This is a genomic window from Bacteroidales bacterium, assembly GCA_031275285.1.
Classification (GTDB): Bacteria; Bacteroidota; Bacteroidia; order Bacteroidales; family UBA4181; genus JAIRLS01.
On the sequence record JAISOY010000095.1, the window covers coordinates 1 to 57,671 of the forward strand.

Consider the following 57,671-nt stretch of genomic DNA (forward strand, 5'->3'; position numbering starts at 1 on the left):
TCGGCCTGGGGGCAGAGTGCAACCTGCTCCTGCGAGGTGATGCCTGCCCGTTCAAATACATACAATGCGAGTGCAAGATAATAATCATACCGGAAAATATGCGCCCTGACACTGTTGGGATGGTATTTTAATGCCGTAGTGTAACATTCCACTACAAATTTGTCGAACCCATGGTTACGGATATATTTGCTTGCCACATCGAGCAGTACATCGGCAATGAGTTGTTGCTGGGTCATCGGTTCAAGGTATATCTTGTTCCTTAATGCCTCCGATTTGATAAATCCGGCCTGGATATGGTGGTGGTCGGTCAGGATGGCCCCGCAGGTGAGTTCCAGGTTGTGCCATTTGCCTTTGTTGTCCTTTATTTTCACAAAATTGTGCATGGGGGCGGTCGAAAGGTAGGCTTCTATTCCCATTGCCTCGGCCATGACCATGTAATATAGGGCCAGCGAATGGCATTGTCCCGAATTTTTGGCCATTACCTTGGTAACAAACATATTGCTCAGGTCTTCCCTGCCTTCAAAATCATTATAGTCGTATGTGATGGGGAGGTGCGTCAACGTTTTTTCGCTGCCCGGAAGGCGCACCTGAAAGGTGTCGGACATAAAGTGGAACAACATCATCTTACGTATCATGGGATCTTTTTCATCCAGTCCCTCCTGTTTGATTTTCAGATCGCACAGGGCGGCCACCTGGTTAATATGGTTATTATAGTCGGCATAACTCAACCGATTGCCGAAATATGCGTTTTCGGCAAGGAAAATGGCAACTTTCAGACTAACGGGAGCCTCCCCGGTAAGCATCTGATGGATGCCGTCGAACGCATTGAAAAAGTATTCCGTACCTTGTTCCGAAGTAAAATCCGGCATGGGGATAACACTTCTGCAGACATCCATATTCAAACCCTGCCGCGGTTCAAATTCTTCCAATGCTTCCTGTATCTGCCTTTGTTGCATTTGCCGTTGCCGCTCCACTTGTCGCATGTCTTCCTCAATCATACGCGCATTTCGTTCCTGAATGGAAATACCGGGCGAATAGATAGGTTGAGGGATATTCGGCCGGGGTAGCGACGGAGTGGAAAAACTGCCGTATTGTTGCATGGTTGCAGCTTTTGGAGTGGTGATAACCGGAACACCGGGAAATTGCCCTTTGGCTTCCTGACAAAAGAAAACGATTAAAAATAATAAAACAATATACAAAAAAGTTGTTTTCCCATATATATTTTTGACAAAATATTGTTTCATCGCAAATAAATGTTTACGGTTGTTTCTCAAACATAAACATTTATTCAATAACTATTACAATTCTATAAGTATTTTTTTTTAATATTTTGCATATATGGAAGCGGCAATAAGGGAGCAGGATTATAATAAAAATCAGTTCCCATCAAACACCTGCTTCAACGGACGGCCAATCCAGACCTGGGGTGGTTCTAATCCGAAGATATAGGCAATAGTGGAAGCAACATCATATTGCATCATACTGTCCCCATCAAAATTGAATCCTTTCTTTACCCCTTTTCCTGAAATAATGAAAGGCGTTTCCATTTCCTGCATGGTTTTTCCGCCATGTCCTTTATCAATTCCGCCATGGTCGGAAGTAATGATAAATATGGTTTCATCATACATACCGGCATCTTTTACGGATTGTACAATTTCTCCGATATAACTATCCAGGCCTTTAAGAATATCATAATATTCCGGAGTATCATGGCCGGAACGATGTCCGACAGCATCAGGATCATCATAAATGACAGCGAAAAGATTGGGTTTGGATGATCGGATATAATTACAGGCAATGATGGCAGTAGTGTCCTGGTTTTGTTTATAGTTGAGCACCTGCATACTGAAGTTCATGGCTTTCATTTCCGCTAGGTATTGCATTCCGCCCCATTCATATACATATCCTATTTCCGCATCAGGATAGGCATCCCGAAATAATCCGAATACCGAAGGAAAAATACCATAATGGGATACTACACGTGAAGGAAGTTCGGGCTCTTTCGATCCCCATGTCGTATATCCGTGCAACTCTGGTCCGGCACCCATAAACATCGATGCCCAGTTGACCGCACTTGAAGAGGGAAGTACAGAACGCTTCTTTAAAGTATAGGATCCATCCTGCATTAGTTTTTTTAAATGTGGCATATCGGCCTTTTCCACACTATATGCTCCCCAACCGTCAAAGCCGATGAATATTACATGCCGGGCCTTCCATTCCGGACGTTGATGATCTGTACAAGATGAAAGCAAGACAAAAAAGAAAACCTGAAAAATAATTACATATTTCATACAGTTTCAATAATTAAATAATATCAAACATTTAATGTCATATTTAATAAACGCAATCAATTTGATCCATACGACTTAAGAAAAATAAATAGCACTGAGTGCTTAAATTAGGATCTCAAAAATATAAATTTAAACCAATAAACCCAATGATAAAGGGACACATAAAGTGAGGTTGAATGGTTCTTTAAGCCGGGTATTTTTCTATATCCATTTTTTTTGCAACTTTGCAGTTCAATTTAAAATCCTTAAAATGACACGAGAAGAAATCGCAAATAGGATCAATACTGTGTTGGCTGAAGATTTTGAAGTAAAATTAGAAAGCATTAATCCGGAAGCTTCCATGAAAGAAGTACTTGATTTGGATAGTCTGGATTATGTTGATTTGGTGGTTTTACTCGAACAAAATTTCGGACTGAGAGTTAAAGGTTCCGATTTTGCAGAAATTTCCACATTTGAAGATTTTTATCAATACATTTTCAGACATATTAACTAAAAAACACAGATCCAAAAAAGACTGGGATGGTGTTACCAAAGGTAGTTTATGGGGACACCGTTTCTTCATCTGGCTGATTAAAAGATCCGGACTTTCTTTTGCTTATGGTTTTGCCGGAGTGGTGATCGGTTATTATATTATTTTCTCACCCCGGACCTCATCGATGATCTACCGTTATTTCCGGAAAAGACATTTGTTCAGCCGATGGAAATCTATGCGGATGACATACCGTAATTATCATTGCTTTGCCAAAATATTGATTGACAAAACGGCAATTCCCACAGGAATGGGAAACAAATTTTCTTATCAGTTTGAAAATCACGACGAAGTCACACATTTGCTCGGACAGAAACAAGGATGTATCTTCATCAGTGCACATGTCGGGAACTGGGATGTCGCCGGACATCTTTTCGGGAAACATAATACCCATGTCAACATCGTAATGCTGGACGCTGAGCACCAGCGCATAAAAAAATACCTGGAATCGGTTACAGGAGAAAAAAGCTATAAAATTATCGCACTAAAGGATGATATGAGCCATACCTTTGAAATAGGAAAAGCGTTGATCAACAAAGAATACATCTGTTTTCAGGGAGACCGCCACATGAAAGGAACGACCACTTTAAACAGAACCTTTCTGGGTGCTCCTGCTTCATTTCCGGCCGGTCCTTTTCAGATTGCTGCACATGCCCAGGTACCGGTAGTTTTCTTTTTTGCTGTAAGAAAACCCGGGCGAACCTATCGCTTTTGCTTTTATATCGCACATGTTGACCAAAATATGACGAAAAGAGAAATTACTGAATCGCTGGCATCACAATATGTTTGTTCCCTGGAACAGGTATTACGGCGTTATCCGGAACAGTGGTTCAACTATTATGAATTCTGGGATAAAGAACAGGAAAATTTATCTTAATATACAGCTCAGACTAATCCCAAAGCCCAGTTCGGTCACATCATTCTTGTGTGTATAAGTAGCCACGGATGGGATACTGCTGATCTTGAGTTCCTTTTTATCGGCATCCCTGTTAAGTACGTAAAAACTAGGAGCAATCGATATGGCCACACGATGATTGATATTATAGACAAATCCGGCCTTTATCCGGGAAACAAATGTGTATACGTCCCATGGATTATAATTACTGCCGATCAGTTCCGGTTGAAAATCAATCTTTTTACTGATACTGATCCGGGATCCGACACCTATTGCATAATATAACAACGCATCCTCAATAAAATTACCTCCGACCGTAAAAATAGTATAGAATTTTTTCATCCCCATCTTATAGCTTAATGCTACATTGGCATAATCTGAAAGTGAGAGTTCCCACTCATCATAAAATCCTTTCCTGACAATATTGATCAATCCGATAGCTACTCCCGACTCAACAGAGTCGATCACATTGACCAGCCCGATCTGGGTTCCGCGTAAAATACCGGTATGATTATATACTCCTGCTATACCGGTTCCCGTAAATTCCTGGTTGATGTTGGTAATTCCGGAAATCTGGACTCCTTTTCCTTTTTCAGTTAAATTAACTATCCCTGCGATCCGGGCACCTTCGGATTCTTCGGAAATATTCGCAATACCACTTATCTGTGCCCCATCTGATATTTGATTAAGGTTTACGATCCCGGAGACCTGTAATCCTCTTGAATTTTCAGATAAATTAGCAATTCCGGAAAATTGTGCTCCCTGGAAACCTCTGTTGATATTAATAATTCCGGAAATCTGAGTACCATAACCTGTCCCATTAATATTGTATATCCCGGAAAATTGCCCGCCCCGTACATAATCTGTTTTGTTTCCGATCCCAGCTACCTGAAGCCCGGTAACTCCATCGGCCGTATTCAGCAATGATCCGAATTCCACTCCTGAAACCCAACCGACTGATCCGGTGAGGACATTCATTGATAAATTATACCGGTAATTCCCACTTTCATTTCCATGTGTTCCGATAGGATATACAAAACTCAACTGTGCGGGAAACGTCTTGTATGATTCTTTTGATTTTGTTTCCTGAGCAGGCAGGATAACCGAGTTATTCAGTAATAACACCATGGAAGTTAACCATTTCATTTCTTTTAATCTCATGACTGATCTGTTTTTTTTATTTATGGATTCATGAGTAATGATGTCATTTTCTGAAATGGTGGCAGTTGTTGGAGTAAAAAAAATGGAATCGCCTTGGTTCAGATGTGCTTTTTTGATGCGTAATGTATCACTGATACGAATAGTATCATACACAATAACCGTTTCATAAACATAAACGGTATCCCTCGGGATTTCCTGAGCGGTCGACGTAAACGCCATACTAAACAAAACAAGGCCAAGAAAAAAATATTTCATTCTTCGATAATAATAGTGTCACGTATGACAACTGTTTGATGTTGTATGATTTGTTTTTTCACGACAAAGGGAGATGATTCTTCCTCCTGGAAGCTTTTTTCGTCAACAGGTGGGTCAGGAATATCGGATACTTCGGACCGTGACGATAAAACTTTACTTTCTTTTTCTTCCGGAGAATCTGAAACGACGATCTGGACATCCTGAACCGCATCCTGTAAGTTTAAGTTAATGTTTTCCGCTGATGTATCCTCTTGTTCGAGAAATAGGTTTAATGTAGTATCCTGATCCGTTTTTTGTACAATACTGTCTGCTAATAAAATCACATTTTGAGGGACTGATTCATTCTTTACAGGTTCGTCCCCAAGGGTAACCAAACATACCGAAGTAGTGATAGCGGCCGTAACACCGCATGCGGCAACATATGATAAAACCGAACCCTGAAAGGATGAGGCTGTAGTTTGTACAACGGTTGAAAGTGTCGAAGCCACAGGTTGTTCCAATGCAACGGATAAAAATGAAAGATCGCCGCTTCCCGGAATGGTAAAACCGGACATATTTGATTGATAGAGTTTATCGATATAGTGCATTTTTCCGGATAATACCGGGATTGCGAGGAATGCAACAGCTCTTTTCTTATCTTTTTTCTTTTTCAAAGCCTCTTCATGTAAATATTGTTGCAATTTCTTTCTGGCGCGCGCCAGATGTGATTTAGAGGTTCCGGATGATATGCCCAGTTCTTTGCCGATCTGCACATGTGTGAACCCATCCATTACATACATATTGAACACCAGCCTGTGATGCTCGGGCAGGTGATCTACCGCTTCCAAAAGCTCATTATTAGAGAATTCGGCAGCTTCTATTTCATTTTTTGTATTTTCAATAGCTTCATCATTGGTTTCGGCGACTAATGACATAGAATCTATCGGCACCATAGCAGGTTTTCGGCTGCGTAGGTGCATTAATGCGGTATTAACGGTGATACGATGCAACCATCCGTCAAAGCTTCCTTTCCCCGAATAAGTGTCCTGCTTATTGATTGCAGTGATGAATGCCTCCTGTATCAGATCTTGTATCAGCTCATTATCCGAAATATATCGCCTTATAACACCTCGTAAAGCAGGGGCATTCCTCCGATAAGCATCATCCCAGAATTCCTTTTTGTTCATTCAATGATTACCATGGTTTTGTTGATATGATGCCAAAAAATAAAATGGTGGCAACTATCAATCATATTTTTTTACAAAATTATGGTAATTATTTTGGATATTAAGCACTCAGTGCTATTATTATTTTCTTAAGTCACATTGATTAAATTGATTACGCTTTTTTATAGTAAAGATGATATTAATTGTTAGGTATTACTTATAAGTATTGTAAATTGATTATTGTTCATTGAAAATTGGCCTGATTAACGAATAAACAAATACATGATATCTTGAAAATGCGACAATAATTTATTGTGACTGCTTGATATCATTTTTAATTCCTGTTCATGTACAGCATGATTATCATTCATTTCTACCTGTTGAAGTAATTGCTGTGTTTATTCTCTTTATGTTTTTGAAAATCAGCATTTGTAATAAAACCGACTTTCCGGACATTTTTGAAGCGGAAATAATTATCATGTTCCTACCAGTTTCCATTTTATTTGCTAATAAAATCAAACCAAGCACCCAGTGTTATTTATTGTTTTCTTAAGTCACACTGATCAAATTGATTACGTTCAGCAAATAAGGCATTAATTGTTTTTTATTACTTACTTAATATCTAAAGACATGGAAGAACAAAAAAAATCACCCGGCAATCCGTACTATACTTTTACAGTATTGTTGATTATTCTTATGCTTCTGAATACGATTGTATTTCCACAATTGTTCAAGCAAAAAATTATTGATACGGATTATGGTACATTTATCAAAAAAATAGAAGATGGAGAAGTAAAGAAAGTCAATATAGACGAGCACAAAATCTATTTTTCAACCATTGACGAAAGTGATGCTGAAGCGATGTACCAAACAGGGGCAGTCAACGACCCGGATCTTGTTGATCGTCTGTTGAACGCTACAAGCCCTAATGATAGTGGAAATATCGAGTTCACAAAGTCCATTCCCCGTGAAAACTCGCCTATATTAAATTTTATTTTGATGTGGGTATTACCAGGATTGATCTTTTACCTGATCTGGAGATCTATGAGTAAGATGCTGCAGGGAAAGATGGGAGGAAATGCCATGACTTTAGGACAAAATAATATTAAAATATATGCCGAATCGGAAATTAAAACCACATTTGCTGATGTCGCCGGTCAGGAAGAAGCCAAAGAAGCCCTTACAGAAATCGTGGATTTTCTCCATAACCCCTCTAAATATACCGGAATAGGGGCCAGTCTTCCAAAAGGAGCATTATTGGTGGGCCCTCCGGGTACCGGAAAAACATTGATCGCGAGAGCTGTTGCAGGGGAAGCCAAAGTGCCGTTTTTTGCTATTTCAGGTTCTGAATTTGTACAAATGTTTGTAGGGATGGGTGCCGCCAAGGTACGGGATCTCTTTAAACAAGCCAGTGAGAAAGCGCCTTGTATCATTTTTATTGATGAGATAGATACTATTGGTAAAAAGCGGGACAGCACCATAGGTAATGATGAGCGGGAACAAACACTGAACCAGCTTCTCACGGAAATGGATGGTTTCGATGGAAAAAAGGGTGTGGTGATACTTGCAGCGACCAATCGTCCGGAAACCCTGGATAAAGCTTTACTCCGCCCCGGAAGATTTGACAGGAGGATAACAATGGAATTGCCTGATATTGAAGGAAGAAAGGAGATTTTAAAAGTACACCTGAAAAAGATCAAACATGATGAGATCGATATTGACTTTATAGCACGGGCAACGGCCGGCTCATCGGGTGCGGAAATTGCAAATATAGTAAATGAAGCAGCTTTAAGGGCAGTACGGATGAACCGGGCAACGGTAACAACATCCGATCTGGAAGAAAGTGTGGAAGTGGTAATTGCTGGAGCACAAAAGAAGGGAAAAGTGTTATCCGGTCATGAAAAAAAGATAGTGGCTTATCACGAAATAGGACACGCCCTGGTAGCAGCCAAGCAAAATCATTCGGCACCGGTACATAAAATTACAATTATCCCAAGGACATCCGGGGCATTAGGGTATACCATGCAGGTGGATTCCGGGGAACAGAATTTAATGACCAAGGATGAATTATTGAACAGAATTGTGACACTGACCGGCGGGCGGGCAGCGGAAGAGGTTATTTTTCAAATAGTTACCACAGGCGCCTCGAATGATATTGAACAGGCCACGAAAATCGCACGTTCGATGGTTACACGTTACGGGATGAGTGAGCAATATGATATGATGGCTCTCGAAACAGTAAACAATCCCTATCTGGGATCTGATTCAAGTATCGCTTGTTCTCCTGAAACTTCCGCTTATGTCGACCAGGAAGTATTACGGATTATCAAAAATGCTCATGAAAAAGCAAAGAACATGATCAATGAGCATATAGATAAAATGCATGAATTGTCCGCATTTCTTATGGAAAAGGAAACAATTACCGGAGATGAGTTCATGGAAATTTTGAATCGATAAATCGTGTTGCCATGAGGATAGCCATTTTTCTTGATAACATTCATTTTAAAACATTAGAAGATGAGGTCAAACAAATCTTTTTATTCGATGTGGAAGAAAATGTGGTAAAAAGTGTCGGAGAGGAATTATTATATATATATAATATTAACTATCTGTTGTTATGGCTTCTGGGAAAGAAGGTATCCATCATGTATATAGAGATCATCGAGGTTAGATTGAAAGATTTTATAGAAAAAGCAGGAATAACGGTAAAAGCTTTGGATGAGATCAAAAATAATCCCCTGCTTGCTTCTTTTCTGTTATGAAGTTAGCTATTACGGTATTTAAGTGGAGTGGTTCCTGTGTATTGCTTGAAAAAGCGGATAAAAAAAGACGGATTGGGGAAATTCAGTTCTTCTGATAATTGCAGAATGGTTAAATCAGTTGTTTTAAGCATCGTTTTTGCTTCGATGATTACAGCTTCACTAATCCATTCCAGGATAGAATGGCCGGTGATCTTTTTGATGGTCGAAGAAAGGTATTTCGAAGTGAGGCATAATTTATCGGCATAGAAGGAAACACTCCTTTCTTCTTTATAATGTTGCATTAATAATTTAAAAAACCGCTCTGTAAGTTCTTCTTTCCTCGATGATTTCTTAATTTTTTCACTGTTGGTTTTCAGATACTTGGATCCGATGATCATAATTAAAGCCTGTAACAATGATTTGATGATATCTTCCCGGAAAATGTTTTCTTTCTTGTGGTAATACTTTACAATTAAAGTATGGAATTCCAATAAGTTATACATCTCTTCCTTCGATATCGGTTGATAAGGATGTTTTCCCATCTTTAACAGGATATCATAATCTTTGGATAGAGACAGATCGGTAATAAAATCAAAAGAAAGAAAAAGTAACTGTATCAGACAATCTTCGGATTTTTCTATAGGTTTGATGATTTGCTTCGGAAGAATGGTAATGATCGATCCTTCTCTTAATTCATATTCTTTGAAGTTGATTTTTAATCTGGTAGACCCTTTGACACAAATGCCTAAAATAATCCCGTCAAATATAAAAGGATAATCCAATGTATATCCGTCTGGTACTTTACTTGTATCGGACAAAATAAAGTTCCTGATAGCATGGGGATCCAGTTGTTCTTTCAACTGGTCCATCAGTAACTCATTGAGGTTATTTTCAGCTACAGGGCTCATATCAAATGATATTTTAGATATTGACGCAAATATCTGAATAAATTATTTAGAAAGTAAGCACTCAGTGCTATTTATTATTTTCTTAACTTGCATTGATCAAATTGATTACTTTCATAAAATACATCATTAAACTATTTGCATTACTTAATCGGTATCAGAAAGAAAAAATATACAAATAAAACCTGTCTCACTAATTGATAAAAAGATGAGTGTATCAAGTTTATCAGTCAAAACTGATGATGTATTTCCGGAATATTATGGTAAAATTATTTTACAATAACCAGTTCAGTCCGGCGATTTTGCGCCCTTCCTTCTTCCGTACTATTGTCTGCAACAGGCTCTGATGCTCCCATACCTTTGTAAGTGACCCGGTTCATTGCCACTCCTTCTCCTAACAGAAAATTAGCTACAGAACGTGCCCTGTTTTGTGATAATTCAAAATTATAGGCCACTTTTCCAATATTGTCCGTATGACCTGTAATCCTGACTTTTACTTCCGGATTATCATTCATGAATTGTACCAATCCTTCCAATTCCGCTTTTGACTCATCCAATAACTTATGTGAATCAAAATCAAAGAAAATATTCTGTAAGATCACTTTCTCACCAACCTGTATCTTTCGTAAGGGAAATTCTTTATTATATGGCTCATTATAAGTCCCCGGAGCCATGGTAAAGTGCTCTGAGAAAAACAGGTATCCCTTACGTTTGATATTTAATGCATACCTTTCTCCTGAAGGGAGGCATACCAGAAATTCTCCGGTAGCGCTGTCCGAGTCTGCTTCGATTACTTTCTCGGATGATGACAGATCTATCAGTTCGAATTTTGCTTTCAGCGGCGTATAATATTTGGCATCATAAATTTTACCTTTCATGTAGGATACCGGTTTCGGGCGAACTTCCGGATATAATTCGAAAGTAAATATGTTCCGGATATTATTCGTAGTCCTGTCGGATGAATAATAGGCCCTGTTGCCCTTTGCATTGACAATCAACCCTTCTTCATTGTGTTTTGTATTGATCGGATAACCTAAATTAACCGGTGTAGTCCATTTTCCGGTTGAATCCCTGCGGGCAACAAACAGGTCGAATTGCCCCATTCCCGGCCATCCGTTCGAAGCAAAGTACAAGGTCTGATCATCCGGATGAATAAATGGAGAAGATTCTTCGTAGGGCGTATTGATCTCTTCCAGGTTCACGGGAATACTCCATTCTCCTCCTTCATTGAGCTTCGACATCCAGATATCCTGCCCTCCTTTTCCTCCTTTCCTGTTGCTTGCAAAATACAATGTACGTCCGTCTGCCGATATGGATGGTTGTGTTTCTTTGGCAGATGTATTAACAGGTGGCCCGAGGTTTTGGGGACGTGTCCATAAATTATTCCGCTTTTCGCTGTAATAAATATCACAACTCCCCTTCCCTTCCTTTCTGTTACAAGCGGTAAAAAACATTTTAGAAGCGTCGGCCGAAATAGTTTGCGCCCCTTCATTGTCAGGCGTATTTGGGGGAGAACCTAAATTTTGAGGAACAGACCACTTCCCTGTTTCGAAATCCGAAACAAAAAAATCCTCCTGTCTGTTACCTACCACCGACGGATTCTCAGGATTTTTTGGTATTAACGCCGTAAACACCAGAGTATGTTCGTCTACCGAAAGGCTAGGCCAGTATTGATCATATTGGAATTGCAACCCGATATTCCCGGGCTGGAAAGGAACAGGGTTCTTTACAGCATTTGAAGCAAATTCGGTATCTTTAAGCAATTTTTGCGCCTTCACACGTAACGCCGGCTTTTGGTTGGTATATGTGAGATATTTTTCCAGATATTTGTTGGCGGCTTCATATTCTTCCAATTCAAAACAGATGTCTGCAACAGAGTAATATACCGGTGGGAAGAATTCTGGATTAATTTCAATACAACGGAGAAAAGCTTCTTTGGCACCTGGAAGATCATCCAGCTCCAGATGACATTCTCCGGAAAGCATATATGCTTCAATAAACTGACGGTCTTCTTTGACTGCCGTAGCTAAAATTTTTATGGCCTCCTGGTACTTTCGGTGCCTGTATAGATCCAGCCCTGCATCGTATGCCTTTAATGCTTTTTTAGACTTGGAAGATAATTGTTGTGCCGGCATTTCTGAAAATACAGATAACAACAGCAAACATAAAACGAGTTGTTTTAAAATACTTGATCGTATGAATGAAAAGTCTTGCATACCTGTGAGATGAGCTGACAAATTTATCGTTTTCTTAATCTGTCCAATTCCCGTTTGGCATCTTTCTGCTTGATGTCTTCCCGTTTATCATAAGATTTTTTACCCTTTGCCAGAGCAATTTCCATTTTCGCAAATCCGCGTTCGTTGATGAACATACGAAGGGCGATAATGGTCAATCCTTTGTCCTGAGACTTACGTTCCAGTTTGTTTAACTCTTTTCGCGACAACAATAATTTACGTTCCCTTTTAGGATCATGATTGTTACATGTACCCCACCAATATTCCGCAATATGCATTCCCTGGATCCACAATTCATTATTCCGGAAGAGACAATAAGCATCCGTCAGGTTTGCTTTTCCCTGGCGAATTGATTTGATTTCCGTTCCGTACAATTGGATACCTGCCACATATTTCTCCAGAAACTCATATTCAAATGAGGCTTTCTTATTCTTGATATTGATACGTTGTTCTGTCATAACGCGATCCAGATCTTAAAGATAGGAATTTCTTACTAAGATGCAAAGATACAACAATAATGGCAAATATTCCGTTTTCCATCATATCTGAGATAATTATGCCAATGATTTAGTTGCCCTTAACCAAAAAATATTCTTACTTTTGCATTCTTCATTCATTCATAAAATGAAAAACAAAGAATCGAAGATCATCCAAAGGCGGTTGCGTAGTTCATATGCTACGTCGATTATCAGTATATCTCTGGTATTGTGCATGTTGGGAACCATCGGGATTTTATTGCTGACTACCCATCGCATCAGTAAATATGTCAAAGAGAATGTTGGTTTTTCTGTTTTTTTAAAAGATCAGGTGAAAGAAGCAGATATTTACCAGCTGCAAAAAACACTGGATGCTGCACCTTATGTCCGTTCTACACAATATCTTACAAAAGAGGATGCAGCCAATGATTTTAAAGAAGAGTATGGAGAAGACTTTGTGGGCTTCTTAGGATATAATCCATTGTCGTCATCTATTGAATTAAAGTTGGATGCCCGCTATGCCAATAACGACAGTATTGAAAATATTGAAAAGCAGTTATCACAAATCAGCGAAGTAAAAGAGGTATCCTACCAACGTACCATGATCCATGCATTGAACGACAATATGGAAAGAATAAGTCTCTTTATTCTCGCATTCAGTGCATTATTATTTGTCATCGCTGTTTCATTGATCAATAATACCATACGTCTATCTGTATATTCGCGGAGGTTGCTGATCCGTACCATGCAATTGGTCGGGGCAACCAATACTTTTATCAGAAGACCTTTTCTCTGGCGGAGCGCATTACAAGGCATCTATAGCGCGCTTATAGCAATGGGCATTTTGATTTTTGCGCTTTACTGGGCTGAAAAGCAAATGGAAAACGTCATTAGTGTGAGTGATGTACGGCTCCTGGGGGGGTTGTTCCTGATCGTTTTTACTTTGGGGATCTCTCTCAGCTGGATATCAACCTACTTTGCCGTGAACAAATATCTGAATATCAAAACAGAAAAATTATATTATTAGTTTTTAATAAGATCCATTTGAATAATGGTTATTTAGACTGTATTGATACAGCTTTCAATTAAATTAGTAAATAATCGAAAATTGGTAAATAATGGCAACAAAGAAAAAAACAGTCAAGTCGGGATCGGATGATACCGGTTTTGCAATTTTAAAGAGTAGTTATAAATATATCCTGATAGGTGTTGGCATATTGGTGATCGGATTTTTGCTGATGAGCGGCGGAAAATCGGATGACCCGAATGTATTCAACCCGGAAATATTCAATTTCCGCAGGCTTACCATTGCTCCGATTATTGTAGTTGGAGGTTTTGTTTTTATCATTTGGGCCATCATGAGAAAACCCAAAGATTCTGTAGAATAAATAGAGAAAATGACCATGCATGATTTAAGCGAACAAGAGATTGTTCGAAGGAATTCGCTCGCAGAGATGCGAAAATTAGGGATTGAGCCATATCCGGCAGCTGAATATATTGTCAATGCGACTGCCGAAGAAATTTTAAAAGATTACAGCCCGGAAAAGGGAAATTTCCAGGATATCACCATCGCGGGACGCATCATGAGCCGCCGCATCATGGGTAGTGCTTCGTTTGCTGAACTACAGGATGCTACCGGCCGGATCCAGTTATATATCAAACGGGATGATATCTGTCCCGGAGAAGATAAAACGCTCTACAATACCGTTTTCAAACGTTTACTGGACATAGGTGATATCATTGGTGTAAAAGGATTTGTGTTCGTGACACAGATGGGGGAAACTTCCGTTCATGTAAAAGAACTGACCATCCTGAGTAAATCCCTGCGGGTCCTTCCTATCGTAAAAGAAAAGGACGGACAGGTGTTTGATGCATTTACCGACCCGGAACAGCGTTACAGGATGCGTTATGTCGATCTGCTGGTCAATCCGCAGGTCAAAGATACATTTGTAAAACGCACCCTGGTCGTCAATACTATGCGGGACTTTTTCAATTCAAAGGGATATATTGAAGTCGATACCCCCGTATTGCAACCTATTCCCGGAGGGGCAGCTGCACGCCCATTCATTACCCATCATAATGCACTGGATATTCCACTTTATCTCCGCATTGCCAATGAATTATACCTGAAACGGTTAATTGTAGGCGGATTTGATGGGGTATATGAATTTTCAAGAAACTTCCGGAATGAAGGAATGGACCGTACCCACAACCCTGAATTTACCGTAATGGAAATCTATGTAGCCTATAAGGACTACAACTGGATGATGGATTTTACAGAGGAAATGATGGAACGTGTAGCATTGGCTTTACATGGAACCACGAAAATACAGGTAGGTGAACAGGAAATTGAATTTAAGCGTCCATACCGCCGCCTTCCCATGCTCCAGGCTATAAAAGAATATGCCGGAATAGACGTTTCCGGTATGGATGAAGGGCAACTCCGGGAGACCTGTAAAAAGATGAATATCCCGATTGATGAAACCATGGGAAAAGGGAAGCTTATAGATGCCATTTTTGGTGAAAAATGTGAGGAGCATCTGGTACAACCGACTTTTATCATCGATTATCCGATCGAAATGTCCCCTTTATGTAAACGCCACCGGACCAACCCGGAACTTACGGAACGTTTTGAGTTATTTGTGAACGGGAAAGAACTTTGTAACGCTTATTCCGAACTAAACGATCCCATCGACCAGCTGGAGCGGTTTCAGGATCAATTGAAACTCAGCGAAAAAGGGGATGATGAAGCCATGTTCATTGATATGGATTTTGTCCGTGCACTGGAATACGGTATGCCCCCTACTTCAGGTATGGGTATGGGAGTCGACAGATTGGTAATGCTTATGACCAATCAATCTTCCATTCAGGATGTACTGTTCTTTCCGCAAATGAAGCCTGAAAAAAAAGCAAAACGGGATACTGCCGATATTTATGTGGCAGCCGGTATTGCTGAAGAATGGGTGGATCCATTGCAAAAACTGGGGTTCCTAACTGTTGAAAGTCTTAAAACTGCAGCTGCCGGGAAACTTTTCAATGACCTGTGCGGATATAACAAAAAGAATAAACTGGGATTAAAAAACCCAACTATGGAAGAAGTAAAAGCCTGGTTAGAAATATCCTGATCTTTTGTCATTCAGTCATTATGGTACATAATTACATTGGGCCGGAAATAGAATTTCCGGCCCAATAATTTTTGAATTCCGTGAGTATCGTTACACTATAATGTATAAGACCCTATCTTCTATGGTTAGATAAGTATTTATACAGGAACATCTATGATCAGAATACGTCCCGTATCGGAAGTAGGCGTTAACTTAACGGATTTGGTCCCTGTTACGGAGATTCCATCACGGTGATACAATTTTTCCTTCTCAAAAGAAAACTCACCTTCAATCACCATCATAAAAACACCGTTTTTGGGGCTTTTTATTTTGTAATCGATCTCAGTACCTTTATCAAAGGTTCCCATCGAAAACCATGCATCCTGATGTATCCAAAGTCCTTCGTCGTTAGGATTGGGTGAAACGATCTGGATCATTTTGTTTTTGATATTCTGAAAATCAAATTTCATTTGTTGGTAACGTGGCTCCACATTATCCTTATTAGGAAAAACCCATATCTGGAAAAAATTAACAGGCCGGTCTTTATTGGCATTAAATTCACTATGGGTAATTCCGGTTCCCGCACTCATTACCTGCACTTCCCCTGCATGAATTACACTTGTATTTCCCATGCTGTCCTTATGTTCTAAATCACCATATAACGGAATAGATACAATTTCCATGTTGTCATGCGGATGTGTTCCAAATCCTTCCCCTCCCTGCACGATATCATCGTTGATGACACGTAGCATTCCGAAATGAACCCGGGAAGGGTTATGATAACCGGCAAAGCTGAATGTATGGTATGTATCCAACCATCCATGATCGACATGACCTCTGGTAGAAGCCCTGAATAATTCTGTTTTCATGATAATATCTATTAATGTTAATATAATAACAATCCTATTAAAAAATGGTTAATCTGTAATAAAATAATTAGCTCATGTGTTACAAATTAGGCTGGCCATTTTGTTTATAAATAATCAAAAACCATTCCAAAATAATTGATGAAATGTTGCTCAAAAATTATGGCATGATTATGGATGTTTTTTCCCATAAAATCTAATTTATGGCATTGTCCGGAGATAAAAAATTAATCATTGAAATAGATTCAGACTCGGGTTTTTGCTATGGTGTAGTCCGTGCCATTCGTATGGCTGAAGACGAATTACAAAGAGGGAATGGTTTATTCAGCCTGGGTGACATTGTGCATAATGAATCGGAAGTCGCACGTTTGAATCAATGTGGTATGCAGACCATCAATCATGAAGGACTGAAGAGTTTGCATGATATGAAAGTATTGATCAGAGCGCACGGAGAGCCACCTTTAACTTACCGGATCGCTTCCGGGAATAATATTTCTATTGTGGACGCTACTTGTCCGGTTGTACTGAATTTACAGAAAAAGGTACACAAAGCATTCCTAAAATCCAAAACCAATAACGGACAAGTAGTCATATATGGGAAACCTGGTCATGCTGAAGTAAACGGGTTGGTCGGACAAACCATGGACACTGCTATTGTGATAGCCTCTGAAAATGAAATTGACCGGATCGATATTTCAAGGCCATTGTACCTTTTTTCCCAAACCACTATGACTATTTCAGGATTACAGCGTATCCGTAAAGCGATAGAAAAGGAACGCAACAGAAAACAAATAGGCAAAAATATTCCTTTTGAGGTCAATGATACCATCTGCCGGCAGGTGTCGAACAGGGAACCCAAATTGATCGGATTTTCAGCAAAACACGATGTGATCGTCTTTGTTAGCGGAAGTAAGAGTTCAAATGGAAGAGCCCTTTACGAAGTATGCAAACAGGCCAATCCTAATAGTTATCTGATAGCCAATCCGGACGATTTAGACAAAAACTGGTTTTCAGGCGCATCTTCTGTAGGAGTCTGTGGGGCTACTTCCACTCCCCGATGGCTAATGGAAAAAATAGCAAATGAAATAGAAAAGATCAACCTTTATTGATCAGGCTTGCCAGATACCCTGCTCCGAAACCGTTATCAATATTCACTACAGAGATCCCTGCAGCACAGGAATTCAACATGGTAAGCAATGCTGATAACCCGTTGAAATTAGCTCCGTAACCGACACTGGTGGGAACAGCAATTACCGGTTTATCCACCAGTCCTCCGATGACGCTCGGCAATGCTCCTTCCATTCCGGCAACTGCAATAATTACCCGCCCTCCACGAATCAGGTCCAGACGACTGTAAAGCCTGTGAATACCAGCTACACCAACGTCAAAGATACGCTCCACCTTATTCCCGAATAGCTCTGCCGTTATGGCTGCTTCTTCGGCAACAGGAATATCAGCCGTTCCGGCAGTGACAATGGATATATAGGTTTTTGTTACCGGTATCTCATCCCGCCTGATAACAATGGTACGTGCCAGGGGATTGTATTCCGTTTCCGGATAAATACCTTTTATCCGGTGAAATAATTCTTCAGATACCCTTGTGGCCAAAATATTATTATTCCTTTGATACATCAACCGTATAATTTCTTCAGACTGATCGATGGTCTTACCGGAACAAAAAATCACCTCAGGATAACCTGTCCGCAACTGCCTGTGATTGTCTATCTTGGCAAATCCCAATTCAGTAAAGGGAAGATCTTTTAATTGTTCCAGGGCACCATCTATGTTCTGTTTTCCTTGCTGAACAGACTCAAGAATACTACGAATTTGTTCGGGGGTCATTTGTAAATGATGTTAAAATTATTTCAATAACTGATCGGCATGGTTTTTCGTATCCACTTTTTCAATGACTTTTTCAATGAATCCATTCTCATCAATGATAAAAGTGGTTCGTAAAATTCCCATATAAGTACGCCCGTACATCTTTTTTTCTCCCCATACACCATAAGAAGACGCGATTTCTTTATCGGTGTCTGCAATGAGTGGAAATGGCAGATTATTTTTCGAGATAAAGTTCACATGGGATTTTTCGCTATCCGGGCTGACACCAACTATTTCATAACCCTTATCTAAAAAATCATCATAAGCATTTCGTAAACTGCAGGCCTCGGCTGTACATCCGCTGGTATTGTCTTTGGGGTAAAAATACAACACCAATTTTTTCCCTTTGTAGTCATTCAGGGAGATTTCCTGTCCATCCTGATTTCTTCCTTTAAAATCAGGGGCTTTATCGCCAGTTTTCAATGTGATCATATTGTTATGTATATTTCCGTTTTTACAAATATACACATTCCTGTTATATAATTGATTATTGATTATTGCACATTGAATATTTTTAAATTATTCATATCATGAAGTATGTGTAAAAATTTATTGGAATTTATATAAAATACTTTATGTAGCATTGATCTTTCATTCAAAGTTAAGTCCGATACACAAAAGATTCAGTCTGGGAACAAGCTGCCTAAAAAGTCATAGATCACCGCTGAACTTGTAATTCAGCCAAACATTACAATTCGGACCATAGGCTAGTAGCGTTGAACAGAAGCGAGTCTGCAGGTTCAATAAAAGTAATGGTATTTATATGTCAGTTACACTACCGCTTTAGCCATCAACGGTAGTGAAAAGGTGGATAAATTGAGAGGCAGAACACAGTCAAATGAAAAGATGTATCAATATATTTGATTATTGTTTGTATTCTTACTATCTTTGCACGAACAATAATAAATCAAATAATGGAAAAATCAGAAGTTTTACGACAGATCATCCGTGAAAGGAAATCAACACGGAGCTTTTCATCGGAAATTCCTCCACCTGAAATGTTGGATAGAATTATAGAATCATGCATATATGCTCCATACGGCGGAGCAACAGGAATACATTTGGAAGAGATTCGCAAAATCTTTGTTTTTACCCAGGGCACGGAGAGTATGACAGAAGCGAAGGAGCTGATGCTCGCCCAGATTCGCAGGAATGCCCGTAAACTCGGTAGATTAGTCAAATTATTACCATTCACCAAAAAGAAATTCGGAGCGTTCGTAAACCGACTGAACGGAATGTCTAAGAACGGTATTCCCTCGCTGAATGAGTCACCACATTTTATTGTTGTGGCTGAGAAGAAAGGATTTCCTCCCGTTGAAAAACAGTCCGTTGCTCATGCTATGGAGAATATGTGGCTTACTGCGACTGCTGAGGGTTTGGGTTTTCAGTTGATCTCGGCAACCGGTAATATGTCGGATAATCTGAATTTTCTGAAATTACTTGGGTTGGAAGAAGATAAATATCACTTAGAAGGCTGTGTCATCGGTTATCCGAAGAAAGTTACGGAAAAAAACCGAAGTCTCGACTCCAATAAATTCACTAAATGGATGTAAGCGATGATAGAGAATATTTGGGGCATGGAATCTCCCGACAACAGTACTGCATACCTGATAGTCCGCTTATCGAACGCCCACCAGCGGAGAATAAACAATGATTTGTCTGCCGTAGGTTTAACATTCAGCCAGTTCGTCCTACTTTCCGGTATTCACTGGCTGGAATATATGAAACAAGAAACAACCCAGGTAGCGCTTGGAGAAGTGGTTAAATTTGATAAGTCTACCGTTTCGAGCGTATTGAAAACCTTGGTCGGGAAAGAACTCGTCACAAGAAAGGAACATCCTGTCGATACACGGGCAAAAATTCTGGGTCTTACGCCTGACGGTCTGACCCTTCTGAAGCAGGCTATACCAATCGTAAATAATGCCGACCGGGAATTATATGAGAATAAAGGAATTGATTTGACTTTATTGAACGATATGCTTACAAAGCTATTATAGTATACTCTCTACACAAAATCAGTTCCTAATTCCGATGGAAATCCGTGTCGTATTGTCAAAAGAACATAGTACATTAATTTGCAATGACTTACGTGATGGTTTAGTCGTTCCGCTTAAAAACGGGCTTTTGGAACAGTTATTTCGCTATTATTCAGGAGAATAAAATGATCAAATATTTTCCCCGTAATATGCTTTATTCGACCTTGAGTATTGAACTCCTTAAAAGAATTAAGTATATCCTTTGTACATCAAAGAGATTTATATCAAATCACAATATTGACGATTTTCCTGGGAACAACAATTACCTTTTTAGGTGTTTTTCCTTCTATCCATTTCTGGGCATTTTCATTTGCCAACACTGTTTCTTCAATTGTCTTCACATCCATATCGACGGGTAATTCAAGCGTAAAGCGTGTTTTCCCATTGAAGGAGACAGGATAAGTAAATGTATTCTCCTGAAGGTATTGCTCATTGGCCACCGGATAAACTTCTCCGGTAATACTTTGCTTATGTCCTGTCGCTTCCCACAACTCCTCTGCAAGGTGCGGTGCAAAAGGAGACAGGAGGATCAGAAAGGGTTCCAGTATTTTACGTTTATTGCATTTCAGGTCCTGTAATTCATTGGCACAAATCATAAATGCGCTGACAGCTGTATTGAACGAAAATCCTTCGATATCGGCCGTTATTTTTTTGATACCCTTATGTAAGGCTTTATATTCCTGAATTACCGGCTCTTCATCAGAAACATTCAATGTTCCTTCACGGGATATGAACAGGTTCCATACCTTGCGTAAAAACCGATGAACACCCTCTATTCCGGCAGTATCCCATGGTTTGGATTGTTCCAGTGGTCCAAGGAACATTTCATACATCCGCAAGGTATCTGCCCCATATTGTTCCACCACCATATCCGGGTTAACCACATTATGGTATGATTTGGACATTTTCTCAACAGCCCATCCGCAAATATACTTTCCATCTTCAAGAATAAACGTAGCTGAAGCGAATTCCGGCCTCCATGATTTGAAAGCTTCAATATCCAGTATATCATTGGATACGATATTGACATCTACATGGAGAGGTTGAACCTCATACTGGTCTTTTAAATGATAAGAAACAAACTGATTGGTTCCTGTAATCCGGTACACATAATTACTTCGTCCCTGGATCATTCCCTGGTTGATCAGTTTTTTAAACGGCTCATCTTCGCATGAAACGCCGATATCGTACAGGAATTTATTCCAGAAACGGCTGTAAATAAGGTGTCCGGTTGCATGCTCAGTCCCCCCGATATACAAATCAACATTTCTCCAGTACTCATCAATTTCTTTTGACACTAGAGCCTTGGTATTATCAGGATCCATATAACGAAGATAATAGGCTGAAGATCCGGCAAATCCGGGCATGGTATTCAATTCCAACGGAAAAATAGTTTGAAGGTCGATCTCCGAAGTGTCTACTACTTTTTCGTTTGCAGTATCCCAGGCCCATTTTTCTGCACGTTTCAACGGAGGCTCCCCTGTTTCGGTAGGCAGGTATTTATCTACCTCAGGTAATTCCAGCGGAAGTTTATCTAAAGGGATCATATACGGAAGTCCGTCTTTATAATATACCGGGAATGGTTCTCCCCAGTACCTCTGACGTGAGAAAATGGCATCCCGCAAACGGTAATTCACCTTGATCCGTCCGAGTTGATGTTCCTCCACATATTTTCTGGCTTTTTCAATGGCTTCTTTTACCGTTAATCCATCCAGGAAGCCCGAATTCATCATGATCCCTTCTTTGGCATCGAAGCTTTCCTCTGATATATCGCAACCTTCAATCAATGGAATGATAGGCAGGTCAAAATGTCTGGCAAAAGCATAGTCACGACTGTCATGCGCAGGTACGGCCATGATCGCACCGGTACCGTATCCTGCCAGTACATAATCTGAGATCCATATAGGAATTTCTTTTCCGTTAAAGGGATGAACAGCATAAGCTCCGGTAAATACCCCGGTAATTTTCTTGTCAACAAGACGATCACGCTCCGTACGACGCTTGGTGGCTTCCAGATATGCGTCCACTTCCGCCTTCCGGTCATCAGTGGTGATTTGATTGACATAATCGCTTTCCGGCGCCAATACCATAAAAGTAACACCAAATATGGTGTCTGCCCGGGTAGTAAAGATCTCAATACCTATGTCCGAACCTGATACCTTAAATGTCATTTCCGCACCTTCCGAGCGACCGATCCAGTTTCTTTGGGATTCTTTCAAAGAGTCAGTCCAATTGATCGTTTCTAATCCATCCAACAGGCGCTGGGCATAAGCAGATACCCGAAGGCTCCATTGCCGCATTAATCTTTGCTCCACCGGATAACCGCCACGTTCGGATAAGCCATTGATCACTTCATCATTCGCCAATACCGTGCCTAACTGGGAACACCAGTTTACGGTAGTATCACTCAGATAAGCGATACGATAATTCAACAATATCTCTTGTTGTTCCCGTTCCGATTTTGCATTCCATTCATCAGATGTAAAATGCAGTTCCTCGCTGCAGGCAACGTTCAGGCCTTGTGTACCCACCTGCCCAAAAGCATCGATCAACTCACTGATCGGACGGGCCTGTTTTTCATCATTGCAGTAATAGCTGTTGAACATCTGGATAAAAGCCCATTGTGTCCAATGGTAATACTTCGGATCACAGGTTTGTACTTCCCTGTCCCAATCAAAGGAAAATCCGATCTTGTCCAATTGTTCCCGATAGCGTTTGATATTTTGTTCAGTGGTAATCGCAGGATGTTGCCCTGTTTGTATGGCATATTGTTCTGCAGGCAATCCGAATGCATCATAACCCATCGGATGCAATACATTGAAGCCTTTGTGCCTTTTAAAACGACAGTAAATATCGGATGCGATATATCCCAGCGGATGCCCGACATGCAAACCTGCACCTGAAGGATACGGAAACATATCCAGTACATAATATTTAGGTTGACCGGCATCTTCGGTAACCTTGTATGTTTTATTCCCGATCCAGTATTTCTGCCATTTGGCATCTATCGCTTTAAAATTATATTCCATTTTTCCTTTCTTTTTTGAATTTGCAAAGTTCGTAATTTCCTTGTAAAAAGAAAAATAATCCTTTTAAGTAATACCAAACAATTAATGTCACTTTTATTTAACGTAAACAATTTGATCGATGTGACTTTAGAAAACAATAAATAGCACTGAGTGCTTAAATAGATGTTTCACCAACCGAAATACAGCATTTACCCATTCTCACAAAAAAAGACAATAACCCGATATACATTTGTTGTAAACATTAAAATATCAGAACACAATGAATACACTAAGATTATCCGGGGAATATCCGAAAAGGATATATGGAAGTATTGCATTATTGCTCGCTTTACTGGCAGTAGAATCCTGTGCGCAACCTTATACAAAACAGGAAGCATATACCTACAGGAACCTGACTATTTTTCTGATACAGGGTGAAGACCAGATAAAACGTAACTATGTAACACTGGAAGAGGCCATGGACAGGAAGATCATTACCCTGCGGGAAACAGGGAATGTCGGACAACTCTCCGTAGATAACCTGTCGGATGATCATGTCTTTATTATGGCGGGGGATATCGTTAAAGGAGGCAAACAGGACCGGACCATCGGGGAAGATATTGTCCTGGATCCGAAAAGTAAAAATATCCCGTTAAAATCATTCTGTGTGGAACAAAGCCGATGGCAAAGGCGCGGAAATGAAAGCACAGCTGCATTTTCAGTATCGAAAAATACCCTTAGCAGCCGTAACCAGAAAGTAGCGGCAAGAGCGTACAAGAATCAGCAGCAGGTATGGAGTGAAGTATCGAAATATCAGGAACAGGCAGGTAACAATGTCAAAGCAGATGTAAAAAGCAAAGAATCGGCAACCAGCCTTCAATTAACCCTTGAAAATGACCAGTTGAAAGAAAAGGTGGCTGAATATGTGAAAGCGCTACAACCTGCCTTCCATCATCAAAAGAACATTTTGGGATTCGCCTTTTGTATTAACGGAAAGGTATCGACCGTAGAAATATTCGGGAATGCATCCCTTTTCTCCAGATTACAGGAAAAATTATTGGAAGCTGCTGCTTATGAAGCATTTTCACAATTCGATGAAAAACTGGTTTTTGCTGTCCCGGATATGAAAAATGTAGATGATTTTATCGCCCGTGCAGAAACCGGAGAAGAAACCATTACAAAAACAGCAAAAAATATGACCGAACATAAAAAACAAACCGGTCAGGAAATAACGTTCCGGGTATTCAACACGGATGCAGGACCTCAACCATTGCATGTCAGTATTTATAATACAGATGATATGGCTGGAAACCAGCTGAAACAACAGTCATTTGAATATGGCGGATTCCGGAATGTTCTTCAAAGGCCACAACGTTAAGTATACGAACATGTGTTTCTCCCGTATCTGAAAAAGAAAAGCCATCCGGAAAATATCGGATGGCTTTATTCTGAAAATCATGTTTGCCCTATTCGAGTTCTACCAGGACAAAACCTTTAGGAAATTTATCGCCCGGACTGACATACACCTTTTTTACCGTGCCGTCAACTGAAGACTGTACATTATTGATCATCTTCATGGCCTCAAATTTCACCACTGTCTGTTCTGCCTTCACATAATCACCTTTTTTCACCATCACTTCTTTGATAGTGCCCGGAAGAAATCCAGTGATCTTGCGATTATCAGGAGCTACCCATTTCTTACGATTCTTGTATTTCTCCGTTAACTCCGTATTATAGATGGAATCATCCACTATAATAGATCCTAATTGAGTCTTATCTATTTTGGTCATATGTTTTTACAAATGAATACATTTGCTTGCCGTCAGTGTATAACGGCAAGCATGTTAAAGAGAATTAGCTTAATTAAAATGGAGGTATCCCGTGTTTCTTACGCGGTATCTGTTGAGATTTCGACTCGGAAACAGAAAGCGCATGTTTTAATAACTTACGGGTCTCCGATGGTTCAATCACAGAATCGACATAACCTCTGGATGCCGCAACATAAGGATTGGCAAATTTATCTTTATATTCCTGCACTTTTTGAGCACGTACCTTATCCGGATCTGAAGCCGATTGTATTTCCTTACGGAAAATAATATTGGCTGCTCCTTCAGGTCCCATTACAGCAATTTCGGCAGTAGGCCATGCAAATACATAGTCGGCACGTAAGTGACGGGAATTCATGGCAATATATCCTCCTCCGTATGCTTTACGAAGAATTACGGAAATCTTGGGAACCGTTGCTTCACTGTATGCATACAATATTTTCGCCCCGTGACGGATCACTCCGGCGTGCTCCTGATCAATGCCGGGAAGATAGCCCGGTAAATCAACCAATGTAACCAGGGGAATATTAAACGCATCGCAATAACGGATAAAACGGGCGATCTTATCGGATGAATCCACATCCAATACGCCTGCCAGTACTAATGGCTGGTTTGCTACAAATCCGACGGTTTCCCCATCGATCCGGCCAAAACCGATCACTGCATTTGCAGCCCATAACTCCTGCACTTCAAAAAAGTCGGAATCATCCACCACAGCCTTGATGATATCACGGACATCATATGGCATCTTCGGATCGGAAGGCATGATCTTATCGATCTTATATTTTGCCTTAGGTTCTTTAGGTTCCTGCCGCGGTGCTTTTTCCGAATTGTTCCACGGGATGAAACTAAGCAGTTTTTTGATCTGCTCGAAACATTCGGCTTCACTATGAGCGAAGAAATGGGCATTTCCGGTAATTTCACTGTGCACGCGCGCGCCTCCGAGATCTTCCATCGATATTTCCTCGCCGATCACTGTTTTGATCACTTCAGGTCCTGTGATGAACATTTTGGATATCTTATCCACTACAAACACGAAATCGGTAAGTGCCGGAGAATATACAGCACCTCCCGCACAAGGACCAAGGATCACTGAGATCTGTGGAATCACGCCGGAACTGATGGTATTACGAAAGAAAATATCACCATATCCAGCCAGGGAATTAACTCCCTCCTGAATACGTGCACCTCCCGAATCGTTGATCCCAATTAAAGGCATGCGCATCTTCAATGCATGATCCATGATTTTAGTAATCTTGCGGGCATGCATCGATCCTAAAGAACCGCCTGCTACTGTAAAATCCTGTGCAAAAATACTGATCGGTTTACCATCTACTGAGCCTGTACCGGTAATGACACCATCACCATGTAAGGTTACTTTATCCATGTCAAAATCACGGGCATCATGTTGGACAAACATGTCGTATTCCTGAAATGATCCATCATCTACGATGGAACGGACACGGTCACGGGCTGTCATTTTGCCCATAGCAAGTTGTTTTTCTATGGCCTTGTCGCCGCCACCTTTTTCTATTTGCTCCCTTCTTTTCTTGAGCTCCTCGATTTTTTTATTTAACGCCATTGCGTATTAGGTTTGGTTAAAATTAATAAAAGAGGCTGCAACGTTACAAAATCTATCCGATTTGGGGAAACATTCATTCAATTTGAACAAGATACTAATTTGCAAAATTTTAACAAGCCTCATATGAAGATTTGATTTAATTAAAGATTATGATTATTCATAGAAAGGATCATTAAAATAGATCATTTCATCAAAAAATGAAGTGTCGGATACATTCAATTTTCTATATTTATTCGTAATGTTGCGAATGAATATTAGTAATTATAATAAAGTGTCTATTATTTATGGTGAATGAAATTCAAATGGCCTCGTACTTTTACAAATAAAAATACAAGGCCCTTATTCACTGGAAGATAATCCGGACCTTATTCCATTCATTCAAATTTAAACGGATCTTCTTTCAGATATATCCTGTAATCTTTGATCATTCCCGGAAAATTCTTTTCAGGACGGGGAAGATAAGCATAACCTGTTATGTCATATACCGCTCCTAAATCTATAACGATCTGATGAGGATGGCCACCTGGCGAAGAGGAATAATTGGTATGCCAAAAAGTAGATTCCTGCAAATCATAGATCTTATCTGCAGAATTATTGGCTTTTTCCGTTTCTTCACTGTCAGCATATATAATTTTCCAATTTTGCCGGTCAATAGGCTTGCCATCGGCGCCCATCACCTCCAGCTCGGCAATAGACGCATAATCATCGTTGCCAAATGAATTCAGTGATTCCAAACAGAAATAGCGGGCTTTAACGGTTTTCCCGAATGAAATATCCTGCCAACCGTTTCCAGACTTAAAAGTTCCTTTGTAAAAAGGTTTTTCGGATTTCAGGTTCAGATCCTGTCCCGGAGCACGATGGGTGATGGCCTCTTTTACACGAAGCATATCCAGTATCGGTTTGCGTAATCCGGCGATCTTATTTTCAGAAGGTCCGGCAATATCCAATATTATGATCTCATTTTTGCCTTTCTTTAGCCAACATCCCGGAAGATAAAGGGTTTGCTGTGGTCCTATTTCCCAGAAACGCCCTATGGCATATCCGTTGACCCAAACCATCCCTTTTCCCCATGTACGCATATCAAGAAAAGTATCCCCTGTTTTTTCAATGGTGAATGTTCCACGATAATAAGCCGGCATGGTTTCTTTTCCAGATGATTTCTTATATTCTTTATTCTTTACAAAGTCGTAGTCTACCGGGAAACTGAATATTTCCCAGTTTTTCAATTCCGTGATATAATCTCTTGTTTTCAGTTCCACTTTTTCGGTAATACCCTTGAAATCATGAATTGCTTTTCCGAAATTCACACGTCCCATGGCCTCAACATAAATATCCAGTATGGCCCCTTCCCCAACAGGAGGAAGCAGCAAGGTCGATTCTCCTTTACGGCGGTCAAGTGTCCCGACTTTTTCCCCGTTAACAAATACCTGCGCCCAATCATGAACATGGGTAATCTGCAGGGATTGTTGTTTTTCAGATGGCTGCAACCGGGTACGGTATAAGATAGTTCCCCACCCCTGGTTCACCTCTTCCATGGACAAAGCATTTTCAGAATGTACAGGTTCTGGCAAATTCTCATATACTCCTGCCGTTTCTGTCAACTCGAAAACAGGAAGAGCGATGGTTGGTATTGAGTCGGGAACAGGAGGCAGTGATTCACCCTCAGGAAGATAGTTTTTAAGTAATTTCTGTACTTCAAAATATTTAGGAGTCGTCCTTCCCGATTCACTGATGGGCGCATCATAATCATAGGAGCTGCACATCGCAGAATAAGCGGGAGAATTAGCTCCTCCCCAATGCCCGAAAGTCGTTCCTCCATGTGTCATATAAAGGCTAAAGGAGATATTACGGTCGAGCATTTGTTTCAATCCATCTACTAACGCAGCAGCGCTACGTGTCTCATGCTTACGACCCCAGTGATCGAACCATCCGCTCCAAAATTCACTACACATCAATGGTGTATTGGGCCGTAGTTCCGATAGTTTTTCAAACTGTTTCTCAATATTAGCGCCTGTCCCGAAATTAATGGTCCAGAGCAGGTCATCCAATGCATTGTTCAGGAAATTCGAACTCCAATCGCATTGAAAAAGAGGGACATCTGTAAATCCGGCTTCTTTGACAATATCACGTATATCCGAGACATAGGGTTTATCAGTACCATAAGCGCCATATTCATTTTCTACCTGTACCATTATAATGTTGCCACCACGTGTGATCTGCAGGTCTGCCAGTTGTTTGCCCACTTCTTTCATGAATATACGTGTACGTTCCATGAAATAAGGATCTTGAGTCCTCAGCGCGATCTCTTTCTTTTTAAGCAGCCACCAGGGTAATCCACCCATTTCCCATTCGGCACATACGTATGGACCGGGACGTACAATTACCCACATTCCATGTTTCTGCGCCAACCGACAGAATGCAGCAATATCATTCTGACCTTTAAAATCAAACTTACCTTCTTCTTGTTCATGTATATTCCAAAAAACATACAAACAAATAGTATTCATTCCTAAGGATTTACACATCTCAATCCGGTGTTCCCAATAATCCCTGGGAATACGGGGATAATGAATTTCGGCTGCTTTCACCAGCATCGGTTGACCATTCAAAAGAAATGTCTTTTCTCCGGATTCAAACGTACCGGGTTGATTCTTTGAAGTGCATGCCGGTAACAGGAAAATGCAAAAAAGTAACAGGCAGGTAATTTTTGTATTCATCTACATATTTTTTAGTGTATTTATGCACAAAGATGTAAAATAATATACAATGAAAAAATGATATCCAATATGTTTATCAAGCACTCAGTACGATTTATTGCTTTCTTAAATCACATAAATCAAATTGATTACGTCCATTAAATTTGACATTAATTGTTTGAAATTATTGATATGTACGGCAAATAATTAATGCAAAGGCAAACAATATTTTCAGTTCTTCATATCATTTCATAAAAAACAAATTCCCTCAAAAATATTCCTGTTAAAACGATTTTCGCAACCGATTGCGTAAATTTTATGATCGAACATACAAATACATCATTACATTTGATTTTTCTAAAAAAATCTATCATGAAACCCTCATGAACGAACGCTCGCCAAAGAGTATAAAAATTGAAATGAGGGTTCCATATGGCCATAAATAAATTATAATCATATGAAAGATGTTTGCAAAATAGGCCTTTTCGGTACGGGATTGGAGACATACTGGGGGCAATTCGAGGGATTAAAGGATTCGCTGACTTTATACCAGAATGAAATAAAAAAAGAGATAGAAAAAAGATGTCATGTTCCGGTAGCCGATGCAGGCATGATCGATCGACCCGAAAAAGCTATAGAAGCCGCATCTTTCTTTGCTAAAGAAGAAGTTGACCTGGTTTTTTTATATGTAGCCACTTACTGTCTTTCCTCAACTATTCTGCCGATCGCCCAAAGATTAAATTGTCCGGTCATCGTACTCAATCTTCAGCCTGTTCCTGCCATTGACTACGAGTACATTAACAGTATGGAAGACCGGGGAAAGATGACAGGTTACTGGCTGGCTCATTGTCAGGCCTGTTCTGTTCCGGAAATAGCCAATGTTTTCAATCGGAGCGGATTGCGCTACGACTTTGTCACAGGGTATTTGAAAGAAGAACAAGTATGGCAGGAAATAGAAGCATGGGTCGATGCTGCACGCGTTCAGTTTACCATGAAAAATAACCGGTTGGGCATTCTAGGCCATTACTATTGCGGCATGTTGGATGTTTACACGGATATCACCTTACAGTCCGCCACCTTTGGTACCCACATGGAGCTTCTGGAAATGTGCGAATTAAAGAAATACAGGGATGAGGCAACAGAAAAAGATATCCGGGATAAGATCAACGAATTCTACCAGGCTTTTGAAGTAGACCCCACCTGTGAAGAAGCGGAAATACGCCGTGCCGCACAAACCTCCGTTGCTATGGATAAATTGATACAACTACATCGATTAGGTTCATTGGCCTATTATTATGAAGGTATAAACGGTAATGATTATGAAAACATAGTTACTTCCGTTATTGCCGGTAATACATTGTTAACAGGAAAAGGGATCCCCATAGCCGGAGAATGTGAAGTAAAAAATGCCCAGGCCATGAAAATTCTCTCGGAATTTGGTATAGGCGGTTCTTTTTCAGAATTCTATGCCATGGATTTTAATGATGATATTGTGATGTTGGGTCATGACGGACCGGCTCATTTCGCCATTGCCGAAGGAAAGGTAAAACTTGTCCCGCTCTCCGTCTATCATGGAAAACCGGGTAAAGGATTATCCATCCAGATGAATGTAAGATACGGCGATGTTACTATATTGTCGGTTTGTGAAGGAAAGGACGGAATATTTCTGTTGACTGCCGAAGGAGAATCTGTAGCAGGGCCTACACTAAAAATCGGGAATACAAACAGCCGGTACCGTTTTCCTATCGGAGCACGTGAATTTATCAACCAATGGAGCAAGGCCGGCCCATCCCATCACTGTGCCGTCGGTGTCGGCCATATATCAGATAAAATCAAAAAATTAGGCTTTTTATTAAATATTCCGGTAATCAGTATCTGTTAATTTTTTATTTACATTTATTATGAATATAAGATCTTTTTTACTCACGTTGTGTCTATTTGTTATTTCAGGCAATTTATTGGCCCAAAATGTCGTCAACCTTAAATGTGAATACCTGGCCGATCCTTTGGGTATTGATGTGCCGTTTCCACGATTATCCTGGATGTTGGATGATCCACGGCACAATGTGGTGCAAAATGCCTATCAGGTTATTGTAGGTACAGATTCCCTTGAAGTTCAGGGAAACAGAGGAGATATGTGGGATTCCGGAAAAACCGGTTCAGATAAAATACCGGTTACTTATGCCGGGAATGAACTAAACCCTTTTACAAAGTATTACTGGAAAGTACGGGTGTGGGGTAAGGATGATCAAATAGTACAATCGATGGTCCATTCATTTGAAACCGGTATGATGCAACAAAGCAACTGGCGGGGAGCATGGATCAGCGATCACCATGGGATTGATTTTAAACCGGCTCCTTATTTCAGAAAGAAGTTCGATCTGAATAAAAAGGTCAAATCCGCCAGGGCATATATTGCAGTAGGAGGATTGTATGAATTATACATCAACGGGGGAAAAATAGGGAATCACCGCCTTGACCCGACCTATACGCGCTTTGACAGGCGGACCTTGTATGTGACTTATGATGTGACCAGACAACTACAGCAGGGTGAAAATGCCATAGGTGTGCTGTTAGGTAACGGATGGTACAATCATCAATCTATAGCCGTATGGGATTTTGACCGTGCTCCATGGAGAAACCGGCCGGCTTTTTGCCTGGATCTGCGTATCACCTATGAAGACGGAACCGTGGAAACCATTATGTCGGAAAGGGACTGGAAATCTTCTTCGGGAGCAGTTATTTTCAACAGCATCTATACTGCCGAGCATTATGACGCCCGTAAAGAACAACATGGCTGGAATAAGCCCGGATTTGACGACTCCAAATGGGGAGGCGTCAGGTACAGGGCCGCACCGTCTCAGAATATTGTTGCCCAACAGTTACATCCCATACGTAATGTAGAAGAAATCAGCCCAAAAAGCATTACTAAAATTAACGATACCACTTATTTATTTGATTTGGGAAGAAATATATCAGGTGTAAGCAAGTTCAGGATATCGGGGGATGAAGGAACAGTAATCAAACTCAAACATACAGAAAGATTATATCCTAACGGAAGAGCAGATATGTCGAACATAGATGTCTATTACAGGGGAGACCGCAATGCTGATCCGTTCCAGACGGATATTCTCATCCTTAGCGGCAAGGGTGAAGATGAATTTATGCCTAAATTCAATTATAAAGGATTCCAATATGTTGAAGTCACCTGTAGTAAACCGATGGAGTTGAAAACAGAGAACCTGACCGGTTATTTTATGCACAGTGACGTTCCTGCAGTTGGACATGTCGAAGCATCCAACACTTTAATCAACCGGTTGTGGTGGGCTACCAATAATTCTTATTTGTCCAATTTATTTGGTTATCCGACGGATTGCCCGCAACGTGAAAAAAACGGATGGACGGGTGATGGTCATCTTGCCGTAGAAACAGGATTGTACAATTTTGATGGGATCACTGTATATGAAAAATGGCTGGCCGATCATCGTGACGAACAACAACCCAATGGTGTCCTTCCGGATATCATTCCGACAGGCGGTTGGGGATACGGAACTGATAACGGTGTAGACTGGACAAGTACCATTGCCATCATTCCCTGGAATATATATGTCTTTTATGGGGATAGCAAACTGCTGGCTGACTGTTATGAAAACATTAAGCGCTATATCAATTATATTGATACGCGCAGCCCGGATGGATTGACATCCTGGGGAAGAGGTGACTGGGTCCCGGTAAAGTCCCACTCAACAAAAGAACTGATGTCTTCCATCTACTATTATGTCGACACAAAAATCCTTGCCGATGCAGCAAAATTATTCGGGAAACAGGATGATCATAAGCATTATTCAGTATTAGCAGAAAAAATAAAAAATGCCATCAATCGTAAATTCCTGGATAAAGAAACAGGCATCTATGCCAAAGGAACCCAAACGGAACAAAGCATGCCGCTCATGTGGGGAGTTGTACCCGATGATATGAGACAGGTAGTAGCTGATAATCTGGCAAAAAAAGTGGAAACCAATGGATTCCATCTGGATGTTGGCGTACATGGAGCAAAAGCACTTCTTTATGCCCTAAGTGAAAACGGACATGCAGAAACCGCTTATAAAGTGGCTGTACAGGATAAGTATCCCTCGTGGGGTTGGTGGATTGTAAACGGTACAACAACACTTTTAGAGAACTGGGATCTCAAAGCGGAGAGAGATATTTCCGATAACCATATGATGTTTGGAGCTATTGGGGGATGGTTCTTCAGGGGTCTGGGAGGAATCTATCCTGATGAGTCCAAACCAGGGTTTAAACACATTATTTTATGTCCGAATTTTGTTTCCGGACTTCAGCGTTTTTCTTCCGATTATCAGTCTCCATACGGATTGATTGAATCAAAATGGGAAAGGAAAAAAAGAAATATTGTCTATAAAGTAACTATTCCGGCCAATTCATCAGCTGAACTTTTTCTTCCCTCAGGAGTCCAGTTGAAGAAAACGAGTCTGCCGGTAGATGATAACAAAATGGTATTTTCCGGTAATAAGCAAAGCTATCATTTGTTATCGGGAAGTTATGAATTCGAACTGAAACAATAACGGACAAATGATTCGACTCCTCTCCCACCAGATCAATAATAACAAACACCGGATATTCGCATGGATGCTTGTTTATATTTTCTTTTCAACGGGTATACATGGAAAGAACATGGTACATAAAACGGATGATGTAAAATACATTATCCTTGTAAGGGCTCCCGGACAAGGTATGAGTCAGGAAAATCCGGCATCGATCAATCAAAAAAATTTCCAGGAAGTTGCCCAATCATTTACCGGATCGGAAAATTCGAAAGTAAAAATAGGCATTGGGTTTATTTTTTCGCCTTTTCGTACAACACCGGAGAAAACGGTTCAGGCATTAAAGAATTTCTTACAGACTGCAGAAGAACTTTCTGTTCCCATTATGATCCATCTCGATCTGGAGCATTGGTGGGGTGCCAGACCGGACCTCTGGAACTGGTGGGATCCATCCCGTCCGGGTTATAATCCGGCCAACCGTGAAAATGTTGAATGGACACACTGGTCTCCGGATAATGCGATTAAAATCGCGTGGCGTAACTGGGGGCGGCAAATCCGGGTTTTACCGCCGCCAAACCTGGCAAGTACCAAATACCTTGAAGCATGTAAGGAACAGTTGGATCTTCTGATCCCTATTGTCGTAAAATGGTCAAAAAATCTGCCTGAGGACAAACAACATCTATTTGTCGCCATAAAAGTCGGGCATGAGTCATCTATAGGCGTAAATGCTTATTATTATCCCAATGGGAATGAACTTCTGGACAAACCGGCATCAGAGGATCCTGTATCCGGAATTGTAGGACAAGATGTACTTTCCAGAGGAGTGCAGCAAACCGGATACGCTACTCTCAAAACTTCGGGGATACGAACCAAAGGAGATATTACCGAAAGGGATTTATATGAAGCAATACGCCGGTATTTGGAATTCTTATCCCGGGAAGTTGCACAGCAGGGGATCAGTCGTGAAAAACTATTTACGCACGCTGCCGGATGGGTCGGACGGAGAACTCCTGTATGATGCTGCTGTTAATGAATATTCCTGTCCGGGATGGAGTTTTTATGCACATGCCCGGGATCCGATGAAAGAACCCGCGGTTTTACGTAATCTGGCACGTTCCGACGCTCCTTACTGGGGTGCTGTTGAATGGTTAATGATGGACACTACAGATCCGGATGCACAGACACAATATAGTTCCGCCTCCGGGAAAAAAGCAATATGGAAATTGGCCCTGGAAAATACACTGGCAGATCAGCGTGCCCGGTTAATGTGTATTTTTAACTGGGAAGGCATCCGGGACAATGAAGCTGCAAAATCTGCTATTCAAGATTATATGATGGAAAATACTCCATAAGTTATACCTTGATATTTCTTAAGAAATACCTTTCAAATTACTTTGTTATATAAAACAAGATGGGCTGTTCGAATATTACGAACAGCCCATCTTGAATATGTTAAACTTTTTTATTTTTTTGATCCTGAAAATGTTAATGGATAAATCCCTCCACAGGTCATGGAAAGGGTAATATCATCAACTGTCAGACTGGCATTTAAACCTGTAATGATATATCGAGGAAATTCTCCTCCCATAGCCATGGGTATCAGTTGATCACCTGTCAATGAAATACCATTTTCTGAAGACTCGGATGTGATGCCATTTACTGTCATATCCAAAGATATAGGCATTTCATTGGAAAATTTAACTCCCAGCATGATCATCTGCATCAGATTTTCACCGGTCTTTGTCATGGTTACCGTAACATTCTCCTGGGTAAATGTACTGTTATCCTGTTGGGTCACAGAGAGTGTTCCAATATAGGACTGAGGGAATTGAAAGGATTGAGCAACTGTCACTTTACAGGATGCTGTTTTTTTTCCGTCTTCCGTAGTCGCTGTAATGGTGGCATCACCCACAGCGATACCTGTTATTTTACCGTTTTTGTCTACAGATGCTATTTCTGCCTGATCACTGGTCCATGTCACATTTTTATTGGTCGCATTATCTGGCTGAAAATTGACTGATAAAGATTTATTCTCTCCAACATTCAACACAATGCTTTCTTCATTAAGTGTTATTCCTGTCACGGCTGTCACAGCTTCATCATCATCTTTATCACAAGCAACAAAAAAGAAAGTAATAGCCAACATGCAAAATACAATACGATTCATTTTTAATTATTTAAGTTATATATTTACATTTAAAGATATTCCTGCCTGAAGTGGTTTACCCCTTTGTACAAATGAATTTCCTACCGATCTGAAATAAAAGGTATAATAATCCTGATCGGTCAGATTTTTTCCCCAAATACTGAATGTAAAGGCACTCTTTTTCCATGATATGGAAGCCCCTAACTGGCTATAAAAGGGTTGTGATAAGGTATTATCTTCATTCCAATAGATTTTACCGACTCCCCGCCAATCAACCTGTAAAAGCAGGCGGTCTAACCATCTATGATCAAAATCAAAGTGGTATTGGGCACCCAAAGAAACCGTATTTTGCGGCGCATGCGGAACATAATTGTCTGCAAAATCGGTATTTCCATCATTGTAAGAAACAAACCGTGCGTTTGTATATCCGTAATTACCTGTCAGATGTAGGTTTTCATAGAAATAATTCAGAGACAATTCCACACCAAAGCTATGTGTCCTTCCTGCATTAGACATCAACCGTCCGGTACTTTTTCCCGGAGGAAAAACAGTCAATTGTTGGTTCCGGCAATCAATAAAAAATAATGCCAGATTGCCTTTCAAAGAATGTCTGATCAACTCGAAATGACTTCCAACTTCGTAGTTCCATGTGTATTCAGGTTTATAGGAAATCGCCGAAGATGTGTCATAGGTATCTTCCTCATAGTAAATGCCCAGGTCAGACATCAGATTGTCCATCATCTTATTTTGCAAAACATCGGAAAATATTTGTGTATTATATCCACCGGCTTTGTACCCCCGGGCTATGGTGAAATAAATATTATTCTCCGTATTTATCTCATATAAAAGAGAGAAACGTGGCATTAACTCGAAAAAAGTCATGTGGTCATGATCTGACATCGTAGTTGATAATGGCTTAAACTGTGGCATGGTTAGTGAAAACCGATAGTGGATATCCGCATAATTATTATAACGTATAGAGGAATGCTCATAATCGAATCGAATACCTGCAGTTGCCTTAATACGATTCCATTGGAAAGTAGACTGATGATAAGCAGATAAACTATATACAGGCATTTTAAAATGACTTGCAATTAAAAATTCATCCTCTTCAATCAATAACTCCGCATTGGGAAAGACAGACTGAATGCCCTTATTTGCATTTTCGAGGATCAGCTCGTCAATTCCATCGCGTTTAAAATTGACCGGCGCATCCATGGATATCTGTTTATAGAATCCATACACCCCGGATAACCATTGCCATTTTTTATCTTCATTATTAGATTTTAATACAAATTCCTGTGTAACAGCATTCTCTTTCTGGGATTGTGTAATGGTAAACATGGATTTGGGCTGGAAGTCCTGGTCAAGTACCATTTTATCATCCGTATATTGATAACTGGTGGTACTGGAAAAATGGAATAATTGATTCTTATACAGGAATCCTATTCCGTTGATCAGCCCAAGACGGTCGTAGCTACAAGGATCATTATGATTGACCGGGTCTGCTTCGCCGGTTGCTTCATCATAACGTGAGTATGCAAAACCCTTTTGTTTTACTTTATTGATAGAAAAGGTATGATCTGCCATCCATGCTCCTGAAAGTTTCCATTGCAACCGTAATCGAAGTCCATCACTCTGTATACGGTCAGCTTTAGAATCATTATAACGATTGGTAAAAAAGCCGTCACTCTGGTGATGATTAACTGCAGCAGAATAACCAAATTTTTCATTTGGACGTTGATAAGTAGCCAGACGAACATCAAAAGTATTTCCATTGGCATATCCGGCCGAAAGGCGTGTGCCCTGATAATAAAACGGTGATAATGTGTATACATTGATCACACCCCCGATGGTGTTCCGTCCGTATAGAGTTCCCTGAGGGCCTCTTAGAATATCGATACGCCGTACATCAAAAAAATCGAAATCATAATTGTTTTTGTTCAGGATCGGCAGGTTATCCACATACAAACCCATAGCCGGTTGATCAATACGTGTTCCGATTCCCCTGATATATATCGAACTGGTCATCTTAGAGCCATAATCAGGTAAATAGAGATTAGGTGTGATCAGGGATAAATCTTTGGGTTCAATAATTCGTTTGTTTTCGATGTTGTGTAAAGTGAGTGAAGTCGCAGCAACCGGTTGCTCCATCAGCCCCCCGTGTTGTTTTAAAGGAGCGATGATATCTACCTGAGATAATACCGTTACAGTATCATCCGGGAATTCGGGCTGTGCGAACATAAATAAAGCCAGGGCTAAAAACTTCATTGCATATATTCAAAAACGAATGCAAATGTATTACCTATTTTCGAAGCAATAATAGGACGATATTAGCCTTTTTTCGGATATTTTACTTCATTACGAAAAGCAATAGGAGTCATCCCTACCTGTTTCTTGAACAAACGGGAAAAATATGAAGCATCTTGCAAACCAACTTTTCCGGCAATATCATTCACTGACATATCAGTATGACACAACATCACTTTAGCCTCAAGCAGAACCGCCTCATTGATCCAGGATAAAGGAGTTTTACCGGTAAATCGCTTTACAATTTTATGCAGGTGAGCAGGAGTTATATTCAATTTTTCAGCATAGTAAGCAATAGAAAGACTTTGATCCGCTTGTTCAAATACCATTTCAACAAAATCATTACACAATCTGTTGTCTACTTCAATATCTTCTAGATCCGTTGATTTCCGGTACACTTCATCTATTTCTACCAATAAAGCAGTGAGGTATGCTTTAATAACATGTTTACTTTTTTTGCCTTCATTTTCAACACAAAGTCGTTCAAAAATATATCTGACATAATTCCCGTGTGCCTGGTCAAAAAATACCTTATGATCGCTCCATCTGCGAAGGAAGCCGAATGTACGTAACAGATTGTTATTTTCACTATCAACATTAAGAAAATCTGTATGAAAACCGCCCATATAACCAATGCAGTCATTATAATAACGTACTGAAAACATTTGACCAGCAGGAACAATAGCGCATTCGTTCTCTTTGAACAGATATGATTTATCCCCTACTAAAATAAGTGCCTCTCCCTTGATGATAAAGAAAAAACAATGAATGGCAGAACGGATCAAGGGAGAAGGAAATTCTTTTTTGGAACCCAAAACATTAAGTTTCCGGATCACAAATAATTCCCGATTATCTAATGGCATTCTGGTAAACAGATCTGCCATTACAGAAGGACCTTTAATATGTTGCATCCTCATTTTTATATTATGCTGATTACAAAAATAATATTCTGGATCAATTTATGGCTCATCACAAAATAAATTATTACAATATCCATTCTAAAACACACTGATGGAGCTTATTAAATATCATTTATTAAAGTAATGGTGAAAATAATCGCATAATTGATTCAATAATTTTTTTCCACCATGGACGTTTTAGCCATTCTTCAAGAATTACTTCCCGACAATTTTCCATATCGTCACAAAAGACAGTATAATTATAGGCAGCAATTTTTGGATCATACAAATAAGTATTTATTTCAAAACTAAGCTCCAAGCTTCGGAAATCAAGATTTGCCGACCCAATAACAGAAATATAGTCATCTACCACCATTGTCTTGGCATGGACAAAGGTATCCAAATATTCGTAAATCCGGATCCCTGCCTTGAGAGACTCCTCATAATATGAATGAGTGGCCGGATCCATAAAAAATATATCTGCCTTCTTAGATACCATCACCCGGACATCGACACCACTTAATGCAGCAGATTTTAAAGCGTCTAACAATGAATCTGAAGGCATATAATAAGGAGTCTGGATATAAATATAACGATCGGCATTATTCACAATATGTGTAGATGCAAGTAATAAGTAAGGCCATTGAGAATCCGGCGCTTCAGGTACTACTTGCATAAGGTTTTCCGAATATTTTCGACATGCAGGAAAATATGGATTAATCATTTCCGGAAGCTCTCCTCCGGAATCATACCAGGCATTGAGAAAATTCATCTGTAACCCATGTACTCCCTGTCCTAGTATTCTTAAATGAGTATCTCTCCATTCGGTTGCATATTCATCTCCTATATTCATTCCTCCGGTATATCCTATTTCACCATCGATCACTACAATTTTTCTATGATCCCGGGAATTCAAATTTCTTCTGATCCAGGGAAGTGAAACTTTACTGAATGGAAGAACCTCTACCCCAGCCTTCCGCATTTTATAATAAAATCTGGGGTTGATATCGATATTAGCAATATTTTCATAAATAAAACGGACGCATACTCCTTCAGCTGCCTTTTTCATAAGGATATCGCGGATCTTCATTCCGATATGGTCGCGTCTGAAATAAAAATATTCCAAATGGATATGATGTTTTGCTTTTCCTAGATCTTCAATCAATGCTTCAAATTTTCTTTTCCCGGTAATCATTACTTCGACATCACTTCCATAGAGCACATACGAATCATTATTACGAGTAAGCAAATTAACCAGCGTAGCATATTTTGGAAGGACTTTATCCTCAAAATTATATTGAGCGAGATAATCCGAAATATTAGGAATTTTCGAAAACAATTCTTTTTTAAAATTCTCATAACTGGTAGATCTATGTCTTCTTCGTGGATTATAGCCAAAAACATAATAAAGAACAAGACCAATTGCCGGAACAAATAATAACACAAGCAACCAAGCCATTGTTTTCGACGGTCTGGTTGGTTCGGTCAAAACAATTATGACTGTACTTATAATTAAAATAAGATAAGCCAAAGACATAAAAGTGGTAAAAACCGAAGCAGACTCCATTACTTCTTTTCTTATATTTACCTTTTATTAAGCAACCGACATAAAATCTCAACCACAACAAAAATGTTCCACGTGGAACAAAAAAAACATTTTGTATAATTTCATTTTGAGGTTCCACGTGGAACCTCAAAATCGAACATCATTTAGCATCATGAATTACATTTGCAAAACAAGACAGCTATCTACCAAAGTACACCAATAGAACATTGATGTCAGCTGGGGAGACACCTGGAATCCTGGCAGCTTGCCCAATGGTCAGTGGTTTAATTTTAGATAGCTTCATCCGTGCTTCAGTAGAAAGCGAATTCATTTTTCTAAAATCAAATCCATTAGGTATCTGTATATTTTCTAATCGGCTCAACTTCAGGGCATTTTCCTTTTCCCTTTCAATATATCCTGAATATTTAACTAAAATCTCAGCAGATTCAAAAATTTCATCTTTCCTATCTGGGATCAATCTATACAATTCGTCCAACTCTACCATCTGATCCTTCAAAGAAAACAATGAAACCTGAGGTCTTACCAACAAGTCAATCAATTTCATTTTTTGTTGAATAGGAGATGTATTATTTTCCTGTAGAAAAAGATTGATTGATTCCGGAGTAATAGAACATGTTTTAATAAAAGAAATAATTCGATCCCGTTGAGTTGCTTTTTTGTTCAATAATTTCATTCGCTCTTCCGAGGCCAAACCCAACTCATGAGATAAAGGAGTTAAACGAACATCAGCATCATCCTGTCGAAGCAATATGCGATATTCTGCTCTTGAAGTAAACATCCTATAAGGTTCATCCACTCCTTTTGTTACCAGATCATCTATCAAGACGCCAATATATGCCTGATCTCTATTCAAAATAAAAGGTGTCTGATTCCGGATTTTTAAAACAGCATTAATTCCTGCCATCAGTCCTTGAGCCGCTGCTTCCTCATATCCGGTGGTACCATTAATCTGTCCGGCAAAATATAAATTCTTAAGTCGTTTGGTTTCTAACGTATGAGATAATTGTGTAGGTGGAAAAAAATCATATTCAATAGCATATCCCGGACGAAATATCTTTACTTGTTCTAAGCCTTCAATTTGTCGTAAAGCTTCCCACTGAATATCCCAGGGTAACGATGAAGAAAATCCGTTAATATAAAATTCATTAGTGGTTTCACCTTCAGGCTCTAAAAAAAGATGGTGGGAATCTTTAGAAGCAAAAGTGACAATTTTATCTTCAATACTGGGACAATAACGAGGTCCAATACTTTGAATCGTTCCGTTATACAACGGAGAATCTTTAAAGCCACGTTCAAGAAGCCGATGAGCTTTTGGATTTGTATAGGCAATATAGCAAGGTCGTTTTGATAAATGGTTCTCAACGTTTGGAAGAAAAGAGAATTGACCAACAGGATCGCCAAATTGAGGCTGCAACTTTTCAAAATTAATAGATCGGGCATCTATCCTTGCAGGTGTTCCTGTTTTCATTCGACCAACTTCAAATCCGATCTCAAGTAATTGGTCAGACAATCCTTTTGAAGATTGCTCGGCAACACGCCCTCCTTCGTTTTGTACACGCCCAACATGCATCAATCCATTCAAAAAAGTTCCATTAGTCAATATGATTGATTTTGCATAAAAGCGGATTCCAAGCCGGGTAATTACTCCTTTGACCACATTATCATCAATAATGAGTGTATCTACACCATCCTGGAAAATATCAAGATTAGGTGTATTTTCCAAAATACTTCTCCATACTGAAGAAAATTTCATCCGGTCACTTTGCGCACGCGGACTCCACATAGCCGGACCTTTCGACCGGTTGAGCATACGAAATTGAATAGAAGTCTTATCAGTAACAATGGCCGATTGTCCGCCCAATGCATCAATCTCACGTACAATCTGCCCTTTTGCAATACCACCCATTGCAGGATTACACGACATTTGAGCGATTTTTTCCATATCAAAAGTGATCAGTAAAACAGAGGCACCCATATTAGCTGCCGCCGCCGCTGCTTCACATCCGGCATGTCCGGCACCTACAACGATAATATCATATTGCGAAAAATTCATTCCCTTTCTGAATAATAAATACAAAGATACCAAAGTTTATTTGAGACAAAAAAGAACAAGAATAAAGATCCAATTGTTCAAAAAACATAAAAAAATAAGCACGATTTAGACAAACATATTGAATTCATTGATAAAAATGTAAAAATTATGAAAATTAACATATATATTTGTCTTAATTTTCGATAGTTAGATAGTTAATTTAAGTAAATATAAAATATATGGCCCATAGTATACTGATTCGAAAGTCCCTTATGTTATTTATAACAAATGGATTAAGAAAAAAAATCACTAGAAGCTTTTTTTCCTTGACATTGCTATTAATTTCTTTTACTGTCGTAGCTCAAGTTGTACCCAGTGGCATAGTATTATCTGCCACAAAAATCCAACCTGGAACTACAGAATTTACTATCACAGTAAGTTATCCCACTCCAATGAACATGACAGATCCAAATCAGCCTGTCATCAACTTTTTTGATCAAATCAGCCAGAATATTAACACACAAATAGCTAAAACACTTACATTAAGTAGTGCAATCTGGACAGACTCATTCGAACTTATTTTTACCTATTCGGTCATTCAAACCAGCAAAGAAAATGATTTTGACGTTAGGGCCACTGTAACAGGAGGAATTTCTCAAGGAGGACAAACCGGATCTCAAAAAACAAGTACTGAATTCACTATCCAAATGAATCAGATCGCCATTGATCAGGTAAGTTTTTCAACGAACAATAGCAGCAATAGTCTTATTATAGGCTCCACTGATTTAACAATTATAGTCACTTACGAAACAGCTATGGATCCCGATCCTGCCAAATATCCTCAAATATCTTTTCCTGTTGAATACAATACGGTTATCATTCCTGTAACAAAAAATTGGGAAAGCGGCAATACGGTGCTAAAATGTACTTATACGATTACAGAAAACACAAGTATGGATGGTATTTCAGGAAATTACACTATCTCAGGAGGAGCTGACCCATCTGATGTAACCGGATCAACACGAACAGAAAGCTTTACAGCAGATTTTGTGTCACCAACCATTGCTAATATTACATCCGGCAACATTTCTTCAACTACCACCAGCCATACTATCACTGTACAATATTCCGAAGATATGGCAGCTGTGGATCCTGTAATCACTATAGAACCGGTAGATGCAAACGGGATATTTACATTCCAAAGCGGAAACTGGAGCAACGCTAAAACCTATGTAGCCACATATACTGTCAGCCGGACGGATCCAGGTGTATACACTACAGCCACAGTAAAAGTAAACAGTGGAAAGGATGTTGCAGGAAATCCCCAGGTAACTGAAGGCACTACCAGCATTAATATCGACCAACGTACAATGGGTGTAACAGCCAGCATGTCGCCATCAATTATCCAGAGTACCGGCGGAAATACAGCAACGTTGACACTCCTTTTTAATGTTGAAATGGACATAGCTTTTATCCCAAGTATCACTTTTACACCAAATACACAAAACGTACTCACAGTCAATTCTCAATCCTGGACGGACAATAAAACATATACGGTTACATACAATATAGATAAATCAGACAGGGTGGCGATAAATAATATTGCAGTAGGAGTAGACGGTACCAAAAGTATCAATGGAGAAAGCATGCCATTACAAACTATTCCGAATGTGTTCAGCATCGATTTTAACAGCCCTGCATGTGTTGTTACTTTTTCACCTGAAGTAGTTGTAAAAGGAACACCCACCATTACTTTTACCGTTACCTATAACATGGAAATGGACCCCAACTCCAAACCTGAAATTACTTTTGGAAATGCTCTTGATCCTGAGACCTATTTCCCTTCCCCACCCCAATACAACTGGTCGGCTGATAATAAAACATGTACCATCACCTATAATGTTGTCCACCAACAGGTCCAATATCCATCTGTGATCATCATTGTTTCAAAAGGAGAAAGTGCAGCAGGCAATGCGCAATTCGAAGGAAGAGCAGAAAAAAACCTGGTGATCGATATGCTTGATATCCTTGTTACACCTTCTTTGAATAACCATGTTACCTGTAATGACAACACCCAGGTCGTTACATTAAGTTTCAATCAACCAATGACAGAAACTTCAGATAATATCATCAGTTTTCCAGGGTATGACTCAAATGGTTTTCTTGAATTTTCAAGCATTGAATGGTCCTCTGATAAGAAAGATGCAATTGTTACTTACAATGTTCATAGCAATATAGCATCTAATCAAAGTAATATCCCCATTGAAATCGGCCCGGTAGCTAATTTCTTGGGCCGGGTATATCCTGGAGAAACTATTGCTAATCTTTTCTCTGTAACATCCGATCCTCCTGTCATTGATGATGCCCTAACAGCATCACCGAAATGTTATGATCATGAAAATGGTGAAATCCATTTAAGTATATCCGGAGGAAACCAACCATATACCTATCAATGGATAAAAAATGATGAAAACTATCCATCAGCATCCGGACCGGAAAACACTTCGCTAGGAGCAGGTCAATACCAAATAAAAGTTTTCGGGACTGACAATTGCTTTGCTCTTTATGAAACGGAACTACTTAATCCAGAACCCATATCACTCATCGCTGAAATAAAACAACATGTTGAAAAAATTGCGGATGGCGAAGTATTATTAAAGACAGAAGGTGGAACCGAACCATATAGTTATTTTATCAATGGAGTATCTGAAGGTGGAAAAACCGAATATGCAGGACTCGATATAGGAAACTATACATTTGAAGTGAGTGATTACAATAATTGCACGGCACAAACGATCGTTGAAATAAAAGATTACCGTACTCCTACCATCTTCTCCCCTAACGGAGATGGCATCAATGATATCTTCATGGAGGGGTATACAATTGAAATTTTTGATCGGAGTGGAACATTAGTTTATAAAGGAAATAATGGATGGGATGGGTACTATAAAGGTAAACTGGCACGACCGGCTATTTACTTCTACATAGTCACCTTCCCGGATGGAATGAAGAAAAAGGGATCAATTCAATTATATAAAAAATAGTCTGACATACATATCATTATCCATGAAAAGAATCATCACCGTCAGTATCGTTACTCTCGTATGTTTGATCGGGTCATTTGAAGTTAATGCTCAATCGCAGTCCTTCAAGTCAAAGTTAAACGGAACACCCTATTTTGAAAAGAATGAATATGCCATAGCTATTCCTGCATACGAATCCGATCTAAAAAGGAAAAAAATCACCAGAAATGAAAGCGCCTATATAGAGACTCAAATAGGTATCAGTTACTACTATTTAAACAATCCAAAAGAAGCAGTCAACTGGTTAAAAAAAGGAATGAATAAGAATTACCAAACGGCTGAAACGTTCTGTATCTATGGATTATCACTCCAAAAATTAGAAAAATACGAAGATGCATTGGTTGCATTTAAAGAATGTTTACAAAGAGATAAAAATTACCCAAATATTGATCTCTATATCCAGTCATGTGAATACGCCTTATCGCATCCTGACCCGAATACGGAAACCAAAATGCGCTCTTCAAAGATCAATACGGACGGAAGTGAATATGGGATTTCACCTGCAGACGGAGAGCTTTTCTTTTCCAGAGCATCCACCAAAGGACGTGATATTGACCCACGTACAGGTTTAGGATTTACGGAAATATTTTCCACAAAACTGGATGGCAATGACCTCACATCACCAAAGAAAGAAAAAGCATTCATGAAGACCTATTACAATACCGGTATATTTGCATACGACTCTGCAACCAATCATATGTATATGACTACCTGTGATCCTAAAAGCGGAAAATGCGGTATCTACCGGAGCACTTACAATCGTAGAAAATGGGAAAAGCCTGAACCCTTTTTTATAAATGATTCTCATGATATGGCACACCCGGCTTTGTCAAAAAATGGAACACGATTGTATTTTTCATCCAATGCCGCCGATGGAAAAGGAAAAACAGACCTCTGGTATGTCGATCGTAAAAGCGAAGATCAATGGGGAGAGCCGGTAAATTTAGGAGAAAAAATCAATACATCCGGAAGAGAAGAGTTTCCATTTATTGAAGGTGATAGTATCCTATATTTTGCCTCAGACGGACATCCCGGTTACGGCGGACTGGATATTTTTGCTGTCAGTATTGATGGTGATGAATTCGGAGAAGTAATCAATCTTGGTCGCCCGTTTAACAGCGGCGCAGATGATTTTAACCTAATCAGTTTTTCCAATAAAGGATTACTTATTTCTTCCCGGAATACGTCAAAAAGCGATGATATTTATATATTTGACAAAAAAGATCTACCTTCTCCTCCAAGAAAACAAAAACCAAAACCGGAATTAGAGCCGGAACCAGAACCTGAAATTATTCCGGAAGTCATCCCGGAAATTATTCCTGAAAAAACAACACCAAAGCCCACTCCTGTAAAACCGGCAACAAATGTTGTGGCCGTGATCTATTTTGATTTTGACAGATTTGTCCCTCAAAGGGAATACAGGAATAAATACAAAGAAATTGTGGCATTAATGAAAGCTTATCCTAATGCTGAATTTGAGATCTCAGGTTATGCGGATAGCAGGGGAGGACCTGAATTCAACCAGGAATTATCCGAGAAACGCGCTGACTATGTTGCAAAACGATTGGTTGACAGGGGTATCAAACAAAATAGCCTTGTTATCAAGGGCTATGGAAATACCAGACCTGCAATACGCAATGCGATAACCGAAGAAGAATTCCAAAAGAACAGGCGTGTTGAAATACGCGTTATTCAAACATCAAAATAACCATGAAGAATATCATATATCAAAAATCATATATGAAAGGAAAATACATCTTCTTCGTTTTATTTCTCCTTTTCTTATATGGCCCACATCTGGTAAAAGGGCAAAACGATATTTTGCTCACTCAACAATGGTTGTCGAGAATCAATCAGAATCCTGCAGCTACAGGTAATTCTAATAATATTGATGTTTATGTATTACTGAGACAACAATGGAAAGGCTTTGATAATGCACCGGAGACACAAGTGGTCAACATTCATAATTATTTTGACCGGATCCGTTCCGGATTAGGTCTAACGGCTACGCATGATAAGCTCGGCGTAGGTTATAATATGACCAATGTAAAGTTAGCATACGCCTTTCATGTAAACCTGGGCAGTAAATGGTTATTATCACTGGGATTATCAGGAGGCATCATACAACAATCCTATGACCCGAGCAAACACTTCTACATACAGGATTCAGACCCGGAACTATCCCAAATGGAAAAAGAATCACAACTGAGTCCTGATGTTGATTTCGGATTTGAATTAAGTTCACAAAGAATATTATTAGGTGCTTCAGTTACACATTTATACCGTTTGCCGGAAGATCAAACAACACTAAAAGTAGCACAACAGTACCATGCATATGCCCGTTATACGCAACCACTCGGATCATCGTTCGACCTGATTGCCGGAGTGCGTGGCAGCAATTTCGACAATGCCATATTTTATGATATCAGCCTTACAGGTTTATTATTGAAAAAATACTGGATAGGAGCAGCATTCAGGCCGGATAATGCTGTCGCAGGAATGGTTGGTCTCCAGCTTGGATTTATACGTTTAGGATATTCCTACGATTATTCGATTGGAAAAGTAAATTCCATTGCCCAGAATACCCATGAAATAATGGTATCATTAAAAATAGGAAAACCAAAGAAAGCAATCAATACCAAATCACCACGTTTCATTGAAGAATAATATTTATCACCCTTAAAAATATTTATTATGTCCCCCGTTAGATACAGACAAAGACCCGTTACACCAAAAAATACGGAAAAACCTGAGAAATCAACATCAAAAAAAAATACAGGCACCATTATCATAGTCCTCCTCCTCGGTATAGGAATAGGGATAACTATCGGTATCCTATTTGATCCTATAAAAAAAATATTCGTAAAACCAGCTGTAGAAGAAACAATCATCATAACACCAGCACCGCTACCAGAATCAGAGCCTGAAGAAATCAACGAAGAAGTCCAACCGGAACCAGAGCCTGTTGCTCAACCGGTGGCCGTAACACATAAACAAGAATCTTCTTCATCGGTTCCCACAGGGTTTTATATTATCATAGGCAGTTATCACCAAAGATACAGTGCTGAACAACTGGTATCGGCAGTAGAAAAAGACATTGAAGCCAATGTTCTACATTTTAAAGAATTAGGACTATATCGAGTATCAGTAGGTAAATATGACAGGCTCAACAAAGCTTACAATGATTTAAGCAGTATCAAGGATCTGGACGGCTGTGAAGAAGCATGGGTGCTGGAAAACAGATAAAGACACGACGGCTGAAAAAACTGTGTAACTATTTATACTAAAAAGCGTATATATATAGTATCTAGGGGATATTTCAATCAACGAATAAATCTATTCGTCTGTTATTGATTTTAATATTTTATATTAATAGGAATGAAATCATTGAGCGCAGTCATAAAAAACATTTTCATCTTCGTTATATCATTTTCATTTTGTTTACCAGGATTGGCACAAAGCGGCATAAAACTGGCAAAAGAAGCACAGATAGTCAGTTCAGATATTAATGGGAATATTAATATCAGATTGATTTACAGAGTGGAAAATTCCGGAGCAGATACACTATACACTGTTCATTTAGAAGATGATATAAAATTTGCATACCGGAATGTTGCTACGATCTCCTTTGTTTCACGTACGCTTAGCAGCACGCTCGGAGCAAGCACAAAACTCACCCTAAATACAAGTCACACCGGAGGGTCGGAAAATATCTTTGCTACTGGCACCGGCATTTATATACAACCAGGTGAGACAGCAACAATTACTATCATCTATAACATAAAACTTAACACCAACTACCCACAAAATGGGATCCAGGGATTTACCGCCTATGTATCTGCTAAAAATAGAAATAATATTTTTGTAGATGCAGAGTCGATTAACGGAAGTACACCTGGCGGAGGTAATGGTGCACCTGGCGTGGTAACGCCCATTAATATAGCTATGATCACCATTACAGGGCTTCCTCAGCGTACTGAAGCTGAAAGTGATGCCAAATTAATGGAATTTATCATAGAGAGAAGAGGATACAAAGCAGAGACTACTAATCTAGTAGCAACATTCGCGGGAACCACTTACGGATCAAATACATTACCGGCAACTTTAGGAACTGCCGCAGGCTCGGGAATAGATGCCTATTCTTCATTTTTGACTTATAATCTGACATTCAATAATGGAGAAGATATTAAAACACTGGAAATGCAGATCGTAGATGATGATGTTTATGAACTGAAAGAGGTATTTTCACTGACTTTAACCGGACAAGCATCTAACATCTCGTTAAATCAGCGCATAGTATACACCACCATCAATAGTGAAGAACCCAAACCGACCATCACGCTTTCTGACTTAACCGGGCAAAATAAATATACGGAAGGAACAAGCAATCCTCCAGCCGGAACGCCTGTAACAGTAAAAGCAACATTATCATATCCGCATTATAAAAATCTAACCGTCCCTGTAGCACTAGTGTTCGGAAGCGGAACAACCATGGCTGATGCCGCAGATTTCAATGGCGCTACTTCCGGTAGTTTTACTTTTAACAGCCAAGCCACGGAAAGTACTTTTACTTTTAATATCAAACAGGACGATATTGAAGAAGAGCAGGAACAATTTAGCGTAAAAGCTACAGTCAACAGCACTGATTTAAGTGATATAGGAAAATCATCATTGACTTATTATATCCGCGATGATGACAAACGTTTAATCCAATGGATAGGAAAAGCTCCGGAATCAAAATTTAAGGAGTTACATAAAGGAACCGGTATAAAAGATACCGTAGAAATTGATTTCTTTATCGCCGAAGGGAATTTCAGGATACCAAGGCTTGAGATCACCATGCCTGCTGGTGTGCAGTACGAAGGAGATTTTCAAAATCTTGCCGCAGATAACCGTATAGATTTCAAGTATGACTCTAAAAGCGGTAACACTTATTATTTTGTTCCGGTCTCTGCCACAGAATTGATAGCCAACCAAAGAGTGCGTTTTAAGTTTACAAAAACAGCACTGTGTTCTGCTACACAGGGAACGAAGGAAGATATAGTCAAACTAAGACACACCCTCCTAAGTGGAACAAATCTATATGCAAAAGACCTGATCACCTCTAAAACAGAACAAAGGTATTCTTACATGGTCAAAGAGGGAAATCTGGTTATGCAATTAACTAAAGGAGAAACCCTTATTTTCCCCAGCGAAACAGATAATTCCAAACCACAGGAAATCAAAGTACAAAACACTGGTTTAGGCGTAATTACAAGTCAGGATCTGGCCATCGAGATAGAATTCGACCAAAAAATCATAGAAAAACTGGATAACCTAACCATTAATGGTATCCCAGCCACTTATGCCACATCTACTCCTTACCAAAAATTCACCGTCACCATTACAGATGCTATCCTTCAAACCATAGGAAACAAAGATAAATTATTCGATCCCAATGAAAATATTATCATTAGTTATGATGTAATCACACGTTCAAAAGCTGATCTGAAAGGTACCAACCTTAATTGTGGATTGAAAAAAGAAACCATCCGGTCCTATTGGGCATGTAAAAAACCAGCACAAACACTTACCGTAGGTGTAGAAATATACCGTCCCGCAGGAAAGCCTGTTCTGGATCTTCAAATAATAAAACCAACAACATTTACCGAAGATGGTTCACCAAATAATTTTATTATAAAACTGACTAATACCGGAACCAGTGATGCTTTCAATGTGGCTGTTCCAATGACAATACGTACAGCCGATACCAGCCTGGAATGGATCATTCCCAATGAGGTAACTGTCCAGATTGACGGAGGACCGGTTTATACTGTCTCTGCCAGTGGAAGTAGAGCCTCAAGTGTTAGCTTCAATTTCTCCAACATCAGTACCGGCTTATATATCCCGGTAGGAAAAACCGCTGAAATCATCTATCCGATTCGCCGGGATGTTGTTAACAGATATAGTTCATTAACCAATGACACCGAACCGGATGTCTTGACCAACAAATATTTTTCCTACCTGTATCTAGGCAACATCACATATACTGACGAATGTCAGGAAGCAGGAAAAGCTGGAAGATTAGGGGATTACTTTATCAATGGAAGTGGTAATGTTGCTGCATTTGCTCCTTTATCGGTCAGAAATACCAATTTAATCGACATGAGTGATGATCCGGGAGTCAATTTACCCGGTTCATATACCATGGAATTTGGTGATTATTTCCATGTTTTTCCCATGCATGAGACCAATAACTGGTTCGATGGAGAATTGGAGATCAATTTGTATATGGAATCCAATGTCCCGCTTACTGCACCCGACATGCAGTTTGACGGGATCGTCCTGACAGGTAATGATGGCAGCCAGTTGAAATGGGTATTGGGAGACCTGAATTCTTCTATTACTGTATTTCGCGTAGATGCATCAGATATAGAAACTCCTCAACCAAATGTTCCGGGTATAGGCGATCCTCGCCAAAATCGTTGGCGCATCAAGATACAAAACCTTGATAAAAAATACCTCAGTAAAAATGCAAAAATCGAACTGAAGGTAATGGGGGTCTGTACCGATAATAAGACAAAAATCAACAAAGTACATTATACTGTTAATTATAAAACCAAAAACGGTGTCTTACATAAAGTCTATAAGGCAAGGACATCCACTACAGTTAAATGTACCAACGAGCCCGGAGTCAATCTAAAGAGATATTTCAGTCAAAGGATCAATGTGACCAAAGGCGATCAAAATGATAACGGTATTGATAACGGAGGTAAGATAGGAAGCGGCGGGGATACCGATACCACAGGGTTAAGCAAAAAAATAAGATTTGATCGTTTATATGATCTGGATACCATAATCTTCAAAACATCATCCAGGTTAATGGAGTATCCTGCCGATCCTACAAAATGGAAACATCTCCATATTGTACTGAGTGATAAAAACCGCAAGATGGATGCTACTAATTTTATCCATCAGGAAACCAAAATAAAACTTTACCAAAAAATTACCGGTACATATTTTGAATACCTTAACCATACCATCACAGGAGCAGGAAGTGTTCAATATCAACCTAATTATAATGGTTCCAATCATCTCGGATTACACTGGGATCCGGGTACGCCAGCTTATTTGTTCGGAGCCTATGACTCAATCGCCATAGAATCGGTATGGACCACCCGGGTAGAAACAGGAGTGACCGGTAGTGCAAGAACACAGGAAACCAGTAATTATAAATTCTGGACCTATGTACATGATGTGGAAAGAACCAATTGGTATGATGATTTCCCAGTGGGAACAGACCCAAATATGCCTATAGCTCAAATGGATGCCTATTTTGTTGGAGAAATGGACCGCTATACCATTGGTTATACAACCAACAGCGTTCCGATTCATCAGATGTTAAGCCCTCAATATACCACTGCACAGAATGCTTCTTACAGCCATTTGTTAACTATTGGTACGTACGGATGGAACAACACTACATTCACCAATGAGCTACGCCAGCCTTATTATGTGAATGATGTAAAATTCACCCTTCCTTATGGTTATGTATTGGAAGGTGATATGAAATTTTTAAATATCGGATCCACTAAGGAGAACGGCATCTACAAACACAACTTTGTAAAAGAATTCCTGAATGGAAATAAGCAAACAGCAGTAACGCTCACGAATTACTGGGATACTGATATTAAAGAAATACACAATACTTCAAAGGATCAGATTGCTGACGAAGGATGGAGCTCTAATGCCTATATACCCATAAAAGTAACTCCAAGAGCCCCGATAGGACTGTCGTCTGTGTCAGTTGATCTGTCTTATGCATCTCCTCCTGATGCCGGACTGGATCCATTTAATCAATCCGTTTCATTTTACCTGAATAATAATGCCGCCAACTTCCTGGTAGAATATTTTGACAAAGAAGCTTACGCATATAATGATACGGTCAGATGGACTGTTCGTGTAACCAATCCGTCTTCGGTTGAAGATGTCATGAACTGTTGGCTGTATCTTGAAGGAGACGGATCACTTAAGCCGTTATACGTTGTGGATCATAATAATAATATTGTCACCACACCTAATAAAGGGTATCAGGGAAGATGGATCAAAGTAGCGGACAAATTATTGAAATCTTCAGCACAATATTATACCATTGTCGCCCGGTATGATCCGTATGTATGCGACAGGGACAGTCTGGTAGTAACGCCCTGGTTCAACCAGACAACCGATCCGATGAATTATACATTGAACGGCACGGCCAATTATTACCAAAGTAATCCATTGGATACCACCACCAATATCAATTCACCGACTTACGACCTGTGGGTGGGAATTACGCAATCCATCTATATCAACCAGTTTGAATCTGCCATCAATGGGATGGTCACGCAACTGATGGATACACCTAAAAAACCCGAAGCACCTGTTACAGGAGGAAAATATGATAAGGATGAAATTTCGTTAGGTAATGATTTCCCTGTTGAGATCATACTCAACACTACAGATATGATAGGAGTGAAGGATGTGAATATCGATATAAGCATCCCAAAAGGACTGAAATATGTAGAAAATAGCGGTTATTACCAATGGAAAGGGGATACGCTCAAGTTCGAAACAACAGCAGAAACAAAAATGCTCGGATTCGACGGAGATGTTAATACTCCTGGAGATGTTGAACGTACCATCAACATAACATTGAAAGATTTCATCAACAGGGATACCATACCCGGTATATACAATACCGAATTTGATGATAGGACTGTATTTTTAAGATTCTTACTGAATCCTCAATGCCAGGGATTTGATGCCGATAGTGCGAGTATTAATGTACAAATGCATGCGAACAGACTCTGCGGAACACCTGCTTATGGTGATCAGGATACCATTACCGGAGGACAGATATATCTTGAAGGATTCCGGTATTATAAACTTGACCAGGATCTATATCCACCAGCCGGACCGGACTTTGCATTGTGCAATAACCAGGACAAAGGAACCCTTACTGCAAGGTTATACCGTATCGGAGCCGGAGCACTGCAAAATGACTCCATTGTCCTCAAACTTCCGAAACAATTTACCCTTGATTTAACCGCCAATCCGGGCAATTCTATCCGGTACGACAAATTGAACACCGATCCGACGGATGCCGGGACACCATGGGATATGGATGGAGAGCCGATCAAATACAATTTAATTACTGATGACCCGGATTCCACTATTATCAAATGGGCAGTTCCAAGAAAATATTCTGAAAACTACAAGAAAAATATACGTATCGAATATGAGATCGATATTAAGGTAGATCAGAATAATTTCCAACCATCCGACTATAAGTATGATCAAGTAGCCACGATATATGTAGTCAGCGGGGATAACCCCACCTGTACGGGAAGTAACTCCGTAGCCGGTGAAGTGTTATCGAAAGAAAAGTTGCATCTTTATATCCATACCAATTTAATTGGTCTGGCAAAAGAAAATACCTGGGTCATTGATCCGGCCAAACCTTCTGATTTTATTGTCACTACCACATATACGATCCATAATTACAGTAGTTCTTATCTGAACAGTATTATGCTCCGTGATGAACTGTACCAGATGTACAATGGACAGGTGGATCTTGATAGCTTTAAAATCAAAATAAACACTCCGTTAACACTTCCTTCGGAAATAGAAATAGACAGTTTGTATATAGGAGGAGGTAATCTGGTTCAATCAGGTATGTTGGCCGGCGGAGAAACAGCAGTAATAGAAATGACTTACCGGGCAACACCCAATTTAAGTTATACTGGTGTTAAATTCAAAAATAACGCCTCTATCAGTGCCTACAATCATTTGGTTTGCCAGACTACAGATATTTCCACATGGCCTTTGGCTACCGTTCCGGATGCAGAAAAACCGGACAATTCAAGAGAACCGGATAATTTACACACAATAGTTACCAATGAACCGTCCGACACTTCTCCAACGGATTATAATGATGACGGGGATCCCAACAATAACGATGTCCAGACACCTGTTCAATTCAGCAGTATCAGGTTCAAGGATTATGTAACCCAGCCACCAACCTATCCTAAGATCAGTGAAGATGTAGGTACACTGAGCATTATTGTCGAACGTGTAGGTGATCTTTCAGGAAGCGTGGATGTTGGATTCGGAACTGATAAAAGCTATTTGTCAAAAATACTTCCAAGAGATTCCCTGGCCACTTTAGGTACTTCTCCTGACTGTGGCGTGGACGCCTGGAAAGCAAATCTGATCGAAACCATCCCACAGTCAAGCTGGACCCCTGTCAGCGGTTCGCAAACCATGGCAGAAGCTGTAGTCAGCATCAATATCGTAGATGACAATATTTTTGAATGGGATGAAGCATTTTATGCTTACCTGTTCAATGCACCACCCCTGGTTTCACTGATCAATGATACTGTAACAGTGGAAATAGCAGTTAGCGACAGGATGCCCACCATTAATATGGTTGCCGTACAGGATTCCATAAAAGAAGGGACCATCATACAGGGTCCGGGCCATAATTACGGTTGTACTCCATTACTGTTTAAGGTCAGTTTGACCAATCCTTCTTATCAGGAAATCAAAGCAGATTGGCAGTCAATCGGAGGAGGAAACGGTACTGATCCTTTAGCAGGATACAATTATAAAACCGGTTCGCTTTCATTCCAAAACAGCTGTCTGGCAACCGATACCGTACAATTTATAGAAATTTGTGTAATCGCCGACAGCATTCCGGAACCTTCGAAATTGGCACAGGCAGAATTAATTTCCAGTAGCATCACCACTGCTTTATGGGGTAAAATGAAAGCTTCCACCATGATCGTAGATGACGATATTAAAATAGATACACTTGCCTTACGGAGCCTGCAATGTAAAAACGACGCTTCCGGAAAGATCGTTATTGTGGCAAGAGGTGGAGAAACCGGAGCTTCCGCAGGAAAATACCATTATAGGTGGACGGGTCCGAACGGCTTCACATCCAGTAATTTCACATCAGGAAATGATAGCATCCAAAACCTTCAGGCAGGTATTTATACGGTCACGATCACTGATGTTTGGAGTAATCCTACATCTGTAAGTTACTCGATTGAAGTAATTGAACCCACCTTATCATTGTCTATAGCTATTGATAATATTAAAAACGTTACCTGTAATAACGGAAGTGACGGTGCCATCAGCACCACTATATCCGGTGGTTGGGACAGTCCTAATTATGTGATCAATTGGAGCAAGGAAGGGGATAGCTATACGGCCAACACGGACGACATTACCGGCCTGTTCCCTGGTGTTTATATCATTGTAGCCAATGATAGTGCTCTATGTACAGCCACTGACACAGTTACTATTACCCAGCCTTTACCGTTGGCTATTTCCGGTTCTGCGATCGGCCATGTTATCTGTAAAGGCAATTCCAACGGAAAAATAGGCATTACCGTTAATAACGGTAATCCGTTCCC

The 57,671-nt window shown here is 39.8% G+C and carries 39 protein-coding genes (1 of these 39 running past the window's edge); 20 read left to right on the top strand and 19 right to left on the bottom strand.

What is annotated here, in order from left to right:
- Together LBQ60_10300 and LBQ60_10305 are read right to left on the bottom strand one after the other, a co-directional pair.
- Positions 1–1,244 (bottom strand): hypothetical protein (locus LBQ60_10300; protein MDR2038299.1); only part of this gene is annotated, 1,244 nt, incomplete at its 3' end.
- Positions 1,245–1,376: 132 nt separating this feature from the next.
- On the bottom strand, positions 1,377–2,291 hold the full coding sequence (locus LBQ60_10305; protein MDR2038300.1) for an alkaline phosphatase: 915 nt from the start codon (positions 2,289–2,291) through the stop codon (positions 1,377–1,379).
- 250 nt (positions 2,292–2,541) lie between these two features.
- Here LBQ60_10305 and LBQ60_10310 point away from each other — a divergent pair, with 250 nt between their 5' ends.
- Entirely contained in the window at positions 2,542–2,784 is a 243-nt protein-coding gene (locus tag LBQ60_10310; GenBank protein ID MDR2038301.1) for a phosphopantetheine-binding protein, read from the top strand.
- A complete protein-coding gene (locus LBQ60_10315; protein ID MDR2038302.1) occupies positions 2,744–3,697 on the top strand; it encodes a lysophospholipid acyltransferase family protein in 954 nt (317 codons plus the stop codon). Before LBQ60_10310 ends, LBQ60_10315 begins: the two co-directional genes overlap by 41 nt.
- Here LBQ60_10315 and LBQ60_10320 read toward each other — a convergent pair.
- Together LBQ60_10320 and LBQ60_10325 are read right to left on the bottom strand one after the other, a co-directional pair.
- On the bottom strand, positions 3,689–5,131 hold the full coding sequence (locus tag LBQ60_10320; protein ID MDR2038303.1) for a hypothetical protein: 1,443 nt from the start codon (positions 5,129–5,131) through the stop codon (positions 3,689–3,691). The two genes, LBQ60_10315 and LBQ60_10320, sit on opposite strands and share 9 nt — an antisense overlap.
- Positions 5,128–6,297 (bottom strand): RNA polymerase sigma factor, encoded by a 1,170-nt coding sequence (locus tag LBQ60_10325; GenBank protein ID MDR2038304.1) that lies wholly within the window; start codon positions 6,295–6,297, stop codon positions 5,128–5,130. The genes LBQ60_10320 and LBQ60_10325 overlap by 4 nt, the downstream gene beginning before the upstream one ends.
- A gap of 609 nt (positions 6,298–6,906) precedes the next feature.
- Here LBQ60_10325 and ftsH point away from each other — a divergent pair.
- Together ftsH and LBQ60_10335 are read left to right on the top strand one after the other, a co-directional pair.
- Positions 6,907–8,733, top strand: a complete 1,827-nt coding sequence (gene ftsH / locus LBQ60_10330; protein MDR2038305.1) for an ATP-dependent zinc metalloprotease FtsH — start codon at positions 6,907–6,909, stop codon at positions 8,731–8,733.
- 11 nt (positions 8,734–8,744) lie between these two features.
- Complete coding sequence (locus tag LBQ60_10335) at positions 8,745–9,038, top strand: hypothetical protein (GenBank protein MDR2038306.1); 294 nt, start codon at positions 8,745–8,747, stop codon at positions 9,036–9,038.
- A 2-nt stretch (positions 9,039–9,040) separates the two neighbouring features.
- On the opposite strand, the gene LBQ60_10340 is transcribed toward LBQ60_10335, so the two are convergent.
- The 3 genes from LBQ60_10340 to smpB all read right to left on the bottom strand — a co-directional run bounded on the left by LBQ60_10340 (position 9,041) and on the right by smpB (position 12,614).
- On the bottom strand, positions 9,041–9,925 hold the full coding sequence (locus tag LBQ60_10340) for an AraC family transcriptional regulator (protein ID MDR2038307.1): 885 nt from the start codon (positions 9,923–9,925) through the stop codon (positions 9,041–9,043).
- A gap of 266 nt (positions 9,926–10,191) precedes the next feature.
- Positions 10,192–12,084 carry an OmpA family protein gene (locus tag LBQ60_10345; GenBank protein MDR2038308.1) on the bottom strand — a complete coding sequence of 631 codons (1,893 nt, stop codon included), beginning with the start codon at positions 12,082–12,084 and terminating at the stop codon, positions 10,192–10,194.
- 77 nt (positions 12,085–12,161) lie between these two features.
- On the bottom strand, positions 12,162–12,614 hold the full coding sequence (smpB, locus tag LBQ60_10350; GenBank protein MDR2038309.1) for an SsrA-binding protein SmpB: 453 nt from the start codon (positions 12,612–12,614) through the stop codon (positions 12,162–12,164).
- 166 nt (positions 12,615–12,780) lie between these two features.
- On the opposite strand from smpB, the gene LBQ60_10355 reads away from it, so the two are divergent.
- The 3 genes from LBQ60_10355 to lysS all read left to right on the top strand — a co-directional run bounded on the left by LBQ60_10355 (position 12,781) and on the right by lysS (position 15,757).
- Positions 12,781–13,659 carry a permease-like cell division protein FtsX gene (locus tag LBQ60_10355; GenBank protein MDR2038310.1) on the top strand — a complete coding sequence of 293 codons (879 nt, stop codon included), beginning with the start codon at positions 12,781–12,783 and terminating at the stop codon, positions 13,657–13,659.
- A gap of 91 nt (positions 13,660–13,750) precedes the next feature.
- Entirely contained in the window at positions 13,751–14,020 is a 270-nt protein-coding gene (locus LBQ60_10360) for a DUF3098 domain-containing protein (protein ID MDR2038311.1), read from the top strand.
- 9 nt (positions 14,021–14,029) lie between these two features.
- Positions 14,030–15,757, top strand: a complete 1,728-nt coding sequence (lysS, locus tag LBQ60_10365) for a lysine--tRNA ligase (GenBank protein MDR2038312.1) — start codon at positions 14,030–14,032, stop codon at positions 15,755–15,757.
- A 137-nt stretch (positions 15,758–15,894) separates the two neighbouring features.
- On the opposite strand, the gene LBQ60_10370 is transcribed toward lysS, so the two are convergent.
- Positions 15,895–16,605: a pirin family protein gene (locus LBQ60_10370; GenBank protein ID MDR2038313.1), complete on the bottom strand. Its 711-nt coding sequence runs from the start codon at positions 16,603–16,605 to the stop codon at positions 15,895–15,897.
- 200 nt (positions 16,606–16,805) lie between these two features.
- On the opposite strand from LBQ60_10370, the gene LBQ60_10375 reads away from it, so the two are divergent.
- Entirely contained in the window at positions 16,806–17,711 is a 906-nt protein-coding gene (locus LBQ60_10375) for a 4-hydroxy-3-methylbut-2-enyl diphosphate reductase (protein ID MDR2038314.1), read from the top strand.
- Here the strand turns inward: LBQ60_10375 and larB are convergent.
- Entirely contained in the window at positions 17,698–18,444 is a 747-nt protein-coding gene (gene larB, locus LBQ60_10380; GenBank protein ID MDR2038315.1) for a nickel pincer cofactor biosynthesis protein LarB, read from the bottom strand. The two genes, LBQ60_10375 and larB, sit on opposite strands and share 14 nt — an antisense overlap.
- A gap of 18 nt (positions 18,445–18,462) precedes the next feature.
- Positions 18,463–18,915, bottom strand: coding sequence for a thioredoxin-dependent thiol peroxidase (gene bcp / locus LBQ60_10385; GenBank protein ID MDR2038316.1), 453 nt, complete (start codon positions 18,913–18,915; stop codon positions 18,463–18,465).
- A 482-nt stretch (positions 18,916–19,397) separates the two neighbouring features.
- On the opposite strand from bcp, the gene LBQ60_10390 reads away from it, so the two are divergent.
- Positions 19,398–20,036: a nitroreductase family protein gene (locus tag LBQ60_10390; protein ID MDR2038317.1), complete on the top strand. Its 639-nt coding sequence runs from the start codon at positions 19,398–19,400 to the stop codon at positions 20,034–20,036.
- A 3-nt stretch (positions 20,037–20,039) separates the two neighbouring features.
- Positions 20,040–20,480 carry a MarR family transcriptional regulator gene (locus LBQ60_10395; protein ID MDR2038318.1) on the top strand — a complete coding sequence of 147 codons (441 nt, stop codon included), beginning with the start codon at positions 20,040–20,042 and terminating at the stop codon, positions 20,478–20,480.
- 263 nt (positions 20,481–20,743) lie between these two features.
- On the opposite strand, the gene leuS is transcribed toward LBQ60_10395, so the two are convergent.
- Positions 20,744–23,548, bottom strand: a complete 2,805-nt coding sequence (gene leuS / locus LBQ60_10400) for a leucine--tRNA ligase (protein ID MDR2038319.1) — start codon at positions 23,546–23,548, stop codon at positions 20,744–20,746.
- Positions 23,549–23,807: 259 nt separating this feature from the next.
- On the opposite strand from leuS, the gene LBQ60_10405 reads away from it, so the two are divergent.
- Positions 23,808–24,905, top strand: coding sequence for a hypothetical protein (locus tag LBQ60_10405; protein ID MDR2038320.1), 1,098 nt, complete (start codon positions 23,808–23,810; stop codon positions 24,903–24,905).
- 88 nt (positions 24,906–24,993) lie between these two features.
- On the opposite strand, the gene LBQ60_10410 is transcribed toward LBQ60_10405, so the two are convergent.
- The 3 genes from LBQ60_10410 to LBQ60_10420 form a co-directional block, all read right to left on the bottom strand.
- A complete protein-coding gene (locus LBQ60_10410) occupies positions 24,994–25,317 on the bottom strand; it encodes an acetyl-CoA carboxylase biotin carboxyl carrier protein subunit (protein ID MDR2038321.1) in 324 nt (107 codons plus the stop codon).
- A 73-nt stretch (positions 25,318–25,390) separates the two neighbouring features.
- Positions 25,391–26,935, bottom strand: coding sequence for an acyl-CoA carboxylase subunit beta (locus tag LBQ60_10415; GenBank protein MDR2038322.1), 1,545 nt, complete (start codon positions 26,933–26,935; stop codon positions 25,391–25,393).
- A 374-nt stretch (positions 26,936–27,309) separates the two neighbouring features.
- On the bottom strand, positions 27,310–29,652 hold the full coding sequence (locus LBQ60_10420; protein ID MDR2038323.1) for a beta-galactosidase: 2,343 nt from the start codon (positions 29,650–29,652) through the stop codon (positions 27,310–27,312).
- Positions 29,653–30,088: 436 nt separating this feature from the next.
- On the opposite strand from LBQ60_10420, the gene LBQ60_10425 reads away from it, so the two are divergent.
- The 4 genes from LBQ60_10425 to LBQ60_10440 are packed head-to-tail and all read left to right on the top strand — an operon-like array spanning position 30,089 to position 35,545.
- On the top strand, positions 30,089–31,513 hold the full coding sequence (locus LBQ60_10425) for an L-fucose/L-arabinose isomerase family protein (GenBank protein MDR2038324.1): 1,425 nt from the start codon (positions 30,089–30,091) through the stop codon (positions 31,511–31,513).
- Positions 31,514–31,532: 19 nt separating this feature from the next.
- Positions 31,533–34,214 carry a glycoside hydrolase family 78 protein gene (locus LBQ60_10430; GenBank protein ID MDR2038325.1) on the top strand — a complete coding sequence of 894 codons (2,682 nt, stop codon included), beginning with the start codon at positions 31,533–31,535 and terminating at the stop codon, positions 34,212–34,214.
- A 7-nt stretch (positions 34,215–34,221) separates the two neighbouring features.
- Positions 34,222–35,211, top strand: coding sequence for a hypothetical protein (locus LBQ60_10435; GenBank protein ID MDR2038326.1), 990 nt, complete (start codon positions 34,222–34,224; stop codon positions 35,209–35,211).
- Positions 35,156–35,545, top strand: coding sequence for a hypothetical protein (locus tag LBQ60_10440; protein MDR2038327.1), 390 nt, complete (start codon positions 35,156–35,158; stop codon positions 35,543–35,545). Before LBQ60_10435 ends, LBQ60_10440 begins: the two co-directional genes overlap by 56 nt.
- A 110-nt stretch (positions 35,546–35,655) precedes the next feature.
- On the opposite strand, the gene LBQ60_10445 is transcribed toward LBQ60_10440, so the two are convergent.
- The 5 genes from LBQ60_10445 to mnmG form a co-directional block, all read right to left on the bottom strand.
- A complete protein-coding gene (locus LBQ60_10445) occupies positions 35,656–36,360 on the bottom strand; it encodes an Ig-like domain-containing protein (GenBank protein MDR2038328.1) in 705 nt (234 codons plus the stop codon).
- A 15-nt stretch (positions 36,361–36,375) separates the two neighbouring features.
- Positions 36,376–38,610 carry a TonB-dependent receptor gene (locus LBQ60_10450; protein ID MDR2038329.1) on the bottom strand — a complete coding sequence of 745 codons (2,235 nt, stop codon included), beginning with the start codon at positions 38,608–38,610 and terminating at the stop codon, positions 36,376–36,378.
- A 62-nt stretch (positions 38,611–38,672) separates the two neighbouring features.
- Positions 38,673–39,560, bottom strand: a complete 888-nt coding sequence (locus LBQ60_10455) for an AraC family transcriptional regulator (GenBank protein MDR2038330.1) — start codon at positions 39,558–39,560, stop codon at positions 38,673–38,675.
- Between the two features lie 124 nt (positions 39,561–39,684).
- Positions 39,685–41,115, bottom strand: a complete 1,431-nt coding sequence (gene cls, locus LBQ60_10460) for a cardiolipin synthase (protein ID MDR2038331.1) — start codon at positions 41,113–41,115, stop codon at positions 39,685–39,687.
- A gap of 178 nt (positions 41,116–41,293) precedes the next feature.
- Complete coding sequence (mnmG, locus tag LBQ60_10465) at positions 41,294–43,168, bottom strand: tRNA uridine-5-carboxymethylaminomethyl(34) synthesis enzyme MnmG (protein ID MDR2038332.1); 1,875 nt, start codon at positions 43,166–43,168, stop codon at positions 41,294–41,296.
- 437 nt (positions 43,169–43,605) lie between these two features.
- Between mnmG and LBQ60_10470 the strand changes: the two genes are divergently transcribed.
- The 5 genes from LBQ60_10470 to LBQ60_10490 form a co-directional block, all read left to right on the top strand.
- Positions 43,606–46,191, top strand: a complete 2,586-nt coding sequence (locus tag LBQ60_10470) for a gliding motility-associated C-terminal domain-containing protein (GenBank protein ID MDR2038333.1) — start codon at positions 43,606–43,608, stop codon at positions 46,189–46,191.
- Between the two features lie 22 nt (positions 46,192–46,213).
- The gene (locus tag LBQ60_10475; protein ID MDR2038334.1) at positions 46,214–47,938 is read left to right on the top strand and encodes an OmpA family protein; all 1,725 of its coding nucleotides are present in this window, start codon (positions 46,214–46,216) and stop codon (positions 47,936–47,938) included.
- A 2-nt stretch (positions 47,939–47,940) separates the two neighbouring features.
- Positions 47,941–48,897 carry a PorP/SprF family type IX secretion system membrane protein gene (locus LBQ60_10480; GenBank protein MDR2038335.1) on the top strand — a complete coding sequence of 319 codons (957 nt, stop codon included), beginning with the start codon at positions 47,941–47,943 and terminating at the stop codon, positions 48,895–48,897.
- Positions 48,898–48,924: 27 nt separating this feature from the next.
- A complete protein-coding gene (locus LBQ60_10485; GenBank protein ID MDR2038336.1) occupies positions 48,925–49,476 on the top strand; it encodes an SPOR domain-containing protein in 552 nt (183 codons plus the stop codon).
- A 132-nt stretch (positions 49,477–49,608) separates the two neighbouring features.
- On the top strand, positions 49,609–57,671 hold the 5' portion of the coding sequence (locus LBQ60_10490; protein ID MDR2038337.1) for a gliding motility-associated C-terminal domain-containing protein. The gene runs 883 nt beyond the window's last position; the window shows 8,063 of its 8,946 coding nt (coding positions 1–8,063); its start codon is at positions 49,609–49,611; its stop codon lies beyond the right edge, outside the window.

What these genes read in the sequence shown, in the direction of transcription:
- larB (MDR2038315.1), bottom strand. Translation starts at nt 18,444, where the DNA reads ATGACCCCCGAACAAATTCGTAGTATTCTTGAGTCTGTTCAGCAAGGA.
- LBQ60_10310 (MDR2038301.1), top strand. Translation starts at nt 2,542, where the DNA reads ATGACACGAGAAGAAATCGCAAATAGGATCAATACTGTGTTGGCTGAA.
- LBQ60_10485 (MDR2038336.1), top strand. Translation starts at nt 48,925, where the DNA reads ATGTCCCCCGTTAGATACAGACAAAGACCCGTTACACCAAAAAATACG.
- LBQ60_10375 (MDR2038314.1), top strand. Translation starts at nt 16,806, where the DNA reads ATGGCATTGTCCGGAGATAAAAAATTAATCATTGAAATAGATTCAGAC.
- LBQ60_10370 (MDR2038313.1), bottom strand. Translation starts at nt 16,605, where the DNA reads ATGAAAACAGAATTATTCAGGGCTTCTACCAGAGGTCATGTCGATCAT.
- leuS (MDR2038319.1), bottom strand. Translation starts at nt 23,548, where the DNA reads ATGGAATATAATTTTAAAGCGATAGATGCCAAATGGCAGAAATACTGG.
- LBQ60_10390 (MDR2038317.1), top strand. Translation starts at nt 19,398, where the DNA reads ATGGAAAAATCAGAAGTTTTACGACAGATCATCCGTGAAAGGAAATCA.
- LBQ60_10395 (MDR2038318.1), top strand. Translation starts at nt 20,040, where the DNA reads ATGATAGAGAATATTTGGGGCATGGAATCTCCCGACAACAGTACTGCA.
- LBQ60_10450 (MDR2038329.1), bottom strand. Translation starts at nt 38,610, where the DNA reads ATGAAGTTTTTAGCCCTGGCTTTATTTATGTTCGCACAGCCCGAATTC.
- LBQ60_10335 (MDR2038306.1), top strand. Translation starts at nt 8,745, where the DNA reads ATGAGGATAGCCATTTTTCTTGATAACATTCATTTTAAAACATTAGAA.
- bcp (MDR2038316.1), bottom strand. Translation starts at nt 18,915, where the DNA reads ATGATCACATTGAAAACTGGCGATAAAGCCCCTGATTTTAAAGGAAGA.
- LBQ60_10340 (MDR2038307.1), bottom strand. Translation starts at nt 9,925, where the DNA reads ATGAGCCCTGTAGCTGAAAATAACCTCAATGAGTTACTGATGGACCAG.
- LBQ60_10410 (MDR2038321.1), bottom strand. Translation starts at nt 25,317, where the DNA reads ATGACCAAAATAGATAAGACTCAATTAGGATCTATTATAGTGGATGAT.
- LBQ60_10325 (MDR2038304.1), bottom strand. Translation starts at nt 6,297, where the DNA reads ATGAACAAAAAGGAATTCTGGGATGATGCTTATCGGAGGAATGCCCCT.
- LBQ60_10445 (MDR2038328.1), bottom strand. Translation starts at nt 36,360, where the DNA reads ATGAATCGTATTGTATTTTGCATGTTGGCTATTACTTTCTTTTTTGTT.
- LBQ60_10455 (MDR2038330.1), bottom strand. Translation starts at nt 39,560, where the DNA reads ATGCAACATATTAAAGGTCCTTCTGTAATGGCAGATCTGTTTACCAGA.
- ftsH (MDR2038305.1), top strand. Translation starts at nt 6,907, where the DNA reads ATGGAAGAACAAAAAAAATCACCCGGCAATCCGTACTATACTTTTACA.
- LBQ60_10405 (MDR2038320.1), top strand. Translation starts at nt 23,808, where the DNA reads ATGAATACACTAAGATTATCCGGGGAATATCCGAAAAGGATATATGGA.
- LBQ60_10435 (MDR2038326.1), top strand. Translation starts at nt 34,222, where the DNA reads ATGATTCGACTCCTCTCCCACCAGATCAATAATAACAAACACCGGATA.
- smpB (MDR2038309.1), bottom strand. Translation starts at nt 12,614, where the DNA reads ATGACAGAACAACGTATCAATATCAAGAATAAGAAAGCCTCATTTGAA.
- lysS (MDR2038312.1), top strand. Translation starts at nt 14,030, where the DNA reads ATGACCATGCATGATTTAAGCGAACAAGAGATTGTTCGAAGGAATTCG.
- LBQ60_10415 (MDR2038322.1), bottom strand. Translation starts at nt 26,935, where the DNA reads ATGGCGTTAAATAAAAAAATCGAGGAGCTCAAGAAAAGAAGGGAGCAA.
- LBQ60_10430 (MDR2038325.1), top strand. Translation starts at nt 31,533, where the DNA reads ATGAATATAAGATCTTTTTTACTCACGTTGTGTCTATTTGTTATTTCA.
- LBQ60_10305 (MDR2038300.1), bottom strand. Translation starts at nt 2,291, where the DNA reads ATGAAATATGTAATTATTTTTCAGGTTTTCTTTTTTGTCTTGCTTTCA.
- LBQ60_10470 (MDR2038333.1), top strand. Translation starts at nt 43,606, where the DNA reads ATGACAGATCCAAATCAGCCTGTCATCAACTTTTTTGATCAAATCAGC.
- LBQ60_10360 (MDR2038311.1), top strand. Translation starts at nt 13,751, where the DNA reads ATGGCAACAAAGAAAAAAACAGTCAAGTCGGGATCGGATGATACCGGT.
- LBQ60_10425 (MDR2038324.1), top strand. Translation starts at nt 30,089, where the DNA reads ATGAAAGATGTTTGCAAAATAGGCCTTTTCGGTACGGGATTGGAGACA.
- LBQ60_10355 (MDR2038310.1), top strand. Translation starts at nt 12,781, where the DNA reads ATGAAAAACAAAGAATCGAAGATCATCCAAAGGCGGTTGCGTAGTTCA.
- LBQ60_10480 (MDR2038335.1), top strand. Translation starts at nt 47,941, where the DNA reads ATGAAGAATATCATATATCAAAAATCATATATGAAAGGAAAATACATC.
- LBQ60_10475 (MDR2038334.1), top strand. Translation starts at nt 46,214, where the DNA reads ATGAAAAGAATCATCACCGTCAGTATCGTTACTCTCGTATGTTTGATC.
- mnmG (MDR2038332.1), bottom strand. Translation starts at nt 43,168, where the DNA reads ATGAATTTTTCGCAATATGATATTATCGTTGTAGGTGCCGGACATGCC.
- LBQ60_10320 (MDR2038303.1), bottom strand. Translation starts at nt 5,131, where the DNA reads ATGAAATATTTTTTTCTTGGCCTTGTTTTGTTTAGTATGGCGTTTACG.
- cls (MDR2038331.1), bottom strand. Translation starts at nt 41,115, where the DNA reads ATGGAGTCTGCTTCGGTTTTTACCACTTTTATGTCTTTGGCTTATCTT.
- LBQ60_10420 (MDR2038323.1), bottom strand. Translation starts at nt 29,652, where the DNA reads ATGAATACAAAAATTACCTGCCTGTTACTTTTTTGCATTTTCCTGTTA.